Origin of the sequence: Streptomyces sp. NRRL S-350, assembly GCF_000719705.1 — a bacterium.
GTDB lineage: Bacteria > Actinomycetota > Actinomycetes > Streptomycetales > Streptomycetaceae > Kitasatospora.
This window is the reverse complement of sequence record NZ_JOHO01000032.1, coordinates 1-56,114: the sequence shown is the minus strand read 5'-3', so window position 1 is coordinate 56,114 and position 56,114 is coordinate 1. Positions and strand designations below refer to the sequence as shown.

At 73.7% G+C, this 56,114-nt stretch carries 52 protein-coding genes (1 of these 52 running past the window's edge); 21 read left to right on the top strand and 31 right to left on the bottom strand.

Annotated elements, in window-relative coordinates:
- On the top strand, positions 1-84 hold the 3' end of the coding sequence (locus IF30_RS0125595; protein WP_030242725.1) for a hypothetical protein. The gene continues 630 nt to the left of window position 1, outside the view; the window shows 84 of its 714 coding nt (coding positions 631-714); the start codon falls outside the window, past its left edge; its stop codon occupies positions 82-84.
- 117 nt (positions 85-201) lie between these two features.
- Here IF30_RS0125595 and IF30_RS0125590 read toward each other — a convergent pair whose 3' ends face one another.
- Complete coding sequence (locus tag IF30_RS0125590) at positions 202-1,185, bottom strand: hypothetical protein (protein ID WP_030242723.1); 984 nt, start codon at positions 1,183-1,185, stop codon at positions 202-204.
- 264 nt (positions 1,186-1,449) lie between these two features.
- On the opposite strand from IF30_RS0125590, the gene IF30_RS0125585 reads away from it, so the two are divergent.
- Entirely contained in the window at positions 1,450-2,577 is a 1,128-nt protein-coding gene (locus IF30_RS0125585; protein WP_078891689.1) for an alpha/beta hydrolase, read from the top strand.
- A gap of 75 nt (positions 2,578-2,652) precedes the next feature.
- Positions 2,653-3,759, top strand: coding sequence for an RICIN domain-containing protein (locus tag IF30_RS0125580; RefSeq protein ID WP_030242719.1), 1,107 nt, complete (start codon positions 2,653-2,655; stop codon positions 3,757-3,759).
- A gap of 60 nt (positions 3,760-3,819) precedes the next feature.
- On the opposite strand, the gene IF30_RS0125575 is transcribed toward IF30_RS0125580, so the two are convergent.
- Positions 3,820-4,206 carry a hypothetical protein gene (locus IF30_RS0125575; RefSeq protein WP_030242716.1) on the bottom strand — a complete coding sequence of 129 codons (387 nt, stop codon included), beginning with the start codon at positions 4,204-4,206 and terminating at the stop codon, positions 3,820-3,822.
- Positions 4,207-4,211: 5 nt separating this feature from the next.
- A complete protein-coding gene (locus IF30_RS0125570) occupies positions 4,212-4,733 on the bottom strand; it encodes a peptidylprolyl isomerase (RefSeq protein WP_030242715.1) in 522 nt (173 codons plus the stop codon).
- A 242-nt stretch (positions 4,734-4,975) separates the two neighbouring features.
- Between IF30_RS0125570 and IF30_RS0125565 the strand changes: the two genes are divergently transcribed.
- Complete coding sequence (locus tag IF30_RS0125565; protein WP_420791156.1) at positions 4,976-5,173, top strand: hypothetical protein; 198 nt, start codon at positions 4,976-4,978, stop codon at positions 5,171-5,173.
- 155 nt (positions 5,174-5,328) lie between these two features.
- Here the strand turns inward: IF30_RS0125565 and IF30_RS50305 are convergent, their stop codons facing one another.
- Complete coding sequence (locus IF30_RS50305; protein WP_037901191.1) at positions 5,329-6,729, bottom strand: hypothetical protein; 1,401 nt, start codon at positions 6,727-6,729, stop codon at positions 5,329-5,331.
- Positions 6,730-6,876: 147 nt separating this feature from the next.
- Here IF30_RS50305 and IF30_RS0125550 point away from each other — a divergent pair, with 147 nt between their 5' ends.
- Positions 6,877-7,830 (top strand): NAD-dependent epimerase/dehydratase family protein, encoded by a 954-nt coding sequence (locus tag IF30_RS0125550; protein ID WP_030242712.1) that lies wholly within the window; start codon positions 6,877-6,879, stop codon positions 7,828-7,830.
- Between the two features lie 6 nt (positions 7,831-7,836).
- Here the strand turns inward: IF30_RS0125550 and IF30_RS0125545 are convergent, their stop codons facing one another.
- The 4 genes from IF30_RS0125545 to IF30_RS0125525 form a co-directional block, all read right to left on the bottom strand.
- Positions 7,837-8,163 (bottom strand): DUF1330 domain-containing protein, encoded by a 327-nt coding sequence (locus IF30_RS0125545; RefSeq protein WP_030242710.1) that lies wholly within the window; start codon positions 8,161-8,163, stop codon positions 7,837-7,839.
- Positions 8,164-9,056: 893 nt separating this feature from the next.
- The gene (locus IF30_RS0125535; protein WP_030242706.1) at positions 9,057-9,350 is read right to left on the bottom strand and encodes a DUF397 domain-containing protein; all 294 of its coding nucleotides are present in this window, start codon (positions 9,348-9,350) and stop codon (positions 9,057-9,059) included.
- Positions 9,351-9,417: 67 nt separating this feature from the next.
- Positions 9,418-9,621 (bottom strand): DUF397 domain-containing protein, encoded by a 204-nt coding sequence (locus IF30_RS0125530; protein WP_030242705.1) that lies wholly within the window; start codon positions 9,619-9,621, stop codon positions 9,418-9,420.
- Positions 9,622-9,654: 33 nt separating this feature from the next.
- On the bottom strand, positions 9,655-10,509 hold the full coding sequence (locus IF30_RS0125525) for a helix-turn-helix domain-containing protein (protein WP_030242703.1): 855 nt from the start codon (positions 10,507-10,509) through the stop codon (positions 9,655-9,657).
- Between the two features lie 235 nt (positions 10,510-10,744).
- Between IF30_RS0125525 and IF30_RS0125520 the strand changes: the two genes are divergently transcribed.
- A complete protein-coding gene (locus IF30_RS0125520; RefSeq protein WP_037901190.1) occupies positions 10,745-11,176 on the top strand; it encodes an ATP-binding protein in 432 nt (143 codons plus the stop codon).
- Complete coding sequence (locus IF30_RS0125515) at positions 11,173-11,448, top strand: hypothetical protein (protein WP_030242699.1); 276 nt, start codon at positions 11,173-11,175, stop codon at positions 11,446-11,448. The genes IF30_RS0125520 and IF30_RS0125515 overlap by 4 nt, the downstream gene beginning before the upstream one ends.
- Before the next feature lie 136 nt (positions 11,449-11,584).
- Here the strand turns inward: IF30_RS0125515 and IF30_RS0125510 are convergent, their stop codons facing one another.
- The 5 genes from IF30_RS0125510 to IF30_RS50300 all read right to left on the bottom strand — a co-directional run bounded on the left by IF30_RS0125510 (position 11,585) and on the right by IF30_RS50300 (position 24,568).
- Complete coding sequence (locus tag IF30_RS0125510; protein WP_030242696.1) at positions 11,585-11,812, bottom strand: hypothetical protein; 228 nt, start codon at positions 11,810-11,812, stop codon at positions 11,585-11,587.
- Positions 11,813-12,207: 395 nt separating this feature from the next.
- Positions 12,208-12,792 carry an SMI1/KNR4 family protein gene (locus IF30_RS0125505; RefSeq protein WP_078891686.1) on the bottom strand — a complete coding sequence of 195 codons (585 nt, stop codon included), beginning with the start codon at positions 12,790-12,792 and terminating at the stop codon, positions 12,208-12,210.
- A 10-nt stretch (positions 12,793-12,802) separates the two neighbouring features.
- Positions 12,803-12,976 (bottom strand): hypothetical protein, encoded by a 174-nt coding sequence (locus IF30_RS48080; protein ID WP_158835480.1) that lies wholly within the window; start codon positions 12,974-12,976, stop codon positions 12,803-12,805.
- Between the two features lie 301 nt (positions 12,977-13,277).
- Complete coding sequence (locus IF30_RS0125495; protein WP_078891685.1) at positions 13,278-13,886, bottom strand: SMI1/KNR4 family protein; 609 nt, start codon at positions 13,884-13,886, stop codon at positions 13,278-13,280.
- 20 nt (positions 13,887-13,906) lie between these two features.
- Complete coding sequence (locus IF30_RS50300; protein WP_030242691.1) at positions 13,907-24,568, bottom strand: LamG-like jellyroll fold domain-containing protein; 10,662 nt, start codon at positions 24,566-24,568, stop codon at positions 13,907-13,909.
- Positions 24,569-24,792: 224 nt separating this feature from the next.
- On the opposite strand from IF30_RS50300, the gene IF30_RS0125485 reads away from it, so the two are divergent.
- On the top strand, positions 24,793-26,583 hold the full coding sequence (locus IF30_RS0125485) for a glycoside hydrolase family 35 protein (RefSeq protein WP_030242689.1): 1,791 nt from the start codon (positions 24,793-24,795) through the stop codon (positions 26,581-26,583).
- A gap of 24 nt (positions 26,584-26,607) precedes the next feature.
- Here the strand turns inward: IF30_RS0125485 and IF30_RS0125480 are convergent, their stop codons facing one another.
- The 8 genes from IF30_RS0125480 to IF30_RS0125445 form a co-directional block, all read right to left on the bottom strand.
- Entirely contained in the window at positions 26,608-27,618 is a 1,011-nt protein-coding gene (locus IF30_RS0125480) for an aldo/keto reductase (protein ID WP_030242687.1), read from the bottom strand.
- 54 nt (positions 27,619-27,672) lie between these two features.
- Entirely contained in the window at positions 27,673-28,353 is a 681-nt protein-coding gene (locus IF30_RS42000) for a S1 family peptidase (RefSeq protein WP_420791155.1), read from the bottom strand.
- 301 nt (positions 28,354-28,654) lie between these two features.
- Entirely contained in the window at positions 28,655-29,299 is a 645-nt protein-coding gene (locus tag IF30_RS46955; protein ID WP_030242685.1) for a hypothetical protein, read from the bottom strand.
- A 159-nt stretch (positions 29,300-29,458) separates the two neighbouring features.
- Positions 29,459-29,872: a hypothetical protein gene (locus IF30_RS0125465; protein ID WP_030242684.1), complete on the bottom strand. Its 414-nt coding sequence runs from the start codon at positions 29,870-29,872 to the stop codon at positions 29,459-29,461.
- A gap of 79 nt (positions 29,873-29,951) precedes the next feature.
- The gene (locus IF30_RS0125460; RefSeq protein WP_030242680.1) at positions 29,952-30,737 is read right to left on the bottom strand and encodes a helix-turn-helix domain-containing protein; all 786 of its coding nucleotides are present in this window, start codon (positions 30,735-30,737) and stop codon (positions 29,952-29,954) included.
- A gap of 18 nt (positions 30,738-30,755) precedes the next feature.
- Entirely contained in the window at positions 30,756-31,001 is a 246-nt protein-coding gene (locus IF30_RS0125455; protein WP_030242679.1) for a hypothetical protein, read from the bottom strand.
- Positions 31,002-31,711: 710 nt separating this feature from the next.
- Complete coding sequence (locus tag IF30_RS0125450; RefSeq protein WP_030242676.1) at positions 31,712-32,140, bottom strand: VOC family protein; 429 nt, start codon at positions 32,138-32,140, stop codon at positions 31,712-31,714.
- A 476-nt stretch (positions 32,141-32,616) separates the two neighbouring features.
- The gene (locus IF30_RS0125445; RefSeq protein ID WP_030242675.1) at positions 32,617-33,150 is read right to left on the bottom strand and encodes a cupin domain-containing protein; all 534 of its coding nucleotides are present in this window, start codon (positions 33,148-33,150) and stop codon (positions 32,617-32,619) included.
- 363 nt (positions 33,151-33,513) lie between these two features.
- Between IF30_RS0125445 and IF30_RS0125440 the strand changes: the two genes are divergently transcribed.
- The 3 genes from IF30_RS0125440 (at position 33,514) to IF30_RS0125430 (ending at position 35,008) form a co-directional block, all read left to right on the top strand.
- Positions 33,514-33,873 carry a peptidoglycan-binding domain-containing protein gene (locus tag IF30_RS0125440; RefSeq protein ID WP_051711119.1) on the top strand — a complete coding sequence of 120 codons (360 nt, stop codon included), beginning with the start codon at positions 33,514-33,516 and terminating at the stop codon, positions 33,871-33,873.
- A gap of 115 nt (positions 33,874-33,988) precedes the next feature.
- Positions 33,989-34,351, top strand: coding sequence for a peptidoglycan-binding domain-containing protein (locus tag IF30_RS0125435; protein WP_051711117.1), 363 nt, complete (start codon positions 33,989-33,991; stop codon positions 34,349-34,351).
- A 282-nt stretch (positions 34,352-34,633) separates the two neighbouring features.
- The gene (locus IF30_RS0125430; protein ID WP_030242671.1) at positions 34,634-35,008 is read left to right on the top strand and encodes a peptidoglycan-binding domain-containing protein; all 375 of its coding nucleotides are present in this window, start codon (positions 34,634-34,636) and stop codon (positions 35,006-35,008) included.
- Between the two features lie 181 nt (positions 35,009-35,189).
- Here IF30_RS0125430 and IF30_RS0125425 read toward each other — a convergent pair whose 3' ends face one another.
- The gene (locus tag IF30_RS0125425) at positions 35,190-35,606 is read right to left on the bottom strand and encodes a VOC family protein (RefSeq protein WP_030242670.1); all 417 of its coding nucleotides are present in this window, start codon (positions 35,604-35,606) and stop codon (positions 35,190-35,192) included.
- A 5-nt stretch (positions 35,607-35,611) separates the two neighbouring features.
- Complete coding sequence (locus tag IF30_RS0125420; protein WP_030242669.1) at positions 35,612-36,037, bottom strand: helix-turn-helix transcriptional regulator; 426 nt, start codon at positions 36,035-36,037, stop codon at positions 35,612-35,614.
- A 199-nt stretch (positions 36,038-36,236) separates the two neighbouring features.
- Between IF30_RS0125420 and IF30_RS0125415 the strand changes: the two genes are divergently transcribed.
- Entirely contained in the window at positions 36,237-37,409 is a 1,173-nt protein-coding gene (locus IF30_RS0125415) for a PP2C family protein-serine/threonine phosphatase (protein WP_030242667.1), read from the top strand.
- A 32-nt stretch (positions 37,410-37,441) separates the two neighbouring features.
- Here the strand turns inward: IF30_RS0125415 and IF30_RS0125410 are convergent, their stop codons facing one another.
- Complete coding sequence (locus tag IF30_RS0125410; protein WP_030242666.1) at positions 37,442-38,758, bottom strand: cryptochrome/photolyase family protein; 1,317 nt, start codon at positions 38,756-38,758, stop codon at positions 37,442-37,444.
- Between the two features lie 391 nt (positions 38,759-39,149).
- Here IF30_RS0125410 and IF30_RS0125405 point away from each other — a divergent pair, with 391 nt between their 5' ends.
- Positions 39,150-39,758, top strand: a complete 609-nt coding sequence (locus tag IF30_RS0125405; RefSeq protein ID WP_030242664.1) for a carbonic anhydrase — start codon at positions 39,150-39,152, stop codon at positions 39,756-39,758.
- Positions 39,759-39,948: 190 nt separating this feature from the next.
- Positions 39,949-40,596 (top strand): flavin reductase family protein, encoded by a 648-nt coding sequence (locus IF30_RS0125400; RefSeq protein WP_030242661.1) that lies wholly within the window; start codon positions 39,949-39,951, stop codon positions 40,594-40,596.
- Between the two features lie 73 nt (positions 40,597-40,669).
- Here the strand turns inward: IF30_RS0125400 and IF30_RS0125395 are convergent, their stop codons facing one another.
- The 5 genes from IF30_RS0125395 to IF30_RS0125375 form a co-directional block, all read right to left on the bottom strand.
- On the bottom strand, positions 40,670-41,269 hold the full coding sequence (locus IF30_RS0125395; RefSeq protein WP_030242659.1) for a hypothetical protein: 600 nt from the start codon (positions 41,267-41,269) through the stop codon (positions 40,670-40,672).
- A 332-nt stretch (positions 41,270-41,601) separates the two neighbouring features.
- Complete coding sequence (locus IF30_RS0125390; protein WP_030242658.1) at positions 41,602-42,975, bottom strand: FAD-dependent oxidoreductase; 1,374 nt, start codon at positions 42,973-42,975, stop codon at positions 41,602-41,604.
- Between the two features lie 34 nt (positions 42,976-43,009).
- Complete coding sequence (locus IF30_RS0125385; protein ID WP_030242656.1) at positions 43,010-43,246, bottom strand: DUF4287 domain-containing protein; 237 nt, start codon at positions 43,244-43,246, stop codon at positions 43,010-43,012.
- Between the two features lie 98 nt (positions 43,247-43,344).
- On the bottom strand, positions 43,345-47,388 hold the full coding sequence (locus tag IF30_RS0125380; protein ID WP_078891681.1) for a Pls/PosA family non-ribosomal peptide synthetase: 4,044 nt from the start codon (positions 47,386-47,388) through the stop codon (positions 43,345-43,347).
- Between the two features lie 764 nt (positions 47,389-48,152).
- Positions 48,153-48,629, bottom strand: a complete 477-nt coding sequence (locus IF30_RS0125375; RefSeq protein ID WP_030242653.1) for a carboxymuconolactone decarboxylase family protein — start codon at positions 48,627-48,629, stop codon at positions 48,153-48,155.
- Between the two features lie 122 nt (positions 48,630-48,751).
- Here IF30_RS0125375 and sigJ point away from each other — a divergent pair, with 122 nt between their 5' ends.
- The 4 genes from sigJ (at position 48,752) to IF30_RS0125355 (ending at position 52,168) form a co-directional block, all read left to right on the top strand.
- Positions 48,752-49,753, top strand: coding sequence for an RNA polymerase sigma factor SigJ (sigJ, locus tag IF30_RS0125370; RefSeq protein WP_051711114.1), 1,002 nt, complete (start codon positions 48,752-48,754; stop codon positions 49,751-49,753).
- 254 nt (positions 49,754-50,007) lie between these two features.
- A complete protein-coding gene (locus tag IF30_RS0125365) occupies positions 50,008-50,253 on the top strand; it encodes a hypothetical protein (RefSeq protein WP_158835473.1) in 246 nt (81 codons plus the stop codon).
- Between the two features lie 294 nt (positions 50,254-50,547).
- Positions 50,548-50,937 carry a nuclear transport factor 2 family protein gene (locus IF30_RS0125360; protein WP_078891680.1) on the top strand — a complete coding sequence of 130 codons (390 nt, stop codon included), beginning with the start codon at positions 50,548-50,550 and terminating at the stop codon, positions 50,935-50,937.
- Positions 50,938-51,424: 487 nt separating this feature from the next.
- Positions 51,425-52,168, top strand: coding sequence for a hypothetical protein (locus IF30_RS0125355; RefSeq protein WP_030242644.1), 744 nt, complete (start codon positions 51,425-51,427; stop codon positions 52,166-52,168).
- Between the two features lie 32 nt (positions 52,169-52,200).
- Here IF30_RS0125355 and IF30_RS0125350 read toward each other — a convergent pair whose 3' ends face one another.
- Positions 52,201-52,857, bottom strand: coding sequence for a putative glycolipid-binding domain-containing protein (locus IF30_RS0125350; protein WP_078891679.1), 657 nt, complete (start codon positions 52,855-52,857; stop codon positions 52,201-52,203).
- Between the two features lie 163 nt (positions 52,858-53,020).
- Between IF30_RS0125350 and IF30_RS41995 the strand changes: the two genes are divergently transcribed.
- From IF30_RS41995 to IF30_RS43925, 3 genes are all read left to right on the top strand, one after another.
- Positions 53,021-53,773, top strand: coding sequence for a DUF4331 family protein (locus IF30_RS41995; protein ID WP_199807920.1), 753 nt, complete (start codon positions 53,021-53,023; stop codon positions 53,771-53,773).
- 12 nt (positions 53,774-53,785) lie between these two features.
- Entirely contained in the window at positions 53,786-53,974 is a 189-nt protein-coding gene (locus IF30_RS48760) for a DUF4331 family protein (protein WP_199807919.1), read from the top strand.
- A gap of 222 nt (positions 53,975-54,196) precedes the next feature.
- On the top strand, positions 54,197-55,405 hold the full coding sequence (locus IF30_RS43925) for a MinD/ParA family ATP-binding protein (RefSeq protein ID WP_051711112.1): 1,209 nt from the start codon (positions 54,197-54,199) through the stop codon (positions 55,403-55,405).
- Between the two features lie 528 nt (positions 55,406-55,933).
- Here the strand turns inward: IF30_RS43925 and IF30_RS48075 are convergent.
- A partial coding sequence (locus IF30_RS48075) for a hypothetical protein (RefSeq protein WP_234322837.1) occupies positions 55,934-56,114 on the bottom strand: 181 nt, incomplete at its 5' end.

The window sequence follows — 56,114 nt, the reverse complement described above, 5'->3', positions numbered from 1 at the left end:
CGTACGGCACTGGGGTGGCACCGAAGGGCGCGGCGGCGCCAGGAGCCGGGTGGCACCGCGCGAGGGCAGGAAGGGCGACGGTAGGAAGGGCGAGGGCAGGGAGGGCGACGGCAGGAAGCCGACCGGCCCGCACCGGCGCGCCGGCCCGCGCGGGGCCTGCTGAGCGCGCGTCACTCGCCGTCGCCGCGGTGCGGTGCCGCCTCACAGCCACCCGCGGCGGGCGGCCTGGACGCCGGCCTGGAAGCGGGTGGTGGCGCCCAGGTGGGCGAGGAGGACGGAGACGCGGCGCACCACGGTGCGTCGGCCCAGGCCAAGGCGGCGGGCGATGGCGTCGTCGGTGGCGCCGCCGGCCATGAGGGTGAGGATGCGCCGGTCGCGTTCGTCGATGCGCAGGTCGACGTCGGCCACGCTGGCCGGGACGGCCAGGCGCCACAGGGTCTCGAAGACGGCGGTCATGGCCTGCAGCAGGCTGGAGGGGCGGATCAGCAGGGAGACGACGCCGGGGCGGTCGTCGGCGGGCAGGGTGACGATGGCGAGGTCGTCGTCGCCGATGGCGAGTTTGAGCGGCGGCTCGTCCAGGGTGCGGGCCTGCTCGCCCGCCTCGACCATGCGCGCCATGTTGGGCCCGGCGACCGGGTCCTCGAAGGCGCAGCCCTGGTAGATCGCGCGGTAGGCGACGCCGGCGGCCATCCGGCGGCGCTGCAGTACTTCCTGGTCGGCGTAGTGGGCCTGGCTGCCGGAGTACGGCGGCACGTCGATGACCCGGACCTGGTGACGGGCGGCCAGTTGCAGGCGGCGGCTGGCGGCGAGCACCTCGGCGGGGTTCTCGACCACCTCCAGCGCGCCGTAGCTGCCGGTGTCGCGCCGGGCGAAGCGGTAGAGGCGTTCGAGTTCCGCGCCGGCGCGGCGGGCGGTGGCCTGGCGCAGCGCGTCGCGCTGCAGGACCGCCTCGACCACCCGGCCGGGGGGCAGCGCCTCCCAGGAGTGGTCGCGGTCGTCGGTGCTTCCGGCGGTGTCGAAGGCGACGGCGACGCCTTCGTCGGCGAGGTCCCGCAGGACGGCGAGCACGGTGTCCTCGTCGAGGCCCGCGGCGTGTGCCAGTGCCGTGACGCGGGCCCGGGGCCGGCCGACCAGGCAGCGGTAGACGCGGCCGCGTCGGGTGTCCGGGTCCAGCATGTCGTGCACGAATTCCCCCCAGTCATCGTGTCCCCCGCCGCCCGGCCGTACCGGGTGGCCGGGGGAGCCTACCCGGGCGGGTGGCGCACATGCGCCAGTGGCCCAGGTGCGCCGCCGGTGGCTCTGGCGCGGGACGGTCCGCATGACAAGAGTTGTCGATGTTCAGACATGACCGGCGGGGCGGACCGTCCCGGCGGCCCTTCGGCACGGCCCGTCAGCACCGCCCGCGACAACCGCCCACCACCACCGACCGTCGAAGGCCGAGGACGACCCATGACCCCAGCCCGGCTCCTGCCCGCCCGGCTGCGGCGCGCCCGTACGGCCGTCGCCGCCCTCGCCTCCTGCCTGCTCCTGCTCGCCGCACCCACGGCCGCCGCCTCGCCGGTCGCCGCCTCGCCGGTCGCTTCCGAGCCCGCACCCGGGCCGCCGCCGCTGACGGACGGCTTCGGGCTGACCCAGGTCGGCACCGCCGCCGGCAGCGCCACCGACTTCGTCGTCACCGTCACCACGCCCCAGGTCTCCGGGCAGCACACCATCCGGATCCTGCTGCCCGCCGACTACGCGCAGCACCCGGACCGGCGCTACCCCGTGCTGTACTTCCTGCACGGCGCCTCGGACAACCCCGGCGACCCGGCACTGGCCTACCCGGCCCTGACCGCCGCGCAGTCGATGATCACGGTCATCCCGGACGGCGGCCTGCGCGGCTGGTACACCGACTGGCTCGACCAGGGCACCGCCGCCGGCGCGCAGAACTGGGAGACCTTCCACCTGAACCAGGTCCTCCCGTTCGTCGACGCCAACCTGCGCACCCGCACCGACCGCGCCCACCGGGCCGTCGGCGGCCTGTCCATGGGCGGCTTCGGCGCCCTGCACTACGCCCAGGACCGCCCCGACCTGTTCGGCCAGGTCCTCACCATGTCCGGCGCCAACGACCTGTCCGCCGACGAGATGGTCCTGCGCGGCGCCGTCGTCGCCATGCTGACCAACGCCGGCACCGTGCTGTGCGGCCCCAGCGACGGCCGCCCCTGCGGCCTGGACTTCGGACCCACCGTCTCCAGTGACGCGATCTTCGGCACGCCGTACCCCGTGTTCAACGCCGACTGGCGCTGGAACGCCGCCGACCCGGCCTCCCGGCTCGGCGCGCTCACCCACACCGGCATCGCCGTCTACACCGGCAACGGCAACGGCAACCCCGCCGACATGGAGTTCTGGGCCGAGGGCACCGCCAAGCGCGTCAAGGACCGCCTGGACGCCCTCAAACTGCCCTACCACTACGTCGACTACGGCGACGGCACCGGCTGGGGCGCCGACTGCCACGGCGGCCACACCGCGGGCTGCTGGGCGCAGGACCTCGTGGACTACGTCCCGCGCCTGGAAGCGGCCTTCGCCGCCGCGCCGTAAGCACCCTCCGCCCGATCCCCGCGCCCGATCCCCGCGCCCGACCCCCGCGCCCATCCCGACGAAAGGACACCCTCCTTGCCTGCCACCGCGAACCCCGGCCGTACGGCGCCCTGGCTGCGCCTGCTCGCGGCCCTGCTGGTGACCTGTTGCGCCGCCCTGGGCCTGACCGCCGCGCCCGCCCGTGCCGCTTCCGGCGCCCCGGCCGCTTCCGCCGCCTCGTGCGCGTCGCCGCAGCAGTGCCTGACCATCAAGTCGCTCAGCAACGGGCGCCAACTCGACGTCCAGAACGGCAACACGGGCGACGGCGCCTACGTCGTCACCAACTCCGCGCCCGGCTACCACCAGAACTGGCACCTGAGCGTCAGCCCCGGCGACTCCTCCTTCACCATCGTCAACAACGACACCGGCAAGTGCATCGACCTGGCGTCCTGGTTCACCCCGGGCCTGCGCCAGCAGACCTGCGCCGGGCAGGCCAGCCAGCGCTGGTTCCTGCAGCCGGCCCCCGGCGGCGGCGCCGACTCCTTCATGATCCGCCACGTGGGCGACAACACCTGCCTGGACCTGCTGGCCGGCGCCCAGTACGACGACGCCTGGACCGACCAGTACACCTGCAACGGCACCGCCAACCAGCAGTGGGCCACCGGCTTCCCGGAGGCCGCCCGCAACCTGGCCGTCGACCACGCCGCCAAGCAGTGCCAGAAGGACCCCTCCAGCTGCTCCTGGGCCGTGACGAGCGAGGCCCCCGCCGCGCCGCTGCCGCGCGCCTGCGCCTCCTCCGTCTGGTTCAACAACACCAGCGGCGCCGTCCAGCAGTCCTTCTCGGTCACCGACGACAGCGGCTGGACCAACTCCATCGGCGTCGACATGGGCTCCCAGATCGCCGGAGGCGCCCCCGGGAACGTCCTGACCGCGACGATCAGCTCCACCCTGCACTTCACCAACGAATGGCACGGGTCGAGGAGCGTCAACAACAGCGTGACCGTCACCGTCCCGCCCCAGCAGTACGGCTGGGTGACGCTGGCCAAGGTCGCCCGCAAGGTCACCGGCACCTGGACCTTCGACGCCCACGGCATCCCGTGGACGGCGGACGACACCATCACCGTCCCGATCAGCTCGGACCCCGTCGCCGGCGCCACGCTCTACATCGCCAACACCAGCCCGACCTTCACCACCTGCGCCTGACGGACCGTCAACCCATCGCCGCCGCCCGGACCCACACCGGGCGGCGGCCCCTTTGCCGGGTCACCGGTCCTCGCCGTACGCCCGGGCGAGGGCCTCGCGCACGGCCAGGCGCCCGGCCACGCGGAAGGAGTGCTCCCGCGAGTCCACCGCGTGCACGGTGACGTGGTGCACCACCACCGCCAGCGCCACCGCCCGGCCCGGCGCCCGCTCGGCCAGCTCCTCGCGCATCCCCGCGGCCAGCGCCGCGAGGAAGCACTCCAACTCCTCCGGCTCGGGCTCGCCGCGCACCGTGGCGCCCGCGGCGAGCTCCAGGTGCAGGCCCTCCTCCCAGGGCTCCAAGTCCACGGTGACGATCGCGACATCGCCCGGGCAGCCCGCCTGGCGGACGTAGCGGGCGTGCACGCCGCGGACCGGGCGGGGCGGGAAACCCTCGGCTTCGACGGCCATCGGCGTCAGGCGTGGGCGATCTCGACGGACTCGACCACCACGTCCTGCACCGGGCGGTCGCCCTCGGTCGGGGCGGTGGCGATCGCGTCCACCACGGCCTTGGAGGCCGCGTCGGCGACCTGCCCGAAGATGGTGTGCTTGCGGTTGAGGTGGGCCGGGGTGCCGACCGTGATGAAGAACTGCGAACCGTTGGTGCCCGGGCCCGAGTTGGCCATCGCGAGCAGGTACGGCTTGGTGAAGAACAGCTCCGGGTGGAACTCGTCGGCGAAGGCGTAGCCCGGACCGCCGGTGCCGGTGCCGGTCGGGTCGCCGCCCTGGATCATGAAGCCCGCGATCACCCGGTGGAACGGCGTGCCGTCGTAGTACGGGCCGCTGCCCGGCTCGCCGGTACGCGGGTCGGTGTACTCCCGGGTGCCCTCGGCGAGTTCGACGAAGTTGCGGACCGTCTTCGGCGCGTGGAACGGGAACAGCTCCAGGCGGATCGGGCCCGCCGTGGTGTGCAGGGTGGCGAACCGGGCGGTGGGCACGGATGACTCCTCGGGTGCGGCTGGTACGGGCGGTACGGCTGGCAGGGCTGGTGCGGTGGCGCCTGGTGCGGTGGCCAGGACGGCCGGCTACGGCATCCTGGCACAGCCGCCGGGCCCCGGGCCGAACCGGGTGGAAGGATCCACACGTCAGACGTACTGAGGCGTACTGAGGCGTACTGAGACGCACGGAGACGTACGTCTGATCGTGTGCAGGCCTGCGGAGGCGTGCGGAGGAAGGGCGGGTGGCCGCGGTGGTCGGTGCGGTGTTGATCGGGGTCCTGGTGCTGGTCGTCGCCGGGTGCGGGTGCGTGGTGTGGGCCGACCGGGGCGGGCCCCGCTGGACGCGCCTGGTCGCGGCCCTCACCGTCCGCGCCGGGGAGGTGCTGCCCAGCGTCCTGCGCAGTCGGCGCAGGAGTTCGAACGACGGCGGCGGGGACTGAGGCGGGGTGGCGCGGCGCGCCTTCGCGGGGCAGTCCGACGGCGCCGCCGCGGCCCGGCGGCGGGAGCGGACCGCGCGGAGGTCCGCCGGTCGCGACGGCTGACGTGCCGCGTCCCCGGCTGCCGTGGTGCCGGCGGCCGGGGACAGGACGGGGTGTCAGCCCTCGGTGGAGCGGCGGCGGGAGAGCGCGACCAGCGCCGCGCCCGCGGCCAGGGCCGCGGCGGCGCCGCCGGCCTCCCAGCCGAGCCCTTCGGTGCCGGTCGCGGCGAGCGTGCCGGGGACGGCGACGGTGGTGGTGGTCCCGGTGCCCGTGGTGCTGCCCGTGCCCGTGGTGGTGCCGGTGCCCGTGCCGGTGAGGGCGGCGGGCCGGACGGCCTGAGGCTGCTGGGTGCCCTGCTCCTGCTGCGGTCCGGCGGGCTGGGCGGGAGTGCCGGTGTCGGTGCCGGTGCCGGGCTTGGCCGCGGCGGCCTCGTCCTGGGCGCGGGCCCTGGCCCAGCCCTCCGTGAGGAACGTCAGGACCGCCGCGTCGCTGCCGTCGTCCAGCGCCTTCCCGGCGGCCTCGCGCACGGCCGGGCCGCCGGCGGCCATGATCTGGGCGAGCCGCACCCGGTTGTCGTCCCCCCGCTGCCTCGCCAGCTCGACGGTCAGGAAGTGCCGCAGTTCGGCCGCGCCGCCCTTGAGCGCCTTCTCGGCCGCCGCACGCACCCCGGGCCCGCTCTCCGGGTCCGCCAGGATGCGCAGGATCTCGGCACGGTCGTCCTCCGCCTGGGCGGCGGCCCGGCCCTCCGTGAGGAACTTCAGGACCGCCGCGTCGTCGCCGTTCAACGCCTTGAGGGCCGCCGCGCGCACGGCCGGGCCGCCGGTGGCCAGGAACTGGGCGACCCGCACCTGGTTGTCGATCGCCCGCTGCTTCGCCAGCTCGACCGCCAGGAACGCGCGCAGTTCGGCCGCGCCGCCCTTGAGCGCCTTCTCGGCCGCCTCGCGCACCCCGGGCCCGCTCTCCGGGTCGGCCAGGATGCGCTCGACCTCGGCACGGTCCTGGTCCTCGGCGCGGGCGACGTACTGGCCGGTCTTCAGGAAGTCGAGGACGTCCTGGTAGGTGCCGCGCAGTGCCGTGTCGGCGGCCTTGCGCACGGCCGGGCCGCCGCGGTCCGCGATCTGGACGACCAGCAGCCGGTTGTCGGGCCGGCGCGCCTCCTCCAGCCCGACCAGCAGGAAGTGGCGCAGGTCGGCGGCGGTGCCCTTGAGCGCCTTCTCGGCCGTCTCGCGCACCTTGGGGCCGGTCGCCGGGTCGGCGAGGATCCGCTGGATCTCGGCGCGGTCCTGCTTCTCCTGGTCGGCGGGGCCGGCGTCCTCGGCAGCGTCCTTGACGGTGTCCTTGCCGGTGTCCCTCGGCGTCTCCCGGGCGGAGGTGTCCGGCGCGGAGCCCGAGGCGGTGTCGGGACCCGAGACGCCGACCGGCTGCGGGGCGTCGGCGGCGGAGGCCGCCGAGGGGAAGAGGACGGCGGGGGCCAGGACGGCGGCCGCGACGACGGCGGACACCCGGGGCAGCTTCAATGCAGCAGACCTTACTTCGCGCGGGGATCATGAACCGCGCCAGCATAGATCTTCTTTTACGATTTAAATACCTAATAAGTGCAGGCCCTCAACAGGGTCTCCCCGCCGCCGCCTTGCCCCGACCGGGGCGTGGATAGGGTGGGGCGGGTGAGCTTCCATCTCGTCGTCGGACACGGGCCCGCCGGGGCCGCCACCGCCCGCCTGCTGGCCGGACAGGGCCAGGAGGTCCGGGTCGTCACCCGCTCCGGACGCCCTGCGCAGCAGCCCGCCCCCGGCGTCGAACACCTCGCCCTCGACGCGAGCGACCCCGCGGCGCTGGCCCCGGCCGCGCGCGGCGCCGCCGCCATCCACGGATGCGCCGCGCCGCCCCTGCCGCAGTGGTCCGAACGCTGGCCCGCCCTCGCGTCCTCCCTGTGCACGGCGGCCGAGGAGAGCGGCGCCGTACTCGTCATGCTCGGCAACCTGTACGGCTACGGGCCCCAGGCGGACCCCGACCGCCCGATGACCGAGGACCTGCCGCTCGCCGCGACCGGCCCCAAAGGACGGGTGCGGGCGGCGGCCTGGGAACAGGCCCGCGCCCTGCACGAGGCCGGGCGGATCCGGGCCGTGGAGGTGCGCGCCTCCGACTTCTTCGGCCCCGGCGTCACCGACGGCGGCCACCTCGCCTCCCGGGCGATGCCCGGCCTGCTGAAAGGCCGCCCGGTCTCGGTGCTCGGCGACCCGGACGCCCCGCACAGCTGGACCTACCTGCCGGACGTGGCACGGGCGTTGGCCGAGGTCGCGGGCGAGGAGCGGGCCTGGGGCCGGGCCTGGCACGTGCCCACCGCCCCCGCCGCGTCGGCCCGCGCCATGGTCGAGCGCCTGGCCGCCGAGGCCGGCACCGCCCCGGTCGCGGTGCGCCGCCTGCCGCCCGTCCTGCTGAACGCGGCCGGCCTGTTCTCCCCGCTGCTGCGCGAACTGCGCGAGACCCGCTACCAGTTCGACCGCCCGTTCGTCATGGACTCCGGCGCCTACGAGACGGCGTTCACCGTACGGGCGACACCCCTGGAGGAGCAGGTCGCGGCAACCGTCGCGTGGTGGCGCGAACGGCAGGCCTCCTGAACGGCGTCAGTGCTTGAGCGAGTCCGCACCGCGGTAACCGGCCGGCACGCCCTCGATCAGGATGATGTCGGCGGTCATGTGCCGGGTGCGCAGCGGCAGGATCTCCCGGTAGGCGGGCGAGTCCCACCAGGCGCGGGCCCGGTCGAGGTCCGGGAACTCGATGACGATCGTGCCGCCCGCACCCCAGCGCCCCTCCACCGTCTCGTACGCGCCGCCGTGGACGACGAAGCGGCCACCGAAGGGGTCGAGGGTGGCGTCGATGCGCTCCAGGTACTCGACGATGTCGGGGCCGAACTCGACCGAGTGGACCTGGGCGATCGCGTAGGCGGTCATGGCTGCTCCTGGAAGTTCGTGGCGTGGCCGGTGGTTCCTGCTGACGTCTCCGACGGTAGGGCGCGGGGGGTGGCGGGCGAATCAGTCACGTATCGGTAGGGGTTACGGGCCTGCCGGTCCTGACGCCTCGTGTAGCATCCGCGCAGCTCAAAGGCGTGACCATGGCGGACGGATGAGGAAGAGTGCGGAAGACAGCCGACGGCGGCCCCGGGGACAGAGTCGAGGACGACAGGATGACGCGGCGTCGGCGGACCCTCGCCGTGGCGGCAGGGGTGTGCGTGCTGGGCGCGGCCGGGATCGGCGGGACGCTCCTGCTGACGGGGTCGCCGGCCCCGGCGGCGCCCGGCACCTCGGCCACCTCGGGCCCCTCCCCCTCCGCTTCCCCGTCCGATTCCGCTTCCCCGTCGGCCGACGCACCGGCACCGGCACCGGCACCCACGGAGACGCCCGCGGCCGCACCGACGACGGACAGCCCCGGGGCCGGGGCCGGGACCGAAGCCACCGCCACGCCCGCGGCCCCGGTCACCACCCAGCCGACCCGGTCCCGCCCCACGGCCGCACCGGCGCCCGCCACCCCGGCCCCGGCATCGCCCACCCGGAAACAGCCGGCGGCCCCCGCCGCCAAGCCCTCACCCGACTGGACCATCCCACCCAGGCCGGTACTCACCTTGCCGCCCGCCCCCGCCTCCTGCCCGCCCGGACAGGCCGCCTCCTGGGACGGCTGCCACCCGCTCGGCCCGGCCATACCCGTCGGCCCGACCAATCCACCCGCCACACCCCGCTGAACCACCCACGGTCGGGTGAGCACCGGCGGCGTCCCTTGGTCCGCGCTCCGAGCAACCAGGGGTGCCCGGCCCGGCGCGATCGCCGGGCCGGGCACCCCTGGTGTCAGGTCAGCCGACCGGGAACTCCCCACCCTTGACCCCGGCGAGGAACGAGGACCAGGCATCGGCGGGGAACAGCAGCACGGGGCCCTCGGGATCCTTGGAATCCCGCACCGGCACGACACCGGTCACTCCGCCGGCCATCTCCACGCATTCGCTCTGCGCGCCAAAGTGGGACGACTTGCGCCAGCTGATCCCCGCGCCGGGTACCAGCACGCAGTCGGCGATCGCGACACAATCACCGCCCTGGCCGCTGTAACTGCTCTTGCGCCACAGAGCATTGCCGAAGTCCGATGCGAGCATGCCCGCCCTCCGATGGCCGACGGCGGCACAGCTACCACCGCACCCGAACACTCCTGCCGAGACCTGTCTACCCGTCCGCGAGCTCGCCAGCCTTCATGCCGCCGATGAAGGCGGCCCAAGCCTCCGCGGTGAACCGGAGGGTCGGACCACTCGGATCCTTCGAGTCCCGGACAGCCATATCGCTCGACACCGACTGCCGGGTCTCCACGCACTCGTTCGCCTGGGCACTGTAACTACTCTTGTACCAACCCCGAGCGTTACTCTCCGGCACAGTCACGTGTTCACACCTCTTCTGGTCTCATCGTCATGTCGCCGCAGCGATGGCCGCGATCATATCCAGCGACTCCTTGGGGTTGAGAGCAGTTGATCGCAAGTACTCGAAGACCAACCCGTAGCCATCCAGTTCGCCCTGCTGCTCCAGATAGTGGCTGCTCGTCAGTGTCTCCAGGAACACTGCTCCGGCGGTAGGCGAATCGGAAAAGCCGTACATCACGAAGGCACCGCACGCGCCGGCCGTCGCGCCGGCATTCAATGGCACCACTTGCAGGGTGACGTTGGGAAGCTGCGCCGTCTCCGTCAAGTGGTCCAGTTGCTCTCTGTGAACCTCCGCCCCTCCCACCGGGCACCTGAGGGCGGGCTCCCAGATGATCGCCCAGAACCGGGCCGGATCCGGCTTCGCAAGGACTTCCTTGCGCTCCATCCGGATCTCGACCAACTGATCGATGCGCTCCGGCCGCACCGCGGCCGGATTGGCTTCCAGTAGCGCCCTGGCATAGCCCTTCGTCTGCAACAAGCCTGGGATGACCATGGTCTGCCACATGCGGATGTACCGGGCATCGTCCTCCAGCCCGAGAACATCGACGTAGGCGGAGGGGATCGTGTCGCCGTAGTCGTGCCACCATCCGCGCTTCTTGCTGTCCCTCGCCAGCCCCTCGAGAGCATCACGCTCCCTGCCGGTCACCCCGTAAAGGTCCAGCAGGATCCGGAGGTCCAGCCGACGCACGCCGGATGCACCGGTCTCTATGCGGCTGATCTTGGCTCGAGAGCAGGCAAGGGCCTGCGCCGCGTCCTCCGTCCCCTTGTTCACGGCTTCGCGGAGGCGGCGAAGCTCCGAACCGAGTCGGCGGGCACGGACGGTCGGCTTCGGTTCAGCGGCCATGCGCAAGTCCTCTCAGCTGACGGACCTCAGTCCGTCTTGTGACGGTGCGTCAATCCAGCTTAGCCATCTCTGCATCGTTGCAGAAGCGCCGCTTGCAGGATGCGCCCACACAGGTGCATGCTACCCGGAGTAGTGAGTACTGCCACACAGCGTGATCATGGCGGGCTCATCGTCCGGGCATTCCCATGCCTTCCTCAGCCTTCTTCACCCCGCACACTCCGGAGGTGGCCCCGCCATGCCTGAAACCGACTCCCCCTCCCCCGCCGAACACGCCTGCCGGCTCCCCCGGCACCGGAAGTCCCCCGGCGCGGCCCGCCGGGAGCTGCGCGACTTCCTCGCCCCCTTCCCCGTCGGCGAACTCCTTCTGCCGACCGGCGAGTTGCTCGTCAGCGAGCTGGTCACCAACGCCGTCCAGCACGCCCGTGTCCCGCGCGACCGCCTGATCCACGTCCACTTCCACCTCGCCCCGGACGGCGCCCTGCGCATCGAGGTGCACGACGCCGACAGCGAGAAGCCCACACTCCGCGACGTCCCCGTTTCCGCCGAGACCGGCCGGGGGCTGCTCCTCGTCCGCGAGTTGGCCCGGAGCTGGGGCTGCTCGCCGCGCGAGGGCGGCGTCGGCAAGTCCGTCTGGTGCCGCATCACCCCCGAGGGGGCTGCCGCGTGACCGCCGTCGTCCGGGCCGGGATCACCGGCCTCATGGCGCCCGCCCTCTTCCCCAGCCTCGACCACGCCCTCCCCGTCCTCTGGGAGCACGTCCGCGGCCTGCCCGTCCGCGAGGCCCACCGGGACTTCATCCGGATCTGCATCGGCCCCGGCGGCGGCGAGGGCGTCGCCCGCTGCCTCGCCCGGGGCGGTTTCTGGAGCACCACCCTCTACGTCGGCGGCATGACCGGCTGGACGGCCCACCCGATCACCATCACCACCCGCCGACCCTGAACTCCCCCGTCCCCGCCCGGCATCCTCGCCGGGCGGGGACGACCCACAGCCGCCGGCAACGCCACTTGGAACAGGAGCAGACCGATCAGCGGCCACGGTCCGGCAAAAAGGCCTAGAAACACGGCGGGCCCGCATATCACGATCGCGGTAACCGGCCGGTGTCAGTCGGACCACCGACCATCACCGTGAGCCCCCAGCCCAGCTCCAGCACTCCGGTCAGTGCGTTCCGATCTGCAGCATGGCCGCTGAGCAGGGTGACCATGGCGCCGATACCGGCCCAGCCGACGGCGCAGGCCGCCAGGTATCTGCCGGCGGCACGGCCGAGCCACCTCACCGCGTTCTCGGCTCTCACTACGACGCCCATGACTCCCCCCGGACTCGGCCCTGCCGTCCTGTCGGCCAGATCGTCGCAAGAGTTTTGAACAAGTTCAAGTTTCCTCGCCGCCGGACCCGGGTCACGCCACCCACTCCTCCGGTGAAAGTGTCCGCCGACCTGGATCCGGCACTGCGCGGGCGTGGCACCGGAGGTCGACAACGCGATCGTCGGCGCGACTCCGGTCACCACCCCTGTGTCCGTAAACGCCTTCGGGTTCGGCCGATGCCGGAAAGCTTGGAGTGCCGTCAAAGGCGACCACGCCCAACAGGCCAACTGGTCAGGCCGGGTCTTGTCGCGGGATGGCGGCGGCGGTCTTGTTCGGCGGCCGGGCTCTGAGCACCGGCCGCCGGACGAGATGGTGTGTCAACTCCTCGGTCCGCCGGTCAGCGGGTCAGCGGGTCGAGCCTGTCGCGAGACCTCTGCCGGCCGAGCCGCCAGTGGACGAAGCGAGGGGACTCGCAGCCCCAGGCATCGGTGATGCCGACGGGGCACGGGTCGATCTCCGCCGTGAGCATCCTGTAGAGGAACTCGACCAGCCCCATGTCGAAGACCCGCGGCGCGCCGCCGTTCCGGCCGAGAACCACGACCGGCCACGCGTCAGCATCGTCCCCAACCGTCAGCCAGCACAGGGTGTCGGCCGTGGAGGAGCCGCCCCAGGCGACGAGCTGCTCGGCGCAGCGCACCTGGTCGGTGGGCTCGCCGTCCTCCTCGAACAGCCAGCGCGCCTCCTCCGTCATGCCACGCATCCCCGGCTGCGGGGCATCCGGCGGCAGCAGCTCGTCGGGGCCGAGCACGGAGACGCAGTCCTCGATACCTCCTTGCCCGTACCGGGTGATGAACTCGGTGTAGTCACGCGGGAACCGGAAGCCCCACGCCTGCTCAACCACCGCCCAGTCACCGGACTCGCCGGCCCCCTCGTGCGGGGGCATGAGCTTCAGAAGCCTGTTGATTTCGAATGCGCCGGCCATCAGCCTTCTGCTACTCCACCTGATTGCAGTCGCCTTGGAACCGCCACAGCGAGTCATTGGGATTGTACGGAGCCACCTCGTCCGCGTAGATGTAGGTGCCGCCAACGACGGCGAGCAGGAAGTCCGCGAAGCCGCCGTCGAAGCGGTCCCACTCCTCCAGGCTCCGGTAGAACGCCAGTACCAACCAGGCATCAGGTCGTCGACCTCGGTCAGCTAGAAGAACTAGAAGAAGTGGTCCGCGTTGAGATTGGAACCCCAGGAGAGCAGCCCGCCAGGCTCGGGGTGGACGTGGTAAGGGCAGTCCTCGTCAGCGGCCAGTTTCGCAGCGTTTCCCTCCGTAGTCCTACGCACGAAGCCCGGGAGCCGACGATCAACCCACCATTGCTCCTGCTGTCCCCGGCCCCGGTGTAGCAGAGGACCGGCCTCGATCGGGCCGTGTTCTGGAGGTTCCCGGCATCGGCGGCGCGGAGGCTGCGGGCCCGAGGTCAGTCGAACTCCTCGAGATCGAAGGGTTCGCCGGTCCACGGATCAATGCCCTCAGCCATCAAGCGGTACGACTCCCGCCAGTGCACGAACTTGGGCTGTGGTCCGAGGCTCAGCGCCGCCAACTCGCCCGTGTGCAGTCCCGCACATGCCCGGCGCAGGTACTCGACCATGCCGAATCGGCACGCCACGAGCGGCCCTCCATGAAGCTGGATCAGTACCGGCCATTCCTCCGGCTTCGGGCCGTCCATCAACCACAGATAGTCGTTGCCACCCTCATCGCCACCCCATCGAAGTACTTTGTCAGCCGACAGGTTCTCACTGCCGGGCTCCGGCGAACGTACCAGCCCGGCTCGAAAAGTCCTGGTGACATCAACCAAGGACGGGCTGTACGGCTGCTCGTCGACCGACCCGGCAGGGCGCGCCACCCACACGAAGGAGCCGATCTCACCACCGCCGTAGGCAGTCATGAATTCCTTGTAGTCGGGCGGCAATGTTACACCTAGGACCTGCTCGGCCACCGAAAGGCCCTGAGCATCCAACGGGGCTCCGGCACTGCTTCCGGCACAGGCAGGCAGCACTTCCAGCAACTCCGCTAGTTCTGGCGACATCACGATTCACTCCCTTTTCACTATGGCGTCGGCCCAATGGGAACCGGCTGCCCGTTACTGGTCACTCGGCCGAGGTTGAATGTGACACCCGAACGATTGCTGAATATTTCGTTCGGGACGGCCTTGTCGATGTTCAGGCCACGCGTGCCATCCGCATACTGCCCGATAGCTGTTATCTGGAATTCATATGGAACTGTCCGATTATCCTCATAATGAGGCGTCACAGTATAGCGGACGACCTGACCGCCCTTCATGATCGCGTCATGGACCTGCGTCTCCAGATCCTTCATGTTCGGAACGATCTTGCGGTCCCTGGGATCGATGGGATCCGCATTCGCCGCTCGCGAGCACGTCGCCAGATTGTCCAGATCAACGCCGGATCCGCTGAGATTCTTGCCGAGTAGATGACAGTTGTTTATCCATTGACCCAGGTTCGGAGCATTGCCAAGGTAGGCAGCATACTTGCGGGCCCATTCATATCCAGGCGGCCGGATTTCCCTGGTCGTCGACGAACCCTCGCGAGAATCGAGCCACGCCCTGTCGAGGCAGGCATTCATCTGGGTCGCCCGGTTCCCATTTGCAATATCACGGGTACCGTACCGGACCCAGCCCTCGCCGCCTTCGCGACAGCTCTTGTCCTCGCCCTGGTCGTTCCCGGGGTCCGCACCCGAAGCCGAGTGAGTGTCGGTGTCCTGGTCGGGGGTGGTGTTCTGGTTGGTGGTGAGCTGGTTGAGCAGGTCGGCGGCATGGTAGACGGCGGAGATGATCTTAAGGATGTCGCTGGGATTCGGCGGCTCCCAGTCGGGCTTCGGCGGGGGGCGTTCGATGTCGGTCTTCCGCGGGTCCCAGAGCGGCTTGGGGGTCGGGATGTCCACCGGCCGCTTGATCGTGGTCGTGGGGCGGTGGAGCTTCGCCGGGCGGAAGGTTCCGCCACAGTTCGACCAACAGGTGTCGTCGCCCGCTGCCGTGGTGTCGGTCGTGGCTGCGGCGGCTGCCGCAGCTGCCGCAGCTGCGGCAGCCGCAATCTCGGCGGCGCGGGCGTGCACGTCCGCCTTTTCCAGCGCGAGGTCGTTGACCCAGGGCCTGGAGGCGGCAGTCGACGAAGCTGCGGAGCTGCTGCCCGAGCTGGTGAACTGGTCGTGGGCCCAGTTGTACGTGTTCTTGGCGCCGCTGATCGTGTTGTCGACGACCTGTCCTCCTGCCTTGGCCATCTGCTGGCAGGAGAAGTAGCAGACTACGGCGGCCCCGACCCCCCAAAGGAGCGCCCCCTCGGCCACGCAGGCGTCCCAGAAGCAGTGCCCCGAGGGGTCGGTGCCGTTGAGCGGGCTGGCGTTGCCGTAGGTGTAGCGGTTGGCCTGGGCGGAGGGGTTGGGGCTCAGGAGGTAGGAGTCGCGGCTGGTGAAGCCGCCGGTGCCGGGGCGGTACCAGCGGGCGGCCATGTTGACGTCGCCGCTGGTGGGGTCGGTCCAGCCGCTCTGGTAGCCGAGGCCGGTGCCGGTGCCGCTGGTGGCGGTGGGCTTGCCGAAGGGGTCGTAGGTGGTGGCGCCGGTGACGGTGGTGCCGTTGGGGTCGAGGGTTGCGGTGACGTCGGTGTGCTGGTCGGTGCGCAGGCGCACGCTGGTGGTGGCATTGGCGGCGCCCAGCAGGTTGCCGGCGGTGTCGCGGGCGTAGGTCCAGGTGCCGTCGTTGGTGAGGTTGTTGGAGCCGCCGTCGTAGGTGAAGCGGGCGGCGTTGCGACTGGTGACGCGGTCGAGTCCGTCGTAGGTGTACGTAGTGGTGCCCTCGGTGATCAGGCGGCCGAAGGCGTCATAGGTGAGGGTGTCCTGCTTGGCTCCGGTGGTGACGGCGGCCAGGGTGCCGCGCGCGGTGTAGCGGTAGGTGCTGGTGCCGTCCGACTGCAGGCGATTGCGCTCGTCGTAGGTGGCGGTGGCGGTGCCGTTAGTGGTGCGGTTGCCGGCGGCGTCCCACGCATAGGCGGTGGTGGTGCCGTCTGCGGTCCAGGAGCTGAGGCGGCCGGCCAGGTCGTAGCCGTAACGGTTGTCGTTGACGGGGTCGGTGGCGGCGCCGCTGACGGTCTTACGGGTGAGGTGGTTGTCGAGGTCGTACTCGTAGGCGGTGCCGGCGAGCGGGGTGCCGGGGCCGCCGACGGCCACCAGCTGATCACCGGCCAGGCGGCCGAGCGGGTCATAGCTCAGGCGCCGCTCGGACTTCACCTGGTCCTTGGTCGTGTCGGCCGGGTCGGCCTGGATGTACCACTGCTTGCTGAGGCGGCCGTCACCGTCGTAGCCGTACCAGTTCTTGGTCTTGAGCTTGGGGTTGTTGGCCCAGTCGAGCTGGCCGTCGGCCTTGTAGCCGAAGACCGTCAAGTCCGTGTCCTTGTCCTGGCGCTTGGTGACGCGACCGTCGGCGTCGTATTCCCACGTCTGGGTGGCCGCCGTCAGGTCGGTGCCGGCCGAGATCAGCAGACCGCGGTCGTTGTAGGCGTAGTTCTGGGCGCTCAGGGCGTCGGAGTTGTTGCGGATGAGGTGGCCGGCCGGATCGTAGGCCAGCTCCCGGGCGGCGGTGTCGGTCTCGGCGCTGATGCCGGTCTCGTGCACCAGGCGCCCGGCCGGGTCGTAGCTGCGCTGGCGGGTGACCCCGCCCGGCTCGGTGAGCTTCCACGCCTGGCCGCCCAGGTCGTAGCTGGTGGTCCAGGTGCGGTCGGCAGCGGCCGGGTGGGCGGTGGTGGCCGGCTCGACGGTGGACTCCGGCAGGCCCCAGGTGTTGAAGGTGTAGACGGTGGTGTTGCCCCGGCCGTCGGTCAGGCGGGTGCGGTTGCCGGCGGCGTCGTAGCCGAGGGTAGTGGTGATGTTCTGGCCGGCGGCCACGGGCTCGGTGAGCTTCACCGGGCGGCCCAGCACGTCGTAGGCGGTGCTGGTGACGGCGCCGGTGGCCGGGCTGGTGGTGGTGAGGACCCGTCCTTCCAGGTCGTAGGTGGCAGTCGCGGTGCGCAGCACGGTGCCGGCCGGGTCGAGGTTGTCGGTGGCGGCGGGGTTGCCGAGGGCGTCGTAGCGGGTGCGCACGGATTCGCCGAGGGGGGCGGTGGCGCGCACGGTGCGGCCGAGGCCGTCATACTCGGCCTTGCTGACGCGTCCGACGGGGTCGGTGCTGGTGATGACTTCGCCGGCGGGGTTGAAGGTGGCACTGCTGGTGCTGCCGGACGGGGTGCTGACGGAGGTGCGGTTGCCGGCGTCATCCCAGGTGAACTTGGTGGTCAGGTTCTGGGGGGTGGGACGGCGTTCGACGGTGGTCGCGGTGAGGGTGCGGCCGAGTTGGTCGTAGGTGGCTTCGGTGCGGGCGCCGAGCGGGTCGGTGGTGGAGAGCTGGAGGCCGTTGGGCGTCCAGGTCGAGGTCCAGGTGGGTGCGGTGTCGTAGACCGGCGTCTGGGCTCCGAGGCCACCGTTGGTGTTGGGGTCGACGCGCTGGATCTGGTGGCTCAGGCGGTCGTAGGCGTAGGTGGTCTTGCGCTTCAGTCCGTCGGTGGTCGCGGTGACCCGGGAGAGTTTGTCGTACTCGAAGGTGGTGATGGGGGTGAGCGGGGAGGTGCTGCCCGGCTGGTAGTACGTGGGCAGGGTGACCTGGGTGGTGCGGCCGAGGCTGTCGACCTGCTTGACAGTGGTGTTGCCGAGCGGGTCCTTCTCTCTGGTGGCTTCGCCGAAGGCGTTGTAGCCGGTGGTGGTGGTCGGGCGGACGGTGGTGGCGGCTGCTCCGCCGCTTTCGGCGGCGACGGCCGGGGCGGTCGTGGTGGTGCGGCGTCCGAGGACGTCGTACTGGTAGGTGGTGGTGGAGGCGGCCGGGTCGGCGCCGGGGGCGTTGCCGTTCGGGGAGGTGGCGGCGGTGAGCAGGCCGCGCTGGTCGTAGCTGAAGGTGCTGACGGCGGTGGGGCCGCCGGTGGAGGAGGCGAGCTGGCTTCGGGTGAGGCGGCCGGCGGTGTCGTAGGTGCTGGTCTGGACGCTGTTCTCGGTGTCGCTGACCTTGAGGGTGCTGGTGGTGACGTGGTCGTCGGCGTCGTAGCCGACGGTGGTGGTACAGCCCAGGCCGGCCGGGTCGAGGACGGTCTGGGTGACGCGTCCGGAGGGGTCGACGGTGCGCACGGTGGTGGTGCGTCCGCCGCCGGTGGTCTGCTTGACGAGGTGGCCGGCGCCGTCGTATTCGTCGGTTTCCAGGATGATGGAGCGGGTGCTGCCGTCGGCCTGGGTGACGTCCTGGGCGGTGACGGTGGCGGGCAGGCCGTCGTCGAAGTAGGTGTAGCTGGTGACGGCGCCCATGGCGTCGGTGAGGGAGGCGAGGCGGCCGGCGGGGTCGTAGGCGCGGGATTCGACGGTGAGGTCGCGGGTGCCCTTGCCGTCGCCGTTCCAGCCCTTGACGACGGTGGTCGCGGGCTGGCTGCGCGGGGTGTAGGTGTGGGTGGTGACCTGGCCGAGGGGGTCGGTGACTGTGGTGAGACGGCTGAGCGTGTCGTAGCCGTAGCGGGTGACGCCGCCCATCGCGTCGGTGTCGCTCTCCAGGCGGCCGGCGCTGTCGTAGCTGCTGGCGGTGGTGCGGGTGCCGTCGAGGCCGGCGATGTCGGTGGTGGTGGCGCCGGTGGGGCGGCCGTCGGCGTCGAAGGTGGCGGTGGTCTTGGTCTGGTGGGTGTCGCCGGTGACGGCGTCGGTGACCTTGGGGCCGGTCTGGGCGGTCTGGCGGCCCAGTTGGTCGTACTCGTAGGTGGTGGTGACTCCGGTGGGCTGGGCGTCGGAGGTCTCGGTGGTCCAGGTCTTGCGGCCGGCGGTGTCGTAGCCGTAGGTGAGGGTGAGTCCGCTGGGGGCGGTGGTGCGGGCCAGGTCACCGGTGGAGTAGTAGGCGTAGGTGGTGACGGCCCCGGCGGCGGTGGTCTCGCTGGCGAGCAGCCCGGCGGGGGTGGTGCCGCCGCCGTAGGCGGGTTCGGTGCCGGTGGTGTAGCTGGTGCGGGTGGTGCGGCCGTCGGGGCGGGTGGTGGATTCGGGCAGGCCGAGGGCGGTGTAGGCGACGGTGGTGCGGTAGGTGGGGTCGCCGGGCCCGGCGGAGCGGGCGTCGCGGGTCTCGGTGGGCTTGTCGTTGCGCGGGTCGCGCGGGTTGGCCGGGTCGTAGTGGTAGCTGGTGTAGGAGGTCCAGCAGGAGTTGACGTCGCGGCAGGTGGTCAGGGAGACGGTGTTGCCGCGGGCGTCCTGGCCGCTGACGGTGGAGTGGCCGTTGGGGTCGGTGACGGTGTGGACGAAGCCGCCGGTGTCGTAGGTGTAGCTGGTGGTGTTGCCGGCTTCGTCGGTGCGGGAGATGAGGCGGTCGCCGCGGGTGGCGTCGTGGATGTCGGTGCTGGTGTTGCCGGCCGGGTCGGTGAGGGTGACGCGGGCGGCGAGTTCGGTGGCCGAGGAGGAGGAGCGCGCCTGGTAGTGGGCGGCGACGCGGTCGGCGCTGAGCGGGTGCTGGTAGAAGGCGACCTCATCGATCTGGCCGTTCAGCCAGGACCATCCGCCGTTGCCGCCGGGCCAGTTGCCGACATAGCCGCCACCGATGATGACGCGGTCCATGTCGAGGTGGTTGACGGTACCGGAGAGGGTGCCCACCAGGGTGCCGTCCAGGTAGAGCGACTGGGTGCCCTGGGCCGCGCTGATCACGACGTGGTGCCAGGAGCCGTCGGTGACGGTGCCGGCCGTGGTGATCGGGCCGTTGTCGGCACCGAAGAACATGCCGCGCAGCTTGCCGTCGGAGCCGACGTACAGGTCGAGCACCGTGTTGCCGCTGGTGTCGTTGCGCTGGTCCAGGAGGACGCCCTCCGTCCCGGTGCGGAACCAGAGTTCGGCGGCGAGGTCGGTCTGGCTGCGCAGGATCTGGGCGGGCACCTCGACGTACGAGCTGTCGGTGCCGTTGAACTGGGCGGCGTGGCCGTCGCCGGGGCCGAACACGCCGGTGGTGCCGGGCTTGGCGGCGGGGGCGTAGGTGCCGTTGCCCTTGATCGCGGCGACCTCGCTGGCGGCGGTGGAGCCTGCGGTCTCGTCCATCCGCCAGTAGGCGCCGGGCGAATCGGCGACGACGGAGCCTCGGTAACCGGTGCCCTGGCCTGCGACCTGGGCGCTGCGGGCGCGGTAGTGGGCGACGACGTCGCTGTCGCTCAGCGGGTGCTGGTAGAGGGCGACTTCGTCGATGGCGCCGTTGAAGTGGCTGATGTCGCCCGGAGCGGCCGGCCAGAAGCGGGCGGAACCGGCGCCGATGTAGGTGTGGGTGTTCTGCTGGTGGTCGATCGCGCCGGTGTGGGTGCCGAGGACCTGCCCGTCGAGGTAGAGGGTCTGGGTCGTGCCTTGCACGGACAGTACGGCGTGGTGCCAGGCGCCGTCGGTGACGGGGTTCGGGGAGACGGCGCCTTCGGGGGCTGCGCAGCAGAAGCGGCCGCGCAGCTTGCCGTCGGTGCCGACGTACATGACGGGGGTCCAGCTGCCGCCGACGCCGTCGGGGTCGTCGATGGTGCGGCTCTGGTCGCCGATGAGCACGCCGGGGGTGGTGGTGTTGAACCAGAGTTCGACGGCGAGGTCGGTCTTGGCGTGCAGGACGTCCTGTGGGATCTCGATCCGGGAGTCGGCGGAGCCGTCGAAGCGGGCGGCGGTGTCGTCGGTGGGGGCGAAGACGCCGGGGGCTTTCTTGGTGACGCCGTCGCCGTAGGTTCCGGCCAGGCCGTTGCCGACCTCGCTGGCGGCGGTGGCGCCGTCGCGTTCGCCCAGGCGCCAGTAGCCGGCCGGGTTGGAGGCCTTGACGGCGTTGCTGTAGAGGAAGGAGCCGCCGCTGTAGGTGGGTTCGGAGATCTTCCAGTCGCCGCCGGCGGCGTCGGTGACCTTGGTGACGCGTTCGGTGGTGGCGTCGTAGGTGACCTGGGCGCTGGTGCGGCCGGTGGGCAGGGTGGTCCTGGTGAGCTGGGCGCTGCCGGTGCGCAGGGCGTAGTGCTCGGCGACGGTCTGCTCGGTGAGCGGGTAGTCGTAGGTCGCGGCTTCGTCGATCTGGCCGGTGAACCAGGACCAGCCGCCGTTGCCGCCGGGCCAGTTGCCGGTGTAGCCGCCGCCGAGGTAGGCGCGGTCCATGTTGAGGTGGTCGATGTCGCCGGGGGTGGTGCCGGCCAGCTCGCCGTCGAGGAACATCGCGGTGTTGTCGCGGGCGCCGGCCAGGACGACGTGGTGCCAGGCGTTGTCGGTGACGTCGCGGGTGCTGGTGACGGGGGTGCCGGGGCTGTTGAACTTGCCGCGCAGCTTGTTGTCGGATCCGACGTACAGGGCGGGAACGATGTTGTACGGGTCCTCGCCCATGGCGCGGTTCTGGTAGGTGAGGATGACGCCGGGCGCGGCGGTGCGGAACCACAGTTCGACGCTGCGGTTGACGGACGAGCTGATGGCCCGGTTGGGCAGCTCGACGTAGCTGGTGGAACGGCCGTTGAAGGTGAGGGCCTGGTTGCCGCTGGCGCCGAGTGCGCCGTCGGCGCCCGGGGTGACGTCCCTGGCCCCGGCCGGGGCGCGGTCGCTGACCTGGGCGTCATTGGTCAGGGAGCTGCCGTCGCCCTGGCCGAGGCGCCAGTAGCCGGCGGGTCCGGCGTCGCGGACGGCGGTGCGGTAGCGCGAGCCCGTGCCGTAGTCGTAGGTGGTGCAGCCGGTGGCCGCCTGGGGGTCGGCGCCGGGCGGGCAGACCTTGGTGAGGCGGTCGCCGTCGTACTGGTAGGACCAGGTGGCGGGGGAGGCGGCGGCGGTCACGGAGGTGACGTGGTTGCCGGTCCAGTTGAGGGTCAGGTAGCGGCCGGAGGTGGCGTCCTTGACCTGGACGGGGTGGCCGGAGGCGTAGACGAGGTCCTGGCTGTGGCCGGCGAGGTCGGTGATGCGGGTGAGTCTGCCGTCGGCGCCGAAGGTGTGAACCGTGCCCGCGCGGTCAGTGAGCGTCCAGCCGCCGTCGTCGGTCTTGCGCAAGTCGGCGGCCATGCCGCTGCCGGGCACGTACGTGCCCTTGGCCGGGTCCCAGCCGAAGCGGGCGCGTGAGCCGTTGGCGGCGGTGAGCAGGACGTTGCCGGGCAGGGCGAGCCAGTTGCTGGACTCGACCTGGATGCGCATGTCCCAGGGGGTGGACCAGCCGGCACCGAACGCGCCGTCGGTGCGCGGGTCGAGGGAGTTGTAGCTGCGGGTGACGGACAGCTCGGGGCCGACGACGGGCAGGGCCGCGTCGGTGGCGGCGGTGGTGTAGTTGCCGACCGCGGTGTTGACGCTGCGTCCGACGTCGGCGGAGGCGGTGTACTGGTTGGGCTGGGGCAGGACGGTGCGGATGTAGGAGGGAGCGGTCCAGTCGCTCTCCGCCTGGCCGTCCCCGGTCTTGGCGTACCAGGCGTACTGCTCGTTCCAGGTCAGCCAGCCGGGCGGGATGACGAAGCGGGGCTGGCGCTGGGACCCCTCGGTTTCCTTGCAGTCCACCTGGGCGTCGCCGCCGACGACCCGGCAGACCCGGAACTTGTAGTCCAGTTCGGGGGACGGCGCGTGGTCGGGGTCGGTGCCCTCGGCGGTGATCGTGGGCTGGAGCTGGTAGACGACCGCGCCGGAGGGCGGGGCGAGGCCGGTGATGTACGGGGGGACGTTGACGGAGGGGATCTGGATGGTGATCGGAGGTACGTAGGCGTCGACCCAGAAGTTGCTGACCTGGTACTGGTCCATAGTGAAGCCGACCGTGTACGAGCCCTGTGGGAGGGAGCGGATGTGCGCGTCGACCACGGCGCTGCCGCCCGGGGGGACGTCGTAGGGCATGGACGTCCAGGCGATGTTGGTGCCGTAGTCGGTGATGTTGTTGTTCCACTGGTCGTACAGGAGGTACGACATCTTGTAGTTGTTGGTGGGCGTCCAGGTCTCCATGCCGCGGTTCCACACGCGCAGGCGGACGATGCCCTCCTGGGTGGCGGTCACCGGCTGCTGCACGCCCCAGAGTTCGTAGTCGGCGCCGTAGGGGGACCAGGTGACGTCCAGGTACGGCTGGCCGCCGGACATGTTGGCGCTGCCGAACTGCTTCCAGGAGTAGTTGTCCCAGGCGTCGGTCTTGATGGCCAGGCCGTAGTTCGCGGTCCAGTGGTGGGTCCAGGAGTTGACCAGGTTGCGGCCGTCGGCGCCGAGGTCGATCGACTCCCAGGCCTCTGGGCAGGCCCAGGCACTGGAGGCGCTGGGCCGCCAACCGTGGGCGAAGGAGGGGGCGGCCAGGGCGGGGCCGGTGGAGGGCGCGGACGAGGCGCGTACTCCGCCGGGCGACCACCAGGAGGTGACCTGGTGGATGGTGACGGTGCGCGGGGTGCAGCTGTAGGACCAGCCGTTGTACAGGCCCAGGCGGGCGCCGAGGATGGTGGCGCCGCTGAGAGAGTCCTCGATGCCGGTGAACTTGACGAACGAGGTGGCCTGATTCTTGCCGCCGTTGTTGGTGCCGACCTTGAGCACGGTGTCGCCGGAGAAGTCCTGCTCGTGGCCGGAGTATGCGTAGGTGGTCTCCACGGCCCGGACGGACGATACCTGCGGGTCGACCTTGACCGGGTAGACGCGCTCGGGGGCGTGCAGCCAGGCCTCGTCGAGCTTGACCTTCAGCGCCTGGCCGCCGGCGGGCGGCTGGACGAGCTCGTAGGTGACACCGCCGGTGATCACGCCTTCCTCGGTGTTGGGCGTGAAGGCGGAGTCCTGCATCCAGCCGGCGGGCATGCGCCCGCGCACGGTGCCGGCGGCATCGGTGAAGTGGACGGAGCCGTCGGCGTCGAGGGAGGCGGTGACGCCCTGCAGGCGCAGCGGGAAGACCCATTCGGTGGGTGCGGTGGCGTCCTTGAGGACCAGGTTCTCCTTGAAGGAGGAGTTCCCGGCGAGGATCGTCACGTCGGCCTTGGGGCGGGCGTCGGTGTAGGTGATGGTGCTGCCCTGCACGGTGCCCTGGACCGGGGCGGCGCCCTGAAGGCTGTAGCCGGCGGACATGCCCTCGGCGAGCTGGAGCTGGACCAGCGGGTCGGCGTCGGCGGTGAGGCCGAGCTTGAGCTGCTGCTCGGCGGTGGTGGTGGTCCAGCCGTTCTGGACGGGGGCCGCGCGGCCTGCGGTGGCGGTGCCGGTGGGGATCAGGGTGGTGTCGATGGCGGCCCAGGATCCGTCGGCGCGGCGGAAGTTGACCGGCTCGGGGTAGCTGCGGGTGGTGAAGGTCCCGTCGGTGTTCTGGAAGGTCCGTTGCTGCGCGGTGCGCTTTTCGGGGAGTTCCTTGCTCTTGGCCGGATCGAAGCTCTTGGCCGGGTCGACCTTGCCGCCGGGCTTGGCGACGGGTTTGTCGGTGACCTTGGCCTCGGCGTGGGGCAGCTTGGCGGTCTGGGGCAGCGAGACGTTCTGGGCGGGCACGGCGGGCTTGTCCTCGGGCAACTCGCCGGGGGCGGGGGCCGCGCCGGGATGTCCGGAGCCGTCGTTCGCGCTGGTTGCGGCGGTGGTGGCGGCGTGACCGCGCCCGTCGGCGGTTCCCTGCGGCTGCTTGGGGCGGGGACCGGGGTCGGCGGGTGCGGTGTCGGCGGCCCGGCGCAGCAGGGTCTCGGCGGCGGCCGACCCTCCGGCTGTTCCGAGGGTGACCATGGTCATGGCCAGCAGGACTGCCAGGGGACGGCGTAGCACTCGGAACCCACCAGACGTTCATGTGAAGGCAAATGAAACGGCAGTAGATATATCCGACCGTCAGTAGACAGATAAAGAGACAAATAGCCCACTGTGTGGGAGATCACTTTTGAAATAAGGAAAAACACGAACAGGTGGGAACCGAAAGCGAAGAGTGACGATTCCGCGCCCCCGCTAGGCTCGGACGGAAGATCGGGGCCTCCTGTGGAAGGGCGGGTGTGCGCATGCTGGGGTACGACGCGGACGGGTTCGTGCGGGACGGGGTGCCGCACCGGGTGGTGGCGGGGGCGGTGCACTACTTCCGGATCCATCCCGGGCTGTGGGAGGACCGGCTGCGGCGGGTGCGGGCGCTGGGGGTGAACACGGTGGACACCTACGTGCCGTGGAACTTCCACGAACTGCCCGGCGGGAAGGTGGACTTCACCGGCTGGCGGGACGTGGGGCGGTTCGTGCGGCTGGCCGGGGAGCTGGGGCTGGACGTCATCCTGCGGCCGGGGCCGTACATCTGCGCGGAGTGGGAGTTCGGCGGGCTGCCCGCCCGGCTGCTGGCGGTGGACGGGCTGCGGCTGCGCTGCGCGGACCCGGCGTACCTGGCCGAGGTGGACGGCTGGTTCGACGCGCTGGTGCCCGAGCTGCTGCCGCTGCTGGCGAGCCGGGGCGGCCCGGTGGTGGCGGTGCAGGTGGAGAACGAGTACGGCAGCTACGGCGACGACGCCGCCTACCTGCGCCACCTGCGTGACGGGCTGGAGCGGCGCGGGGTGGACTGCCTGCTGTTCACCACCGACGGCGCCCACGACACCATGCAGCAGGGCGGCGCCCTGCCCGGTCACCTGGCCACCGTGACCTTCGGCTCGCGCGCCCCCGAGCGCCTGGCGGTGCTGCGCCGCCACCAGCCCGAAGGGCCGTTGACCGCCATGGAGTTCTGGATCGGCTGGTTCGACCAGTGGGGCCTGCCCCACCACGTGCGCGACGCCGAGGAGAGCGCCGCCGCGCTGGACGAGCTGCTGGCCGCGGGCGCCTCCGTCAGCCTCTACATGGCGCACGGCGGCACCAACTTCGGCCTGTGGGCGGGGGCCAACCACTCCGGGGCCCACCCGCTGGACGCCGGGTACGAGCCGACCGTCACCAGCTACGACTACGACGCGCCGATCGGCGAGGCCGGCGAGCTGACCGACAAGTTCCACGCCCTGCGTGCCGTCATCGGCCGCCACCTGGACCTGCCGGAGGGCGAACTGCCCGCCCCGCTGCCGAGGTTGGCACCGCAGCGCCTGGAGCACGCGAACGGCCGCGCGCCGCTGCTGGAGAGCCTGGAGGCGCTGTCGCAGCCGCAGCAGCACGCCGCGCCGCTGCCGATGGAGCGCCTCGGGCAGGACCGCGGCCTGGTCCACTACCGCACCCGCGTGCCCGGGCCGCGCCCCGAACTGCCGCTGCGCATCGACGGGTTGGCCGACCGGGCGCAGGTGTTCGCGGACGGGCGCCCGCTGGGGGTGCTGGACCGCAACTCCCCCGGCGCGACGCTGGCGCTGGCCACCGACGCCGACGGGGTGACGCTGGACATCCTGGTCGAGGCGCTGGGGCGGGTGAACTACGGCCCGAACATGGACGACCGCAAGGGCATCACCCGCGGCGTCTCGCACGGCGGCCAGGGGCTGTTCGGCTGGCAGGCCCGGCCGCTGCCGCTGGCGGACCTGTCCGCGCTGCGCTTCACCCTCGGCGCCCACGCCCGGGACGGGGAGCCGGTGTTCCACCGCTTCAGCGCCGAACTCCACTCCCCCGCCGACGGGTTCGTGGCCCTGCCCGGCTGGGGGCGCGGCCTGCTGTGGCTCAACGGCTTCCTGCTGGGCCGCTACCGCGCCGACGGCCCCCAGCGCACCCTCTACGCCCCCGCGCCGCTGTGGCGGGAGGGGGACAACGAGATCATCGTGCTGGAACTCGAACTCCACGGCGAGGCGGTGGAGTTGCGCGACGAGCCGGACCTGGGACCGACCACGGCCGCGCCCAGCTCCGAGTACTGACGGCGGGGGCGGCGCCCGGTCGGGTCAGGCCCAGGGCAGGGAGGTGCGCGTGCGCCAGTAGGCCTCGGCGGGTTCGGCCATCGCGGCCAGTGCGGCCAGGTCCTCGGGGGGCAGCGCCACCTCGGCGGCCGTCAGGTTGGAGGCGAGCTGGTCGAGGGTGGCGGCGCCGGACAGGACGACGTCGGCCCAGGGCTGGGCGGCGGCCGCGGCGAGGGCGAGCGCGTCGGGGGCGGTGGCGGTGCGGTCGGCGAGGGTGCGCAGGGCGGCGGTGTCGGGGCCGGTGGCGTTGCGGCCGGCCAGGCGGCCGTTGGCCATGGCCTCCTTGACGACGACGAGCAGGCCGGCCGCGTGGGCTTCGGCGAGGGCGGGGGCGGCGGAGGTCTCCAGCAGGTTCCAGGTGGCCTGGACGGCTGTGAACAGCGGGCGTCCGTCCACGGTGACGGCCAGGGCCTCGCGGATGGTGGCGGCCTGGGCGGGGCCGCTGGTGGACAGGCCCACCCGTACGCCCTCGGCGGCGAGGGCGGCCAGGCGCTCGTGCAGGGCGGGGTCGGTCAGGGCGGGGCTGCCGGGGACGACGGAGTGCACCAGGTAGACGTCCAGGCGGTCGCCGAGCAGGGCGCGGCTCTCGCGGACCTGCCGGTCGAACACCTGCGTCGAGTGTTCCTTGACCTCGTGCGTGTCGACGCCGGTGGCCCGCCAGCCGGCGGTGTAGGTGTAGCCCCACTTGCTGCCGACCGTCACCTCGGCCGCGGCGTGGGGGTGTTCGGCCAGCCACTGGGCGAGGAACTCCTCGGCGCGGCCGTAGGAGCGGGCGGTGTCGAGGTAGCGCACGCCGGCGGCGTACGCGGCGTCGAGGAGGGCGTGGGTGCGCTCGCGCAGCGCCTCGACGGTGCGCTCGGCGGGCAGGTCCGCGTCGCGCCCGAGGGTGATGTAGCCGGGTCGGCCGACGGCGGCGGTGCCCAGCCCCAGCCGCGCCGGCTCCGGGCGGGCGGCTGCGGGAGCCCCGGGGGCTGCGGCGGCGTGGTCGGTCGGCATGGCGTGGTCTCCTCGGGCGCGACGGTGCTCACCTGGGACTTTAACCGGACGCCGTCACCGGCCCGCGAGCGTGGCCCGGATCCAGGGCGCGTAGGCGGGCACGTCGCTGTACAGGCCCGGGCCGGAGGCGCAGGAGTCCGCCGGGGCGCCTGGGCCGGAGGTGGTGCCGATCAGCTCCCACCGCCCGCCGCGCCCGCGCTGGACCTGCGGGCCGCCGGAGTCGCCGAAGCAGGCCATGGCCTGGGGCACCTGGCTGAGCGTGCACAGGCGGGTGGGGCCGGCCCAGCCGGGCGCGCAGTCGTCCTGGGCGCCGATGCGGGTGGGCAGTTCCCGGAGGCGGCCGGGGAAGACCATCTTGTCGTAGTCGGTGGTGTCGACGACGGTGCCGAAGCCGAGCAGCCTGGTCGGCGTGCCGGCCGGGCCGGCGTGCTCGGCGATGCGCACGGGCTGCTGGGCGACCGGGCGGTCCAGGCGGATCAGGGCGAGGTCGTCGACGTTGGGGGCGCCCTCGCCGAAGGCGAAGCCGGGGTGGACCACGACGCGCGAGACGTTGCGCACCGTCCCGCCGCTGTCGCGGTGCGCGCTGCCGACGCGCACGGTGCCCTTCAGCTGCAGGTGGGTGTCGGGGCGCCACACGACGCAGTGGGCGGCGGTCAGCACCCACTGGGGGTCGATCAGGGAGGCGCCGCAGCTGCCGTCGGCCAACTGGTCGGAGGTCAGCGGGACGGTGGCCATGAAGGGGTAACTCTCCGTGGCTGCACGGCCGTTGACGATGGCCGGCCGAGGCGCTGCCGCTCATGGCGGTGGCGCCCAGGGCGGCGGCCAGCGCGGCGACGGCAGCGACCCGGCCGGCCCGCACGGCACGGCGGGAGGTCCTGCGGTCGGTGGACGTGTGGACGGACTTGCGGAACTGCACTGGTGACGGCCTTTCGCCTCGGTGGTCGGGAGACCTCCAGCCAACCCGGGGGCGGCCCGCCGGGCCACCCGGCCACCAGGCCGCCGCGACCTGGGGATATCCCCCGCCCCCGCCGGCGGGCTACCGGGCGGGACGCACCGGCCGGGCCGCGCTGCCCCCGCCCTGCCCCGGCCGGGACGCCGGCACGGTGTGCCCGGGGTGCGCGGGATGCGCGGGATGCGCGGGAAGCGCGGGATGCGCGGCGGGCTTCGCGGGGTGCGCGGGCACACCGGGCTGCTCGGAGGACGAGGTGGGGACGGTCTGGACGGGCACGCCGACCGGCGCCTCGTCCGCCCGGACGGCACGCACGGGCACAGCGACCGACACAGCGGCCGGCACGCCGGCCGACACGCCGGCCCGTACGGCGGCGCGCACCCCGGCCCGCCCGGCGGCCGGGGCGAGGACCTGGTCCAGGCGCAGGACGAAGTTCACGTAGTCCAGCGGCTTGCCCGGCCAGTGGCAGTCGTTGCTGGTGAGCAACTGGCTGCGCACCCCGTCGCGTTCGGTGACCGGCCCGGGGGTGGTCCGCAGGTTCGGCTGCCAGCTGCGCCCCCACAGGTGGTGCTCCAGGGACAGCGTCCAGCTCTCCTCGTCCACCTCCAGCACGGCCCCGACCCGGCCGGGCAGCACCCGGCTGCCGTACGGGCCGCGTACGACCGCCCGCTGGTCGAAGTCGGCGCTGCGCCCGACCACCGTGATCCGCCACGCGCCGTGAAACCTGAGCATGTCTGCCTCCTGGCACCCGAGCGCCCCCTCCGGCGGGCGGCGCACCGTCCACGTCAACGGCCGCAGCCCGCCGCCGGGCTCAACGCGCGCCGCGCGCCGCACCGGCCCGCGCACCTGCCACGCCGTCCGCTGTCCGCCGGCCGCCGTCCGCCGTCCGGTTCAGCGCCGGGCGGCGGCCAGGGAGCGGAGCTGGACGTGGACGGCGGCCGGTTCGGTGCCGATGAGGGCGGCGACCTGCGCCGCGGACAGGTCGAGGACCAGGTGCAGCAGCAGGACGTCCTGTTGCGCGGCGGTGAGGTGGGCGACCGGGCCGAAGGGTCCCGGGCCGGCCAGGGTGCGGACGCGGCGGCGCACCGCCTGCCAGGCGCAGGCCGCCGGGCTGGTGGTGGCCAGGGCGTCGAGCCAGTGGCCGCTGAGCTCCTCGAAGGCGTCGTGGACGGCCCGGGGCGCGTCGGCGGGCGGCAGGAGCAGTGCGGCGTAGTCCAGGTAGTGGCGCAGGTGGAGGTCGTGCAGCGCCCACAGGCCGAGGGTGGGCCCGGGGGCGGCCGGGTGGCGTCGTGGTGGTGTCGGCATGGTCGTGTCCCCGAGATGGCGCGGGCGGGTGCTGGTCCGCGGACGGGGCGCGGGTGGCGCGCCCCGTCCGCGGGCCCGGTCACACGAGCACCGGCGGGTTGTCGTCGGTGCCTTCGCGGCCCGCCGCGGCACGGTGGCCGGGTTCCTCGGCCCGTTCGGCGGCGAGGCCGTTGCGCAGGGTCACCCACAGCCGGAAGAGGATCTCCGTCGAGGTGCCGGCGCTGGAGGACTGCATGGCCCGGGCGAACTCGCTGTGGTGCGTACGGGAGTTGACCGGCAGCGGGGTGCGGGCGTTGTTCGTCCGCTCCCAGGCCGCCGCCCACAGGGCGCGGCGGACCTCCCTGACCCCGCAGACCTCCATGTAGGCGAGGAACACGGGCTTGTGCAGCGGCGCCTCGCCCTTGAGGACCAGGGCCAGGGTGCTGGAGGGCAGGCGTCTGCCCCGGTCGCGGGCCCGGCGGTCCAGTTCCTTCAGGGAGGGCCAGTCGGCCTTGCGGCGCATCTCGTGCATCGCCCGGCGCAGGTCGGCGAAGGAGTCGACCTGCTCGGGGTCGACCCGCCGGGGCGCCCGCAGCCGCCTGGACCCGGAGGGGCGGGGCACGTGGGCCCAGTAGTTGGCCTGGGCCCACTTGCGCCGGGCCGTCTTGAGGTCGCCGCCGCATTCGCGGGTGACGGCCTCGACGACCTTCCAGCTCGGCACGGACCGGCCGCTGGCGGCCCGCTGCAGGGTGGTGGCGTGGTAGTTGGTCCGGGCGGCGAGCTGACGGTAGGTCAGCCCGGCCCGTTCACGCTGCTCGCGCAGGAGTGCGGCCAGCCGGCCCAGTGCCGGCTCGGCCGCCTCGATCGGCTTCTCTCGGCGTCCCATCGCAGGCAGGCGCTCTCCCTAGGCCCGCTCCCGTCGCAGTCTGGCGGCCAACAGCCAGCCGCCACCGGCCAGTTCGAGCGCCACCCCGGCCGACATGCCCGCCGCCACCAGCACGGCCGCCAGGGCGACCGTCACGACGACCACGACGACGACCACGGCCGTCTCGTCGGCGGCCGCGGGCGGCCAGGGCAGGTGCGGACGCGCGGACTTCGGGGCGCCGGCCGCGCAGCGGATGCGGGCGCGCCTGTTCCGTTTCCTCGCCATCAAGGGAACCCTCCTATATCACTGTCCACTCCAACTGACGGGCACTTGCGCGGTTGGCGTCGCGCTGGGTGTCCGTTGGAAGCACACTCTGTCAGGCATACGGGTGATTCCCAATCGGTTCGGTGAACATCGCGCAGATTGATGCGCCACGGTCCCGGCCCCCGCCCGCAATCTTGTGAACGCCCTACCAGAAAGGCACAGTTCAGCGGACCGAAACCGGATTTTGATGCGCCTTTGTGCAGCATCCCCTTGTGAGCCGTCCTGGCCGGATGTGACGATGAAGCGGCGTCACCCGGACCTGCGGGTCCGGAACCCGGGGGGCGCTGTTCACTCCAACATCTCGGGAACATCGGCAGCGGGCCGTGTTGGCGCATGGGCCCGTCCGAAACAGCAGAGACCGCCCGGCCCCAGCGGCCCGAGGCGGTCTCTCTGCATTCGACAACGGCCTTCGACAACCGGCACCGGGCGTCCGGCGCCGCGCGCTTGCGCGGGAGGTCGGCGGGCACGGGGGCAGGCGCGGGTGCGGGTGCGGGTGCGGGTGCGGCAGAAGGTGTTCCGCTGCGTCCAGCGGTGGGGCCTGCGACGACCAGCGCCCGGCGACCGCCCTGCGCCGGGAACCGCGACCCGTGGTCCCTGCCGCCGCAGGAGGCAGCGCGTGGGGGCGCCCCGCCACCGCGCGCGCTGCCCACCCCGACGGTTCGGCGACTCCCTCAGTCGATGCAGAACTCGTTGCCCTCGATGTCCTGCATCGCGATGCACGAGTCGGTGCCGTCGTACAGGAGTTGCACGCGGACCGCGCCGAGCGGGATCAGTCGTGCGCATTCGGCTTCGAGTGCGGCGAGGCGCTCCTCGCCGACCAGTCCGGTGCCGACCCGCACGTCGAGGTGCACCCGGTTCTTGACGACCTTGCCTTCGGGGACGCGCTGGAAGTACAGGCGCGGGCCCACGCCCGTGGGATCGGTGCAGGCGAACCAGGAATCCCGGTCCTCGGGGGCCTGGGAGCTCCGGTAGTCGTCCCACGTGGCGAACCCCGCCGGTGGCGGCGGTACGACGTACCCCAGCACCTCGCACCAGAAGCGAGCGACGCGCTCGGGCTCCGCGCAGTCGAAGGTGACCTGGAACTGCTTGATCGATGACATCGGCGCACCCTACCAACCGGTACACCACGCCGAACGGGATTTTTCGCGGCGGCACGAGGGCGACGGCGGCACAGAAACACGCCGCACCGCTGCGCGCACGCAGTGGAGTTGAGGTCGGGAGCGGATTGCGGGGCCGGGCGTGACAGGCCCCGGGGCAGGTGCACGGCACGGGCGCGGCCGCCGACGGCTCCGCGCCGGCGGCCGCGAGGTCAGCCGCCCGGCTGTCCGGCCGCCCGGCCGTTCAGCACTGGGGGCGGCGGCCGTGGTTGGCTCCGCGCCTGGCCCGGGCCTTCTTCTTGCGGCGACGCTTCGACGACATGGCCACTCCTTTCGCAACCGGCAACCAGGACACCCCCGGTCTTCCACCGTTCCACACCCGGGCCGCCCCGGCCCGTCGAGCGGCCGGGGGCCGCGGGGCGGAGGCGGAAGCGTGGAAGCGGGGAAGCGGGGAAGCGGGGAAGCGGGGCACCGGCCGCTCAGGCGCGGTTCGCCAGCGCGGCGCGCCAGGCGGGGCTGTCGACGTAGTGGTTGTCGAAGCGCTCGGACGAGGCGGCGATCGCCGCCGGCGCGGTCTCCCCGCGCATGACACTGCCCAGCAGGCGCAGGTAGTCGAAGCGGTCCATGCCGGGGGTGAACACGAACAGCACGTCGGCCTGGGCGCCCGGCGCGGCGGCGAAGGCGTGCGGGGTGTGCGGGGGCACGGCGAGGAAGTCACCCGCGCCCAGGACGGTGACCTCCTCGCCGACCAGCACCTCCAGCGAGCCGCTGATCACGAAGAACAGTTCCCACGCCCGGGTGTGGAAGTGCGAGGGGGCCCCGGCGGCGCCCTCGGCGAAGGCGGAGCGGTACACGGTGAAGCCGCCCTGCGCCGGGTCCGTCTCGGCGAGCAGGGTCATGGTGGCGCTCGGGTCGGCGCAGGTCTCGGCCTCGGCGCGGCGGACCAGGACGGGGGCGGCGGAGGCGGAGGCGGCGGAGGCAGGGGCGGCGGGGGTGTTCTTCGTCGTCGTCATGCCACCAACCTATGGCCGGAAAGACCCACGATCAGGTGGCAATCCGACCCTGTTTTCATGGGTCAATCCCCTCGTGGCGCCGACCGCCGGCGGCACACGGCGGGCGGCGGTGCCCGGCCGGTCGGGCCGGTTGACGGTGGTGACGAAGTCCTCGGGATCGCTGCCCTGGTGGACGCGTTCGTGGATCGCCCGGACTGTCCTAGCCGATTCCGTGCACCGACGAGGACCGTTTCCGGATAGTCGGCAGGCCCCCCGGCAGGCGAGTCTCATGTCGTTCCGAGAGCAGTCGGACGGAACCACTCGGCACCAAGTCCACGCGGTGCGCCTGCGGATCGGGCGCATCACAAGCAACGGGGGAACTCCATGCGCAAGATCCTCGGCGCGATGGCCGTCGCCGGCCTCGTGCTCGGCGGCGGCATCGCCACCGCAGGCACGGCGAGCGCCGCTCAGCCCGGCAAGCCCTGCAGCTGGTACACCACGTCGGAGCCGCTGCTGAAGGCGGGCGCCACCGGTAACGCGGTGAAGGCCCTGCAGTGCGAGCTGAACCGCTCGATCAGCACCAGCTTCTACCCGCTCACCGAGGACGGCGTGTTCGGGCAGGCCACGCTGAACGCCGTCTACACGCTCCAGGGGTGTGCCGGGCTCTCCAAGGACGGCGAGGTCGGCCCGCTGACCTGGGCGAAGCTCGACTACTACAGCAGCGGCTCGAACTACGCCTGCTGACCCGGCCGGTAGCAGCAGCACTGGGGCGGTCGCGTTCCAGCGCTCAGGTGGCAATCACACGAACACCGCACGGTACGCCCCTGATTCGGCGTGCCACCATGGAAAGGGAATTCCCATGCGCAAGATCCTCGGCGCCCTGGCCGTCACCGGCCTCATTCTCGGCGGCGGCATCGCCACCGCAGGCACCGCGAGTGCCGCCACTCCCAACTCGTCCTGCAGCCAGTACTCGACCTCGGAGCCGCTGCTGAAGGCGGGCGCCACCGGCGACGCGGTGAAGGCCCTCCAGTGCGAGCTGAACCTCTCGATCAACCCCAGCGACGGTTACGGGCTCGACCGCGACGGCGTGTTCGGCCAGGCCACCCTGCGGGCCGTCCAGAAGTTCCAGGCGTGCACCGGGCTCTCCCCGGACGGCGAGGTCGGCCCGCTGACCTGGTCGAAGCTCGACTACTGGAGCAACGCCTCCGGTTGGGCCTGCTGACCGAGGTGTCAGCCGCGGCGCCGGGGCGGGGGCACCGCGCCGGCGCCGCGGCGGCCTGAACGGAAACCGCTCGACACCGACACCGCCAGCCACCCTGCGGGCCGTCCAGAAGTTCCAGGGGTGCGCCAAGCCCTCCGCGGACGACGTGGTCGGCCCGCTGACCTGGGCAAAGCTAGACTACTTGAGCACCGCTCAGAATTACGTCTGGTGACGAGGCGGTTGAAAGCAACGCCGGGGCGGGGCACCACGCAGTGCCCCGCCCCGAACATTTTGGGGGTTCCTTTGAGCAGCAGTTCCATCAAGCGCCGCGGCGCGTTCTTGTTCGCGACCGCCGCCATGGTCACGGTCGGGGCCACGGGCGTCGCCCAGGCCGTGCCCAATTCCGGCTCGCTGTGGGTCGGTTACGGCAGGAGCAACACGTACAACAGTGTCAGGTGCGTGCAGCTGATCTCCAACAGCCTGCACTACCAGACCGGTTACAAGACGATCGACGTGGACGGCGCGTTCGGCCCCGACACCGCCGGGGCGATCGTTGCCGTCCAGCGCTGGGCGAGCCTGGACCCGGACGGCGTCGTCGGCCCGAGGACCGGTGACGTCATGATCGAGGCGACCAAGGACGCCTACGGTTGCTACAACTACCTGCCCACGCTCCGCTGACACCCGGCGCGCGACGGCCGTAGGTCCGTGACCGGTGGGCCCTGCGAGGGGCGGGGCGCACCGGCACGCCCGCTCGGCCGGCCCGCCCGGTCGGCGAGGAGGCTCTCGACGCCGAACTCCTCGCCCGGGTGCCGGCCCACCCCGTTGGTGATCGGCCGGCTCCGGCGGCTGCTCCGGCGGGCTACTTCGTGCGGGGCTGGTTGAAGCGGAGCATGTTGCCGGAGGGGTCGCGGAAGGCGCAGTCGCGGACGCCGTAGGGCTGGTCCATGGGTTCCTGGAGGACTTCGGCGCCGGCGGCGCGGATGCGTTCGAAGGTGGCGTCGCAGTCGTCGGTGCGGAAGATGACGCCGCGCAGCAGGCCCTTGGCGAGGAGTTCGGCGGCGGCCCGGCGGTCGTCCTCGGAGGCGTGCGGGTCGGCCAGCGGGGGTTCGAGGACGATCTCGACGTCGGGCTGGTCGGGCGAGCCGACGGTGACCCAGCGCATGCCCTCGAAGCCGACGTCGTTGCGTACTTCGAAGCCGAGGACGTCGCGGTAGAAGGCGAGGGCCGTGTCGTGGTCGTCGACGGCGATGAAGCACTGGGCGAGTTCGATGCTCATGCCGGTCACGCTACGGGAGGGGGCCCGTCCTTCGCTTCGGTACGGCGCACCGGGCGGGTGCGGACCTTGGCGATGCAGGCGGGGATCGTGGCGCCGTCCTGGTGGTCGCGGGCGCGGTAGGCGCTGGGGCTCTCGCCGACGAGTTCGGTGAAGCGGGTGCTGAAGGAGCCCAGGGACGTACAGCCGACCGCCATGCACACGTCGGTGACGCTGAGGTCCCCGCGCCGCAGCAGGGCCTTGGCGCGTTCGATCCGGCGGGTCATGAGGTAGCTGTACGGGGTCTCGCCGTAGGCGGTGCGGAAGCTGCGCGAGAAGTGGCCGGGGGACATCAGGGCGGTGCGGGCGAGCGCGGGCACGTCCAGGGGCTGGTCGTAGTCGCGGTCCATCCGGTCGCGGGCGCGGCGCAGCCGGGCGAGGTCGGCCAGGGGCACGCGGGCGGCACGCGGCTCGGCGGGTTCGCCCGCCGTGCGGGGTCCGGCGGGTTCACGGGGCTGGGGGGAGGACACACCAGCCACCGTACCGACCGGCGGTGACAGGCGGCCTCCCCCGTCCGGCGCGGCCCGTTGGCGTCCGCGCCGCCGGGCCGACCACCCTGGGGGGGACGGTCGGGCGAGGCGGGCGGCGGAGAGGGTGGCGGGGTTGGAGACCGACGGCACCGGGCCCGGGGGCGCCGTTCGGCGCCCGCCGGGCAACCGGGCGGTGGTGCTGGGTGTGCTGGCCGTCACCGCTGTCGTGCTGCTGGCGCAGGGGGCCAGTGGGACGAGTGCCCGCCTGGTGCTGCTGCTGGTGTTCCTGCCGGCGCTGCTGGCGGGCCTGGGCACGGTCGCGCAGACGGTGGCGGTCTCAGTGTGGGTGGCCGCGGTGGTGGTGGTCAGCGTGGTGCTGTGGCCGCCGTCGGCCGTGGAGGCGCGGGTGGGCACCCTGGTGGGGGTGGTCGGCGCCGAGGCGGGCGTGGTGGGCCTGTGTGCGCGGCGGGTGCGGCAGGAGCGGCAGCTGTCGCGGATGCGCCAGAGTGCGGTGGCCCTGCAGCGTCAGCTGCTGCGTCCGCTGCCCGTGGTGACGGCGGAGGTGCGGCTGGACGGGCTGTACCGGCCGGTGGAGGAGGACGCCCTGGTCGGCGGCGACCTGTACGACATCGCGCAGACCCCGCACGGCACCCGGGTGCTGGTGGGCGACGTCCAGGGCAAGGGCCTGCCCGCGATCGGTACGGGTTTCGCGGTGCTGAGCGCGTTCCGGGAGGCGGCGTTCCGCGAGGCGGAGCTGACCGCCGTCGCCGACGCGCTGGAGGCGGCGGTGGAGCGGCACAACGCGTACGCGGTGCAGAGCGGCGAGCAGGAGCGTTTCGTCACCGCGACGGTGCTGGGCCTGCGCGGTGGCGAGGACGTGCGGGCCGTCAACTGCGGCCACCTCGCCCCGTACCTGCTGCACGCCGACGGCCGGGTGGAGCCCGTCGCGCTGTCCGCCGGGGTGCCGCTGGGCCTGGCGTCGCTGGCGGAGCTGACCGGCGGGCCGTGGCCGCGCGCCGTACGGCGGTTCGCGCTGCCCGCCGACGGGGTGCTGGTGCTGCTCACCGACGGCATCACCGAGGCCCAGGACGCCTCGGGCGCGTTCTACCCGGTCGAGCGCGGCCTGGCGGAGCTCGCCGCCGCTTCCGCCGACGCCCGGGCCGGATCCCGGGCCGGATCCCGGGCCGAGTTCCTGCCCGAGTTCCTGCCCGAGGCGCTCGACCGGGGGGCCCGGCGCTGGAGCGGGGGGCGCAGCCGCGACGACGTCACGGTCCTGGCCCTGCGCCGTGCCTCGTAGGGGCGGTGCCCGGTCGGCCGGTGTCTTCGCCGTCAGCCGGTGTCGCCCGCGCGGACGGTGAGGGCGTCGGGGGCGATCAGGGGCGGCGGGTAGTCGAGGGGTTCGTCCAGGGTCCAGGGGCGGTGGACGGCGCGGCCGGGGAGGTGGGCGAGTTCGGGCAGCCAGCGGCGGACGTAGGCGCCGTCGGAGTCGTAGCGCTCCGCCTGGCGCAGGGGGTTGAGGACGCGGTTGGGGCGGGTGTCGTTGCCGGTGCCGGCGATCCACTGCCAGTTGAGCTGGTTGTTGGCGAGGTCGCCGTCGACGAGCAGGGAGAGGAAGTGGGCGGCGCCGGGGCGCCAGTCGTGGCGCAGGGTCTTGGTGAGGAAGGAGGCGGTGAGCAGGCGGGCGCGGTTGTGCATCCAGCCTTCGTGGGCGAGCTGGCGCATGCCCGCGTCGACGATCGGGTAGCCGGTGCGGCCTTCGCGCCAGGCCTGCAGTTCCTGGTCGTCGTCGTGCCAGCGGGTGCCGCGGGGCCGGTAGTCGGCGTGGGCGGCGTCGGGGCGGGCGGCCAGGACCTGGTGGTGGAAGTCGCGCCAGGCGAGCTGGCGTACGAGGGCGTCGGCGCCGGGCCCGCCGCGGTCGGCGCCGTGGTGGGCGAGTTCGGCGGCGGACAGGCAGCCGAAGTGCAGGTAGGGCGAGAGGCGGGAGGTGGCGTCGGCGGCGAGGTCGTCGTGCAGGCGGTCGTAGTCGTCGGGGTCCCAGGCGCGCAGGCGGCGCCGGGCGGCGCGTTCGCCGCCGGGCGGCAGGCCCGGGGAGGTGGCGGCGGGGGCGGCGGGCAGCGGGTCGCTGCGCAGGGTGTCGGGGGTGGTGAGGGTGCGCGGGGCGGGCAGCAGGGGGCGGCGCGGGGCCTGCTGCCAGACGCGCAGGTACGGGGTGAAGACCGCGTAGTGGTCGCGGCCGGCCGGGGTGAGGGCGCCGGCGGGGACGACGGTGAGCCCGTCGTGCAGGTGCAGCCTGTCCCCCAGCGCGCGGCGCAGCGCGTTCTCGCGGCGGGTGGCGAAGGCGGAGACGCCGGCGGCGGTGTGGACGGCGTGGGCGCCGCATTCGGCGGCGAGGCGGGCGGTCTGCTCGGCGGGGTCGCCGTGGCGCAGGACCAGCCGGGAGCCGACCGCGCGCAGGGCCCGGTCGAGGTCGGCGAGGCTGTCGGCGAGGAAGGCGCGCCGGTTGGGCGCGGCGAAGCCGGCCTCCTCGACGGCGGGGTCGAGGACGAACAGCGGGACGACCTGGTCGGCGCCGGTGCGGGCGGCGTGCAGGGCGGGGTTGTCGTGCAGGCGCAGGTCCTGGGTGAACAGGACGACGGCGGTGCTCATCGGGGGCCTCGTACGGTGCGGCGGGGCGGCTCGGGCGGTACGGCGGGGGCAGTGGTGCGGCAGTGGTGCGGCGGCTCGGGCGGTGCGGGCACGCCGGGGTGCCCCACCTGCGGGAAAGCACCTGGCAGCCTTTCACATCGGCGGTGCGCGGCCCGGTAAGGACGGCCGGGTTTCGCGCGCCCGGCGTGTGGCGCGCCGCTTCCGCGACGGCGGTGCGACGGCGGTGCGGTGCGGCGGCGGTGCGGTGCGGTGCGGCGGCGGTGCGGTGCGACGCCGGCGCGGCGGCCGGCCGGGTGGCCCCCGGCTGCGGGTGCCGCCGGGGGCGATCTAGGGTGCTGGCATGATCTCCACACCGATATCCGCTTCCACGCCGGCCGCCGAACCCGACCCGATGACCGACCCCGGCCACGCGCTGCGGGTGCTGATGGAGGGCAACGCCCGGTTCGTCGCGGGCAGCCCCGAGCACCCCAACCAGGACGCCGGGCGCCGGGCCGCGCTCGCCCCGGTGCAGCGGCCCTTCGCGGTGCTGTTCGGCTGTTCGGACTCCCGCCTGGCCGCCGAGATCATCTTCGACCAGGGCCTGGGCGACCTGTTCGTGGTGCGCACCGCCGGGCACGTCACCGGTGCGGAGGCGCTGGGCAGCATCGAGTACGGGGTGAGCGTGCTGGACTGCCCGCTGGTGGTGGTGCTGGGGCACGACTCCTGCGGTGCGGTCGCGGCGGCGCTGGACTCCCTGGAGCAGGGGCAGTTGCCGGGCGGTTTCGTGCGGGACGTGGTGGAGCGGGTGACCCCGAGCGTGCTGTCCGCGCGGGCGGCGGGCATCGAGGACCGCGACGCGATCGTGGACGAGCACATCCGCCAGACCGTGGACCTGCTGGTGGAGCGGTCCCAGGCGCTCGCGGCCAAGGTGGCCGAGGGGAAGGTGGCCGTGGTGGGCCTGTCCTACCGGCTGCACGACGGCCGGGCGCGCCGGGTCGCCGCCCGGGGGCCGGTGGACTGACGGCCCGGGGCCGGGGGCCGGTGGACTGACGGCCCGGGGCCGGGGGCCGGTGGACTGACGGCCCGTGGCCGGGGGCGCGGGAGGCTGGGAGCTGCGCGAACTGGATGTCCGATCACCGCCAGCGCCCCCGGCGGGGCCGGGGCAGAGTCGGTGGCCGACAGCAGTTCCCCCTCCCAAGGACGGCAATCCCGTGCACAAGGTCACCGACCTCAAGGTCCTGTACTTCGGCACCCCGGTGGTGCTGATCGGCTCGCGCAACGAGGACGGCAGCGCCAACCTCACGCCGATGTCCTCGGCGTGGTGGCTGGGGCAGTCCTGCGTGCTGGGCCTGGGCAACAGCTCCCAGACCGCCGCCAACCTGCGGCGCGAGGGCGAGTGCGTGCTCAACCTGCCGTCCTCGGCGCAGGTGGACGCCGTGGACGCCCTCGCGCTGCTGACCGCCAACCCGCACGTCACCGACCACCGGCGCGCGCAGGGCTACCGGCACGAGCGGCGCAAGTTCGCGGCGGCCGGGATGACGGAGCTGGCCGGCGAGCTGGTGCGGGCGCCGCGCGCCGCCGAGTGCCCGGTGCAGCTGGAGTGCCGCCTGGAGGCGGCGACGCCGCTGGCGGGCAACGACCACTGCACCGCCTTCGAGGTGACGGTGGTGCGCGCGCACGTCGAGGAGAGCCTGATCGTGCCCGGCAGCGACCACTACGTCGACCCGCTCGGCTGGGATCCGCTGATCATGAAGTTCTGCGAGTTCTTCGGCGAGGGACGGCGGCTGTCCCCCTCCCGTCTCGCCGAGGGCTGGCGGATGCCCGGGCGCCTGCCCGCCGCCGCCCCGGCCGCCGTGTGACGGCGGCCCGGGCGGCCCGGGGGGCCGGCCGGGCACGGGGGCCTGGCCGGTCACGGGCCGGCCGGCCGGGCGCTCACGGCGCGATGGTCGCCCCGCAGGAGTCGCACACCCGCGTCGCCGGCAGCTGCAGGAAGCAGGTCGGACAGATCGCCGGCGGGCGCGGCGGCGCCGCGGTGACGACCGCCTTGCGCGCCACCGACGCCCGCAGGCGCGGGGCCAGGGCGGGCGTGCCGCCGTCGGCGGGCAGGTCGTCGGCGCCGAAGTGGCGGTAGCAGGCCAGGCGGGCGGCGGCGGCGTGCTGCTCGCGGTCCATCTCCTGCGCCACCGGCGGCTGCCCGGCCACCGCCAGCACCTCCTGGTAGCCGACGCCGACCTTGCCGTCGGCCGCGTGCACCACCAGCGCCGTCAGCGGCGGGTCCCCGCGCCGGTGCGCCTCCAGGATCACCAGGGACAGCACCTTGCCGATCCAGTGCCGCTGGTTCACCCGGGTGCGCACCCCGGAGGCCTCCTGCACCGCCTCGGCCAGGTCCGCGTAGGTGATCACCCCGTGGTAGCGGCGCGCCACCTCCACCAGGGCCGGGTAGGCCGCTCTGGTCCACACGATGTGCGCCTGGGTGGCGCTGACCGCCGAACCGTCCGACACCCGCCAGTAGCCGCGCTGCTGCTCCGTCATCCGCCCGCCCCTGTCCGCCTCGTCCGTGCCGTCCGTGCCGTCCCGCAGGCCCCGCCCCGTGAGCGAGGCTACCCCGGGCCGGGGCGGTGCGGCCGGGCGGGGGCCCGGGCTTGACTTCGAGTCCGGTTGAGGTTGTCCAATGGGATCCGACCGCAGTCGTACGGGCACCGCGGTCGATGCCCCGCCCGTACGGAACCCGGGGCCGGGCCAGCCGTCTTCCGATCGTGGCGTCGGCGGCCCGGCCCCCGGTCGTCCTCCGATCGTGGCGTCGGCGGCCCGGCCCCCGGTCGTCCCGGTGCCGGGCCCCGCACGTCGGGCACCCGGGCGCGGGCTCAGGCCGGGACGAGGGCTTCCCACTGGTCGCGGGTGGGGCCGTCGTGCCGGGGGGAGAAGTCGGGGCGGGCGGCGAGCCAGGCGGTGAGGTGGCGGTCGACTTCCTCGGTGCCGTAGGCCTCGGCGGGCGGCTGCACGAGGTGGCGCACCCGGGCCCGGGCCCGCATGACGACGGGGTCCTCGAAGGCGCAGGAGGCCAGCGCGGCGGCGCGCCGGTCGGTCAGGGGCGAGCCTTCGGCGAGGCGTTGCTCGTTGCCGCGGTCGGCCGCCACCTGGGCGTCGAACCACGGGCGGAGCTCCTGGGCCGTCCAGGCGTGGTAGTCGGCGGGGTCGGCGGCCGTCCGGTCGGCGTGGGTGGCGAGGTGCTGGGCCGTGCGCAGGCCGAGGGCCACGCCGTGGCCGAGGGTGGGGTTGGTGTGCAGGAGGCTGTCGCCGAGGTTGACCAGGCCGGTGACGACGGGTCCGTCGTCGTCGGCGAGGGAGGTCCAGCGGTTGTCGAGGCCGGCCATCGCCAGGACGGCCGATCGCGGTTCGGGGGCCAGGTCCAGCCAGGCGGCGGTGGCGGGGAAGCGGCGGGCGGCGGCCTCGAACACGGCGGGGTCGGTGAGGGCGCCGCGGGTCGGGTCGCCGGTGGACAGGATCAGGTTGACGGCGAAGGTGTCGTTGTCGGAGGGGAAGACGCCGGCGAGGGCGAAGGGCGCGGCGGAGCCGGGCTTGACCCGTCCGGGGTCGCGCGGGCCGTCGGGGCGCAGCCGGTACCAGCGGCACAGGTAGGCGATCCCGGTGCGGTGGCTGTCGACGACGGGCGGGCGGTAGCCGGCTGCGGTCAGCCAGGCGGGTACGGGTGAGCGGCGGCCGCAGGCGTCGACGACGAGGTCCGCGGGGTGGGTCGCGGTGTCGGTCCGTACGCCGGTGGCGCGGGCGGGGCGGCCCGCTTCGAGGAGGAGGGCGCGGACCCGGTCGCCCCGGCGTACCTCGACGGTCGGTTCCCGCCGCACGGCCGCGCCCAGGGCGGCTTCGAGCACGATGCGGCGGGTGCGCAGGGTCACGAGTTCCTCGTCGCCGGGCCGGTGCGGCGGGTGTTCGCCGAACCAGTCGAAGTCGTGGTACTCGCGGGCTCCGCGGGCCAGCAGGTCGGCGTGGACGTCGGGGGCCTCGGCGCGCAGGACGGTGCGTACGGGGGCGAGGAAGGAGTGGGGTTGGACGGCCTGGGGCACGCGGGGCCGGTTCCAGTGGTGGAAGTCCCGGTCCGGGTCCGTTCCGGCTTCCCTGGCCTCCTGTTCGAACAGCGTGACCGGGTGGCCCCGCCGGCCGAGCATGAGGGCCGTCGCCAGGCCGCTGATTCCTCCGCCGATCACTGCAACCCGCGCCATCGCGCTCCCCTTCGCGTCGTGTTGCGGGGTGAGCCTACTGCCCGGTGATCTTGGGCCGGGGGGCGGGGCCCTGCTTCGCGGTGTGGGCGACGAGGGCGTTGGCGTGGCCGTGGCCGAGGCCGTGTTCGGTCTTGAGCCAGGTGACGAGTTCCATGTGCCGGGTGAGGGGCGAGGCGCGGATGAGGTCCTCCCAGTCCCGGACCGGGCGGCCGTACTTCTTCTCGATGGCGGGGAAGTAGGAGGCGGGGCCCTTGGCGGGGGTGGCGGTCATGAGCGGGGTTCCTCTCGGTGCGGCGCAAGGAGCGGTGCGGTCACGGGGTAGGACCGTGGCCGCACCGCCGACTCATCGCCGCGCGGACGTGACCTGCGTCACGCCGCCGCCGCGGCCCGGCGCCGCCTGCGCCCGGCGGGCGGGGTGGGGTCGGCGTTCCACGCGGCGACGGGGTTGCCGAGCCAGCGGGTGGCGCCGGGGACGTTCTCGCCGCGCATGACGAGGGAGGCGGGGCCGACGGTGGTGCCGGCGCCCAGGGTGGCGTTGAGCAGGACGATGGAGTGCGGCCCGGTGGTGGAGCCGGCGCCGAGGTGGACGGGGCCCAGGCGCATGACGCGGTCGTGGAACAGGTGGGTCTGCAGGACGGTGCCGCGGTTGACGCTGGCGCCGGCCTCGACGGTGACCAGGTCGCTCTCGGGCAGCCAGTGGGTCTCGCACCACACGCCGCGCCCGATGCGGGCGCCGAGGCTGCGCAGCCACAGGTTCAGGAAGGGCGTTCCGGTGAGGGCGGAGCCGCCGAAGGGCATGGCGAGTTCCTCGACGAAGGTGTCGTAGAGCTCGTTGCGCCACACGAAGGTGGACCACAGGGGGTGTTCGGCGGTCCGGAAGCGCCCGACGAGGAGCCACTTGGCGGCGGTGGTGACGGCGCAGGCGACGACGGCGGCGCCGATGAGGACGAGTCCGGCGCCCGCGAGGGCGGTGCCCAGCCCGTAGGCGTCGCGCAGTTCCTGCAGGACGGCGAGGACGAGGTCGCCGAGGACGGCGGCCAGGACGACGGGCAGCAGGCGGCAGAGTTCGACGCCGGCGCGGGCCCACATGAGGCGCCGGGGCGGGTCGTAGGTGCGCCCTTCGGTGCCGGTGTCGGCGATGCGGGGCAGGGCGAAGGCGGGGCGGCCCAGCCAGGAGGAGCCTTCGGGGGCGTGGGCGGGGGCGTCGGACAGGACGCCGACGAGGGAGCCCGCGGGCAGGTGGCGGTCGGGGCCGACGATGCCGGAGTTGCCGACGAAGGAGCGGCGGCCGATGCGGGCGGGGCCGAGGTGGAGCCAGCCGCCGCGCAGTTCGTAGGGGGCGATGAGGGTGTCGTCGGCGAGGAAGGCGCCGTCGTCCACGCGCATCAGGCCGGGCAGGGCGAGCACGGTGGAGGCTTCGACGCGCCGGCCGACGCGGGCACCGAGCAGGCGCAGCCACACGGGGGTGAAGAGGCTGGCGTAGAAGGGGAACAGGGTGCGCCGGGCGGTGTCGCTGAGGCGGCTGACGGCCCAGGCGCAGAACGCGACGCGGCCGTCGGCGGGGTGGAAGCCGGGGCGCAGCGGCCGGGACAGCAGCCGCACGAGCAGCACTATGAGGGTGGCGTGGCAGAGCAGGGTGAGGGCGGCCAGGGGGACGGTGGCGGGCAGGAGTTGGAGGAGGGCGTCGGTGAGGGTGCGGTCGGTGTCGATCATCGGGTAGACGATGAGCAGGGCGGGCAGCGCGGAGATGACCGGGACGAGGCCGAGGACGGCGAAGCCGATGCCGTAGGCGAGGTTCCAGGCGCGGGAGGCGGGGGCGGTGGCGGTGGGCCAGTCGGCGGGGGGTTCGGTGCTGGGGCGGGCCGGGGAGCCGTGCCAGTGTTCGCCGGCCGGGACGGTGCCGGTGACGCAGGAGCCGGGGGCGATCTCGGCGCGGGCGCCGATGCGGGCGCCGGGCATGAGGGTGGCGCGGTGGCCGATGCGGGCGCCTTCGCCGATGTCGAGGTGGCCGAGGTGGAGGGTGTCGCCGTCGAGCCACCAGCCGGCGAGGTCGGCTTCGGGTTCGACGGAGCTGTGCGGGCCGAGGCGGGCGAGGCCGGTGACGGGGGGCAGGGTGTGCAGGTGGACGCCGGGGCCGACGCGGCAGCCCAGGGCGCGGGCGTAGCGCACGGCCCAGGGGGTGCCGGCGAGGGCGGCGGTGCCGAACATGGCGGTGTAGCGTTCGGCGGCCCACAGCCGCAGGTGGACGTGGCCGCCGCGGGGGTGGCTGCCGGGGCGGATGCCGGCGGTGAGGGCGCGGGCGCCGGTGGCGGCGAGCAGGGTGCGGCCGGGGGCGCTGTAGAGGAGGGCGAGGCCGGCGGCGACGGGCCACCAGGAGCTGTGCGGGGCCCAGGAGAGGTGGTTGCCGGTGAGGTTGTCGAGGGCGATCAGGACGAGGATCCAGCGCAGTCCGGCGAGGGTGAACATGGCGAGGAGCAGGAGGGTCTGCCACAGGCCGGCGCTGCGCGGGGTGCGGCGGACGGTGCGCGGGGGTGCGGGGGCGCGGGTCGCGGCCGTGGCGGTCCCGGCGGTCGCGCTCCCGGTCCCGGTGCCGGGGTGGGGGGTCGCGGGGGTGGCGGTGTCGGGCTGGTCGGCCGGGGCGAGGCCGTCGAGGTAGGCGGCGAGGTCGGCGAGGACGGGGTGGGCGTACAGGTCGGCGACGGAGACGCCGCTGTGGCGGGTGCGCAGGTCGGAGACGAGGCGGGCGGCGGTGAGGCTGGAGCCGCCGAGGGCGAAGAAGTCGTCGTGGGCGCCGGGGGCGGTGCCGAGCAGGCGTTCCCAGTGCGCGGCGAGCCGGCCGGCGGTGCCGTCCAGGGCCGGGGCGCCGGGGGCGGCGGCGGTGGTGGCGGTGGTGGTGGCGAGCGGCCAGGGCAGGGCGGCGCGGTCGACCTTGCCGGAGATGCGGGTGGGCAGGGAGTCGACGAGGGCGAGGACCGGCACGAGGGGGGCGGGCAGGTGTTCCAGGAGCTGCCGGCGGGCGGCGGCGAGGTCGCAGGTGGTGCCGGGCCCGGCGACGAGGTAGCCGACGAGCAGGTCGGCGCCGGCGGGGGTCTTGCGGACGGCGGCGGCCGCGGCGCGGATGCCCGGCAGGGCCTGCAGGGCGGCGTCGATCTCGCCGAGTTCGATGCGGCGGCCGCCGAGTTTGACCTGGTCGTCGGCGCGGCCGACGAAGACCAGGCCCTCGGGGTCGTTGCGCACCAGGTCGCCGCTGCGGTAGACGCGGGGGGAGGCGAGGGCGGGGTGGGCGCCGAACTTCTCGGCGTCCTTGGCGGGGTCGAGGTAGCGGGCGGTGCCGACGCCGGTGATGAGCAGTTCGCCGGTCCCGTACCAGGGCACGGGGTGGCCGGCGGCGTCGACGACGGCGATCTCCCAGCCGTCCAGGGGGGCGCCGATGCGCACGGGCTCGCCGGGCAGCAGGCGGGCGGCGGTGGCGACGACGGTGGTCTCGGTGGGGCCGTAGGTGTTCCAGAACTCGCGGCCCTCGACGGCCAGGCGGTCGACGAGTTCGGCGGGGCAGGCCTCGCCGCCGACGATGATCAGGCGCACGCCGTCCAGGCATTCCTGCGGCCACAGGGCGAGCAGGGTGGGCACGGTGGAGACGGCGGTGATGCGGCGGGCGACGAGCCAGGGGCCGAGGTCGGTGCCGGCCTTGACCAGGGAGCGGGGGGCCGGGACCAGGCAGGCGCCGTGGCGCCAGGCCAGCCACATCTCCTCGCAGGAGGCGTCGAAGGCCACGGACAGGCCGGCCAGGACGCGGTCGCCGGGGCCGAGGGGGTGGTGCCGGAGGAACAGGCGGGCCTCGGCGTCGACGAAGGCGGCCGCGGCGCGGTGGGTGACGGCCACGCCCTTGGGGCGGCCGGTGGTGCCGGAGGTGAAGATGATCCAGGCGTCGTCCGCCGGGGCGGGCCAGGCCGGGCGGCCGCCGGGCTGGGCGCCGGGCCCGGCGTGGAGGCGGCGTTCGGCGCCGATGACGGCGCAGACGGCGGCGTCCTGCCAGATCATCTCGGCGCGTTCGTCCGGGTCGTCGGCGTCGACCGGCACGTAGGCGGCGCCGCAGCGCAGCACGGCGAGGACGGCGATGTAGAGGTCGGCGGTGCCGGAGGGGACGCGTACGCCGACCCGGTCGCCGCGGCCGATGCCGTGGCCGGCGAGCTGCCCGGCCAGGACGTCGACCTCGTGCAGCAGCGCGCGGTAGCCGAGGACGGTGTCGCCGGTGTCGAGCGCGGGCGCCTCGGGGTGGGCGTCGGCGGTGGCGGCGATGACGTCGAGCAGGCTGCGGGGATGGGCGGCCCGGGCCGTCGGCCAGCCGGCTGCGGGGCCCGGGTGGGGGCGGTGCAGCGTGCCCGGGCCGGCCGTGTCGTGGCGTGCGTCCATGGGGTGGTTCCTCGGCTCCGATGTGCTTTGTGGCGCGTACGTGCTGTTACGGTGGGTGACTCCTGCGTCACCTGGGGGGACGCGCCCACTCACCATGACTCTGCTGGGAGTCCGCTGGATGCAGCGAAGGTGCGGTCAAAGGAAATTCTCATGATCTGTGCCGAACAGGCCCGATAAGGGGATATATCGAATGCCATTTCGGTAGTTTTCGATCGTTTCGGCTGGTGAAGGGTAATCGCCGCCCACCGGGGCGGCCACCGGGCGGGGGCGGGTGACGAACCCCGTCGAGCCCGCACGCTACCGGCAAGGCGAGGGCGGCCACCGGCCCGGCACGTACCGGCCGGATCGTCGTCCCGGTCCACCGTTCACGCCGGTCGCGCCGTTCACGCCGTCCGCACGGTCGCGTCGAACACTCCCACACCCCCTCACCGGGGGCACTTCCTGCGAGCGGGCCGTGGCACCGGGCCCGCGGCCGGGGCCTGACCGGGCCGCGGGCGGGCGCCCCGGCCGAAACGGGACCATCCCTGGCCGACACGGGGCGCACGGGCCGGACCCGCACGCCGCCCGCCGCGCTGCGCCCGCCCCCGGCTGCACCTGCACGGCGGCCGCCCGAACGGCGGAGCGCACACCCGCCCCGGCCGCCGCCACCGGCGACCCGCGCGCCGGCCGGCCAGGACCGCGCCGCCGCTCCCGCCGCTCCCGCCGCGCGTCACCCGAACGCGCCGGCCGCCGGGCAGGCGGCGGCCGGCGCGTTCGGCCGGCGGTCAGAGGTGGTGACGGCCGACCTCGTAGCCGCCGGCGGGCTGACGGGTCATCACATTGGCGCGGTTGAAGGCGTTGATGAGCGCGATCAAGCACACCAGGGCGGCGAGCTGCTCCTCGTCGTAGTGCTTCGCGGCGTTCTCCCACACCTCGTCGCTCACCCCGCCCGCCGCGTCCGCGAGCCGGGTGCCCTCCTCCGCCAGCTCCAGGGCGGCCCGCTCGGCGTCGGTGAACACCGTCGCCTCACGCCAGGCCGCGACCAGGGCGAGGCGCACCGGGTCCTCCCCGGCGTGCACGGCCTCCTTGACGTGCATGTCGACGCAGGCGCCGCAGCCGTTGATCTGGCTGGCCCGCAGCCGCACCAGCTCCTGGGTGGCGTACGGCAGGATCGACGGCGCGATGGCCTGGCTCGCGGCGACGACGTGCTTGAAGACCTTGCCCATGACCGGGCTGGCGAAGAAGTTCAGGCGGGGTTCCATCGGGGGCTCCTCGGTACGTTGTCCGTTGGTGCCCTCTGGGACAGGGCACCCGGGCGTCCTGTGACAGGCGCCGGTGTGACGTGCGCCACCCCGGGCGGGGTCGGCGCCGGGGGGAGGGCTCCATGGCGGGATCGGCGGGATCGGCGGGATCGGCGGGATCGGCCACTGCGACGGACGCGGCCGGGCCGGCGGAATCGGCGGCTGCGGCGGATGCGGCCGGGTACCGGCCGCTGCTGTTCTCCATCGCCTACGGGATGACGGGCTCGGTGGGCGACGCCGAGGACCTCGTCCAGGACACCTTCCTCGGCCTGACCCGCGCCGCCCGGGCCGGCACTGCGGTCGCCAACCCGAAGGCGTACCTGACCACGACGGTCACCCGCCTGGGCATCAACCACCTGAAGTCGGCCCGGGTCCGGCGCGAGACCTACGTGGGCGAGTGGCTGCCCGAGCCGGTGGCGGCCTTCGCCGAGCGCCCCGGCGGGCCGGCCGAGCACGCCGAACTGGCCGACGCCCTGTCGATGGCCTTCCTGCTGATGCTGGAGGCGCTCTCCCCCACCGAGCGGGCGGTGTTCCTGCTGCGCGAGGCCTTCGGCTACGGCTACCCGGAGGTGGCGGAGATGACCGGCAAGTCGGAGGCGAACTGCCGCCAGGTCTTCGCCCGGGCCCGCCGGCGCCTGGCGGCCGGCGGCCGGGACGCCCCCGGGTCGGCCCCGGCCCCGGACCGGCGCGCGGAGGGCGACGAACTCGCCCGCCGCTTCTTCGAGGCCGCCGAGGGCGGCGACCTCGACGCCCTGCTCGACCTGCTCGCACCCGACGTCGTCTTCCACGGCGACGGCGGCGGAAAGGCCCGGGCCGTCGGCAAGTCGGTCACCGGCCTGGAGCGCGTCGCCCACCTGCTCCTGTTCGGGTTCGGCCGCAACCGCCGGCTCGGCATCTCCCTGCGGCCGGCCCGGATCAACGGCCGTCCCGGCGCCGTCCTGCTGGACCCCGAGGAGCGCATCGCCGGCGTCATCGAACTCGCCATCGCCGACGGCGCCGTCCGCGCCCTCCACTCGGTGTCCAACCCCGACAAGCTCGCCCACCTCGGCCCGGTCTCCGACCTCGGCCTGCGGTCGACGAAGTAGCGGACGAGCGGGAGCGGGACGCCCACGCGCCCCCCACTCCCTCCGGGGCCGCCGACTCGGGCCACCGGGCCGCCAGGTACCGGCCGGGAGAGGGTGGTTGATCGCCGGGCCACTGCGCGAGGAAACCGGCCGGTACGTCGTATTCCCGCCGCGATTGGTCTCTACCATTGCCCCGGAAGCGATGGTGGTGGAGTCTTTCGACGGGCGCCGGGGAACGGTTCCGGCGTTCTCGTCAGAGGGAGGAAGGCATCGGCATGACATTGCGCAGAGCGGTTTCCACCACGGCCCTGGCCGGACTGCTGGCCCTGGGCAGCCTCCTGGCCGCCCAGGGCGCCCAGGCGTCCACCACGAAGACGACCGGCTTCACCTACGTCGGCATGTACCCGAGCGGTGCCGCCTGCGAGGCGGCCGGCCAGGCCTACGTCACCCGGGGCGAGGCGGTCGACTACCGCTGCGAGACCGCCCCGAGCACGGCCCGCCTCTACATCTGGCCCTACTGACACGAAGGACGCGGGGCCGCCCGGCGCACTGCCGGGCGGTCCCCGCCCGCCGCACGCGCACGCCCCGGACGGCACCGCCCAGGCCGGAGGACGGCCGGCGAGCAGGCCGCTCCGGCGCCGGGGCGCAACGGCGAGTCGGGCGCAGCCGTCCGGGTCGGTTCGCCGCCACCGCACCCCGCGCCGACGGATTCGGCGCCCGCCGGCGCCGGGTGCACCTACCACACCGCTGCGCCGGGCGGGCCGGATACCGGCCAACCTGGATACGCAACGTGATACCGACGCTACGTTCCGTTCATGGATTTCATGAGTGTCGCGAGTGCATTCGTCCAGCACTACTACACGTCCTTCGGCGGCGGCGACGCCGCCCGCAAGGGCCTGGCGGGCCTCTACCGCCCGGAGTCGATGCTGACGTGGGAGGGCGCCCAGGCCCAGGGGCAGGCGAACATCGCCGCCACGCTCACCAGGCCCGAACTCGCCGACATCAGGCACCGCGTCTCCACCAGTGACGCGCAGCCCGCGCCGGGCGGGGGCGTCCTGGTCTCGGTGACCGGCGTCCTCGCCGTCGACGACGCCGCCGACAAGCCCCTGCCGTTCACCGAGACCTTCGACCTGCAGCCGATCCCCGGCCGGCCCGGGGGCTTCTTCATCCACAACCAGGTCTTCCGGCTCATCCTCGGCGCCTGACGGCCCGGCCCGGTGCGGCCCGCTCCGGCGCCGCGGCTGCGTGAACCGGCCGGCGGCGGCCGCCTCCGCCCCGGACGCCGACGGCAGCACCGGCCGGGGCGGCCGCCTCGTGCGCGCGGACGCCCGGGCAACGGCTACGCCACCGCCGCCGCACGGCAGTTCCCCACCGGTGCCACCGCCGACTTTGCCCACCCGAACTACGGCGCCGAGCCCCGGAGTTCGGGGCCGCGAGGGGCACGAGCCGCGCGAGCACCACGCCGGACTCCCGCACACCGGCGGGTACCCGCAACCGGCCTGACGCGCGGTTCGGTTCCACCGCAGGTCACCGGCCGGGGGCGTTGCAGTCCGGTGACACGGAATGCTCCATTCCGTCGACTGTTCGCACTAGGTTCGATCGTGCACGCCGCCGCATTCGCCCCCGGTCCCCGCACCGGAGGGGACGGGCAACGCGCGCGCCCTCACCCGTACTTGCGCTCAGGAGACCCGCATGTCCCTCTCGACGACCCGCCGCGCGACCACCGTCCGCTCGCTGGCCGGCACCGTCCTGGCTGCCGCCCTGATCGTCCCCGCGGCGACGGCCTGCTCCTCCACCCCCGACGCGCCCAGCACCACCGCGGCCACCACCCCCGCCGCGCCCGCCGCCACCGCCCCGGCCGCCGCCACACCCAGCACGCCCGCCGCACCCGCCACCCCGACCGGCGCGACCGGTGCGACCGGCGCGCCCGGTGCGCAGGGCACCGCCGCGCCGGCCGCCCCGCCCGCCTCGCCCCGGCCCACCGCTGCGGCGCCGGCGCCGGCCACCACGGCCAAGGGGAAGCCCTCGGGCCGCAGCCAGCCCCTGGTGGACGGCAGCACGGCCGAGGTGCAGGACCTCGGGAACCAGAACTACCGCGCCAGGATCGTCCACAACGGTGACGTCCTCGCCACGCTGGAGACCCACGACGGCGACGCCGGACTCGACGCCAACGACATGTTCGTCGTGCTGTCGGCGGACGGGACGGTCCACTCCTGGATGGGCGGCGGCCACCAGGGGCCCGGCACCTTCCAACTCGCGGGCGGCTGGACCGCCAAGGTCACCAAGGTCGGCGAACTCCACTACCGCGCCCAGGTCCTGGGCAACGAGAACGCCGTGGAGGGCACGATGGACGCGAACCAGCAGGACCGGGGAGCCGTCGCCAACGGCATCTACATCGTGCTCACCGCCGGCGGCGAGATCAGCGCCCACGCCTGACCGGGACCGCGCGGCCGGGCCGGGCCGGGGCCTCAGGCGATCCGGTGGGCCAGGCCCGGGTAGTCCTCGACGAGGCCGTCGGCGTCCAGCACCAGGTCCGCGCGGTAGTCGCCCGAGGCGTAGCGGACGGTGGCACGGCCGTCCCCGTGCCGGCGCAGGTGCGTGTAGGTCTGGCGGGAGGGGACGACCACCAGGTCGGGCACGCGGATCCACGCCATCAGGAAGTTCCGCTCGCCCGGTCCCCGGTGGAGGGCGTGGCGCAGGACCGGCGGGGTGTTGGTGAGCGGGGACAGTCCGAGGTCGCAGTCGAGGGCGCCGTCGAGGTCGGGGCGCGGCTGCCCGTCGGCGCTCCAGCGGCCGGTTTCGTCGTCGCGGCGCAGGTCGAGGGTGCGGGTGGCGTCGGGGGTGTGGGCGGTGACGTGCATGCGGCGGGTGGTGAAGGCGTCGCCGGTCTCCAGCTCGTAGGTGAGCCAGTACGGGGCGGGCTCGGCGGCGGCGACCCGGCCGCGCGCGCTCAGGGCGGCGGGGCGCAGGTCGATCCACGAGGTCTCCAGGCCCGCGCTCTCGCTGACCCGCCAGGTGGGGGTCGCGGCTCGGCCCCCGGCGGAGCGCTCGGGACGGCGCTCGGGGCGGTGCTCGGGAGTGCGCTCGTGGGGGTTGTCGTGGGGGTTCTCGGCGCTGCGGCTCATTCGTGCACGGTACTGCCGGCCCCCGCCCCCCTCCCCCCGTCCCTAGCCCGCGCGGCGCTGCGGGCGGGCCGGGGGCGGGTCGCCGTGCTAGCAATGGCCGCAGGCGGGGGGCGTCCGGAGGAAGCACTCGAAGCATCCGAAGCACTCGGAGTGGGAGATCACGTTGTCGCACCACCTCAGCGGACCCGACCTGCGCTCTCCCGACGGTGACGCGCGTCTGGACCTGACCGACCTGTTCGCCTTCGCCTCGCCGGAGGCGGGCCGGACCGTGCTGATCATGAACGTCAACCCGGTCGCGCCGAGCGGCGGGCAGGCCTTCCACCCGGAGGCGGTGTACCGGATCAACGTGGACACCGACGGGGACAACCGGGCCGACATCGCCTTCAGCTTCACCTTCTCCGAACCGGTGGGCGGCGCGCAGACCATGACGGTGCGGCGGGCCACCGCCGAGGGGGCCCGGGGGCACGAGGCCACCGGGGAGCCGCTGGTGTCGGGGGCGCCGGTGAGCTTCTCGGGCGCCCCGGCGGTGGTCGAGGCGGGCCCGTACCGGGTGAGCGCGGGGCTGCGCAGCGACCCGTTCTTCGCCGACCTGGACGGCATCGTCCACGACTTCCGGTGGACGGGGGTGGACTGGGGCGCGGACAAGAACGTGTTCGGGATCGTGCTGGAGGCGCCCGAGGCGGAGTTCGGCGAGGCGCCGCAGATCGGTGTGTGGGCGCGGGTGAGCGTGCGCAAGGACGGGCGGCTGGTGTCGGTGGACCGTGGCGCGCACCCGTCGCTGACGGCGTACTTCAACGAGGAGGACGCCAAGGAGGCGTACAACGCGGGCGAGCCCGCCGAGGACTGGCAGACGTACCGCGAGCCGTGGACGGCCAGGCTGCAGCACTTCGGCGGGTACACCACCGAGGCCGCCTAGGCGCAGCTGCGGATGGTCCTGCCGGACATCCTGCGCTACGACCGCACCCGCCCGGCCGGCTACCCGAACGGGCGCACGCTGACCGACGACGTCACGTCGGCGCGGCTGACGATGCTCACCGACGGCACCGTGTCCACCGACCGGATCGGCCCGCACACCGACCTGCTGCCCGCGTTCCCGTACCTGGGCCATCCGCACTGAGCGGCGCGGGGGGTGACGGTGACGAAGGGGAGCAGGAAGTCGGGCCGGCCGGCTTCCTGCTCCTCTTCGTGGGGCCTGTCGCGGGGTGAAGCGGCGCGGGAAAGCGGCGCGGGAAAGCGGCGCGGGTTGAACGGAGCCGGTGCCTGCGGCCGTTGAGGCTGGTGGAGGACGGTTTGCCGGTGCCCGGGGCCGGAGCCGAGGCGGGCGACAGGAGGCGGGAACGTGGCGGGCGACCACACGGTCATCGAGCGGGTGCAACGGCTGGCGGAGGGCCCGGACCGGGACCTCGCCCCCGTCTACGGGCCGGTCCGCCCTGCCCCGGGGCCGCAGGCGCCCCTGGCGCCCGAGGCGCAGTGGCGTCGGCCGCTGGACGTCCTGGGGACGGTGCTCGTGCCGCCGGAGGCCCGGCCGGCCCCGACGGCGCTCCCCGTGCCGGCGGCGCCGACGCCGACGGCGCTCCTGGCGCCCGCACCCGTCCAGGTGCCCGCGCCCGTCCAGGTGCCCGCACCCGCCCAGGTGCCCGCACCCGCCCAGGTGCCCGCACCCGCGCAGGCGCCCGCCGCCCTCGCCGCGCTGCGGGGCCTGCGCGGCCTGGGCGGCCTGGGCCTGGGGCGGGGCGAGCGGGACCGGGGGCGGCTGGAAGCCGTCATCCGCACCCCGCTGCACCGCTCCTACCGGATCGCCGTCGTCGGTCTCAAGGGCGGTGTGGGCAAGACCTCCGCGACGCTGGCGCTCGGGTCCGTCCTCGCCGAGACCCGGTCCGACAAGGTCGTCGCCGTCGACGCCAACCCCGACACCGGCACCCTGAGCCGGCGGATCCGCCGCGAGACCACGGCGACCGTCCAGGACCTGCTGGCGGCCGAGCCCTCCATCACCGGCTACATGGACATCCGCCGCTTCACCTCGCTGACCCCCAGCGGGCTGGAGGTCCTCGCCAACGACCCGGACCCGGCGGTGGCCAACGGCTTCGGCGGCGACGACTACCGCCGGCTCGTCGACCTGCTCAGCCGGCAGTACCCGATCGTCCTCAGCGACTGCGGCACCGGCCTGCTGCACAGCGCCACCAGTGCCGTACTCGGCCTCGCCGACCAGCTCGTCATCGCCGCCACCACCAGCGTCGACGGCGCGAGCGGCGCCGACACCACCCTGGAGTGGCTGTACGCGAACGGGTACGGGGCCCTCGCGCAGCGCAGCGTGACCCTGATCTCCGCCGTTCGGACCACGGGCCGGATGGTGAAGGCGGACGACCTGGTGAGGCACTTCCAGAGCCGCTGCCGCGCCGCCGTCGTCCTGCCCTTCGACGAACACCTGGCCCTCGGTGCGGCGTTCGACCCGGCGAAGCTGCGCCCCAGGACGCGCCGGGCCTACCGCGAACTCGCCGGCCTGGTCGGCGAGGGAATGGGCCTGACCCCGGCGGGCGCCGGCTTCTAGCGTCGCCGCTCAGATGGTCGGCCCGGAAGGTCGATCCCTCCGGCCTGCCGGGCTGCCCGGTGCCACCACTGCGAGGTCGGCGGGCGGCCCTGGGCGGCGACGTCCGACAAGCCGCGTCCTTCCCGGGACGGGTGATACGGCTGCGCTCCGGAACCAGGCTGTCTCCGGGATCTGATCCTGGAGGTGGCCGTGGGGCGTCGCCCGGGAGCTTTCGTCCGGCCGGTGAGCTCGGAGGAGGGCCGACGGCTTCGGAGGATCGGCCGGACCTCGAAGGACCCGGTCCGGCCGCGTCGCGCGATCGTCGTGCTGCTGATGTCCGCCCAGGGCCAGCCGGTGCGCGGCATCACCTCGCTGCTGCAGGTCGGCGAGGACTACGTGCGCGGTGCGCGAGGTCATCCATGCCTTCAACGAGCGGGGGTTCGACGCACTGGACCCCACTGGAGCGGGGGGCTCTTCCGCGACCGCCTGACGGCCCGTCCGGCCGCCGGGCGGGGCCGCCGGGCGGGGCCGCCGGGCTACGGCCGGCTGTCAGGCCTGCCAGCGGCCGGGGCGCCAGGCGCGGCGGCGGCCGGCCGTGCAGACCAGGGCGGTGCCGGTGACGAGGGCGACGGCGGTGAGGACGCCGGCGGCTGTCAGGACGGCCTGGTGGCTGTCTCTTATACACATCTGACGCTGCCGACGAAGAGGATAGTGTAGATCTCGGTGGTCG

Coding starts and splice junctions, on each gene's coding strand:
- IF30_RS0125585 (WP_078891689.1), top strand. CDS start 1,450: ATGACCCCAGCCCGGCTCCTGCCCGCCCGGCTGCGGCGCGCCCGTACG.
- IF30_RS0125575 (WP_030242716.1), bottom strand. CDS start 4,206: ATGGCCGTCGAAGCCGAGGGTTTCCCGCCCCGCCCGGTCCGCGGCGTG.
- IF30_RS0125545 (WP_030242710.1), bottom strand. CDS start 8,163: ATGACCGCCTACGCGATCGCCCAGGTCCACTCGGTCGAGTTCGGCCCC.
- IF30_RS0125535 (WP_030242706.1), bottom strand. CDS start 9,350: ATGCTCGCATCGGACTTCGGCAATGCTCTGTGGCGCAAGAGCAGTTAC.
- IF30_RS0125525 (WP_030242703.1), bottom strand. CDS start 10,509: ATGGCCGCTGAACCGAAGCCGACCGTCCGTGCCCGCCGACTCGGTTCG.
- IF30_RS0125520 (WP_037901190.1), top strand. CDS start 10,745: ATGCCTGAAACCGACTCCCCCTCCCCCGCCGAACACGCCTGCCGGCTC.
- IF30_RS0125510 (WP_030242696.1), bottom strand. CDS start 11,812: ATGGGCGTCGTAGTGAGAGCCGAGAACGCGGTGAGGTGGCTCGGCCGT.
- IF30_RS0125505 (WP_078891686.1), bottom strand. CDS start 12,792: ATGGCCGGCGCATTCGAAATCAACAGGCTTCTGAAGCTCATGCCCCCG.
- IF30_RS0125495 (WP_078891685.1), bottom strand. CDS start 13,886: ATGTCGCCAGAACTAGCGGAGTTGCTGGAAGTGCTGCCTGCCTGTGCC.
- IF30_RS0125485 (WP_030242689.1), top strand. CDS start 24,793: ATGCTGGGGTACGACGCGGACGGGTTCGTGCGGGACGGGGTGCCGCAC.
- IF30_RS0125480 (WP_030242687.1), bottom strand. CDS start 27,618: ATGCCGACCGACCACGCCGCCGCAGCCCCCGGGGCTCCCGCAGCCGCC.
- IF30_RS42000 (WP_420791155.1), bottom strand. CDS start 28,353: ATGGCCACCGTCCCGCTGACCTCCGACCAGTTGGCCGACGGCAGCTGC.
- IF30_RS46955 (WP_030242685.1), bottom strand. CDS start 29,299: ATGCTCAGGTTTCACGGCGCGTGGCGGATCACGGTGGTCGGGCGCAGC.
- IF30_RS0125465 (WP_030242684.1), bottom strand. CDS start 29,872: ATGCCGACACCACCACGACGCCACCCGGCCGCCCCCGGGCCCACCCTC.
- IF30_RS0125460 (WP_030242680.1), bottom strand. CDS start 30,737: ATGGGACGCCGAGAGAAGCCGATCGAGGCGGCCGAGCCGGCACTGGGC.
- IF30_RS0125455 (WP_030242679.1), bottom strand. CDS start 31,001: ATGGCGAGGAAACGGAACAGGCGCGCCCGCATCCGCTGCGCGGCCGGC.
- IF30_RS0125450 (WP_030242676.1), bottom strand. CDS start 32,140: ATGTCATCGATCAAGCAGTTCCAGGTCACCTTCGACTGCGCGGAGCCC.
- IF30_RS0125445 (WP_030242675.1), bottom strand. CDS start 33,150: ATGACGACGACGAAGAACACCCCCGCCGCCCCTGCCTCCGCCGCCTCC.
- IF30_RS0125440 (WP_051711119.1), top strand. CDS start 33,514: ATGCGCAAGATCCTCGGCGCGATGGCCGTCGCCGGCCTCGTGCTCGGC.
- IF30_RS0125435 (WP_051711117.1), top strand. CDS start 33,989: ATGCGCAAGATCCTCGGCGCCCTGGCCGTCACCGGCCTCATTCTCGGC.
- IF30_RS0125425 (WP_030242670.1), bottom strand. CDS start 35,606: ATGAGCATCGAACTCGCCCAGTGCTTCATCGCCGTCGACGACCACGAC.
- IF30_RS0125410 (WP_030242666.1), bottom strand. CDS start 38,758: ATGAGCACCGCCGTCGTCCTGTTCACCCAGGACCTGCGCCTGCACGAC.
- IF30_RS0125405 (WP_030242664.1), top strand. CDS start 39,150: ATGACCGACCCCGGCCACGCGCTGCGGGTGCTGATGGAGGGCAACGCC.
- IF30_RS0125395 (WP_030242659.1), bottom strand. CDS start 41,269: ATGACGGAGCAGCAGCGCGGCTACTGGCGGGTGTCGGACGGTTCGGCG.
- IF30_RS0125390 (WP_030242658.1), bottom strand. CDS start 42,975: ATGGCGCGGGTTGCAGTGATCGGCGGAGGAATCAGCGGCCTGGCGACG.
- IF30_RS0125385 (WP_030242656.1), bottom strand. CDS start 43,246: ATGACCGCCACCCCCGCCAAGGGCCCCGCCTCCTACTTCCCCGCCATC.
- IF30_RS0125380 (WP_078891681.1), bottom strand. CDS start 47,388: ATGGACGCACGCCACGACACGGCCGGCCCGGGCACGCTGCACCGCCCC.
- IF30_RS0125375 (WP_030242653.1), bottom strand. CDS start 48,629: ATGGAACCCCGCCTGAACTTCTTCGCCAGCCCGGTCATGGGCAAGGTC.
- sigJ (WP_051711114.1), top strand. CDS start 48,752: ATGGCGGGATCGGCGGGATCGGCGGGATCGGCGGGATCGGCCACTGCG.
- IF30_RS0125365 (WP_158835473.1), top strand. CDS start 50,008: ATGACATTGCGCAGAGCGGTTTCCACCACGGCCCTGGCCGGACTGCTG.
- IF30_RS0125360 (WP_078891680.1), top strand. CDS start 50,548: ATGGATTTCATGAGTGTCGCGAGTGCATTCGTCCAGCACTACTACACG.
- IF30_RS0125355 (WP_030242644.1), top strand. CDS start 51,425: ATGTCCCTCTCGACGACCCGCCGCGCGACCACCGTCCGCTCGCTGGCC.
- IF30_RS0125350 (WP_078891679.1), bottom strand. CDS start 52,857: ATGAGCCGCAGCGCCGAGAACCCCCACGACAACCCCCACGAGCGCACT.
- IF30_RS48760 (WP_199807919.1), top strand. CDS start 53,786: ATGGTCCTGCCGGACATCCTGCGCTACGACCGCACCCGCCCGGCCGGC.